Source organism: Streptomyces sp. NPDC093225, assembly GCF_044753805.1.
In the GTDB taxonomy this organism is placed as follows: Bacteria; Actinomycetota; Actinomycetes; order Streptomycetales; family Streptomycetaceae; genus Streptomyces.
In genome coordinates, this window is sequence record NZ_JBIVNX010000011.1 from 57672 (window position 1) to 112328 (window position 54657).

A 54657-nucleotide genomic window follows, 5' to 3' on the forward strand; every position below is an offset into this window, starting at 1 on the left:
GCACCACACGGCCACCAACACGAGGAACACCGCGGCATACACGCTCATCCCGCCGACGCCGGCGGTGGCGAAGACAGGCACGTAGACGCCGATGTTGTCGCCGCCGTTGGCGAAGGTGACCGCTGCGACCTCCAGAGGGCGCGGCCCGCGCTCCTTGGTCTGTTCCGCCTCCTCGTCCCTAGCCCCGTCGCGGTGGTCCTTCCACGCTTGCCAGGCGGCTTTAAGGCCCAGGGCGAGCGGCAGCAGGCCGAGGTAGTGGATGGCGGACTCGGGCAGGAAGGTGGCGCCGAACGCTGCGGCCACCGCCACGGCGAGGATCGCGGCGAAGCCCAGGTACTGGCCCAGCACGATCCGACGGGTGGAGCCGGGGTGGCCGGCGCCCTGGGCGAAGAACAGCGCCAGGATCAGGATGTCGTCGATGTTCGTGACGGCGAACAGTCCGGCTGCCTGCCCGATGATGCCCAGGTCCACGAGTAGCCGCTCTCCTTCGATGCGAGTGTCCCGGTGAAGCTACCGGGAGCCCATACCGCAGCGATCACGGGGCCAGAGCTCGGTGCTGTCCCTTCTCTGAACATCGAACACGACGCCGCCGGAGCGCAAGGTGATAACTCAGTTATCGCCCACCGTGTCTCGTCTCACTGAACCTTGACCGATCTCACTGAACTTTGACCGGTCGCGCTGAGGGTTTGCGCACCACTCGCCTCTGGCGGCAGGGTGCCGACGTTGCCGCTGGCGCTTCGTGGGCTTCGCTGGCTTCATGGGCGGCTTTTCGCCGCTCATGCCCAGGTTAGGGCGCCCCTTCCAGGCGGGTCAGGGTGAAGATCAGGGACTCGATGTGCTCGGGGCCGTTCGAGAGCCCGTCCGAGAAGTCCTCGAACTCGAGGACCACGGCATCCTTGTCCCGGCGTGCCTTCACCTTGTCACCGACGCTTTGCGACCAGCCGCCGTTCATGGAGTACGCCCGGGAAAGGGCATCCTCGGTGGGTTCGGGAACCGAGGAGATGGTGTACGGATTTGCGCGCTCACTGTCGGCGCCGTCCACGATGATCTTGAGGCGGGAGGGGTCGTACTCCCACCGGCCCGAGAGGCCCAACCGAGTCTCCGACCACCTCCCATCGCCGGTGATGGTCAATACCCCGTCGAACCCCGCGTTGGTCGTGAACCTCCAGGAACCCTTGGCGAACGCGGTGATCGCCTTCTCCACCGGACTCCCGCACCCTGACACGGCGGAAGCGGCGATCCCGGCCAGCAAGTACCGCAGCGCTGTCCTACGCCCCACTAAACCCACCAGATCACGCCTGTTCATATGTCCCTCCCCATCCGGCGCCTCCGTCGTGAACGCCCGGCTCATCCGACACTCAGGGCCGCAAGAATGCGCCACCCCGCGACCGGTGACAAGCGCTGAACATGCCAACCCCGCCCCTCCGTCCGACACCACCCGGGCACAGGACATGGGCAACCACCGTGCATGCCCACGGACCGCCCGACCTCCGGGCCCGGGAAGCCATGATTTAGCCCCGAGTTCGCCCCCGGACCCCGCAGCCGCGTACCGGGCCACCACAGTGCCCTGAAGCCGCACCCACCCCGACTCCCCGGCCACCACGGGGCCTGGACCGCAGCGCGACCGGTCAAAGTTCAGTGAGATTGGTCAAGGTTCAGCGAGACGGGACACGGAGTCGCCCCCACGAATCACGCCGCGTGAGCTGGGGGATGCCGCACGGCACCAGGGGCGTGATCGCCCACGAGTCAGAAGCAGCGTGCCACCCTGGCGGGCCGGCCACAGGCACTTGCGGCGGCTTTGCAGATCTGGATCTTCGCCAGGGTCGGAGCCGACAGGGGTCGACAGACGAAGGAGCGCGGCAGCGCTGTCGTCGTGAGGGGCTCGGCAGCCGGCGCGGATGGGGCGGGCCACGCGAAGTGGTGGACTCAGTAGCCGCGACCGTCTGCTGGCCGTCCAGTTCACGCTGCGGCGGACCGCTCCCTGGAACGCCCGCGTAGGGCGCCGGCACGACGTGCTGCGGACTATGAGCAGGCGAGCCCTGGGGACGGTGCTGCCACCAGAACTGATAGCAGCGCTGTTCAGCATCCGACGGTCCGAAGAGTCCCGCAGGTTCTACGACCGCAAACGCGCCGAGGGCAAGCGCCACACCCAGGCCGTTCTCGCCCTCGCACGTCGCCGTGTCAACGTTCTGTGGGCTCTCCTGCGTGACGGACGGTGCTACGAAGCCGCGCCACCGGAGCCAGTCATGGCATGAGGTGTGCTGCCGATCTGTGATCCCGGGCAACCCAGTCACCAGGCCTTGAGTGCTTGAGGCAGGATCAGGTAGATCGACATCGGGGGGGGAGACGCACCAATGATCACCGCCACCCAAGGAGTGGAGATCACTTCGTCGTGCCCAGCCTGTGGTGGCGTGCTGGTCCGCGACGTTGGGCAGTTCATCGAACGGGGACAGCTCCGCTGGGGCATCGAAGGACGGTGCCAAGCCTGCGCCAACGGGTGGTGCGAGATGGGAGTCGGCCCAGCTCCCGAAGAGATCAGACAGGCACTGCTGGCCCAGCACGGGTCTGCTCGGCTTCGCCTGGCAGCTGAGACCAATCTCGTTCCCGTGTTGCGAGCCCTGCGCGACATGCGCCACCTGTCACTGGGCGAGGCTCGGCTGACGGCCGCCGAGCTGAGTGGGCCGGGCCTGGTCGGCACGTCCGTGGAAATGGCGCATCTGGCAGAAGGGCTTCGCAAGCGGTCCGTCTCCACGGCCCTCGTTCCGTCACCTGCCTGACCGCCCGCGAAGCACTCAGCGGGTTGACAGACGGCGATGGGAATCGGTGAGATCCGTCAAGCATGGCTGAGACGGGACAGCAGGTCGACTGATGCGTAGCTCGCGCCAGGAAACCGAGGATCAGAGTGATAACTCAGTAATCGCCGCCAAAGCCGCCCCTGGTGAAGTCGGCCCGGGGCGCGGTTCCGGTCTTTCGACCGGCCCGTTTCCCGGAGCCGCGAAACGATGCGGGCCCGCAGCACTCCCTTGAGCGATAACTCAGTTATCGGCGGGGGAGCAGCTGGTAGCCGACACCGGTCCCGTCCGGCATAGGTGACCTGACTCGGCGAAGTCTGACGGATCGGGCTTCGTGTCATCGGACCTTGACCCTGGCTGGGTCACAGTCATGTCCGGGGCGGCGGCTAGGGTGCGGGATCGTGGACGCTGCTGATCTTGATCGCCAAGCCCGGACCCTGTCCGGCTGTATCCCGCCCGCGCTGGTCGCCCGGCTTCTTGACCTCGGCCGCGAGCGGGAGGTGGAGTTCCAAGCCGGGCGCGGCGAGTGGTTCTGCGCGCTGGATTGGGCACGGCTGCTCGGTGATCGGCAGCAGTACGAGCACGCACTGAAGGTTCTCGCTCCGTACGTCGCGACGGGATGGTAGCCGGCCACCCGGGCCCAGGCAGAGCTGCTGGAGAGGTGGGGGCGCCCGCACGAGGCGATCGCGCTGTCCCATCCTCATGCGCAGGGCGGCGATCGGATGGCGCTCGAGTTCGTAGGGCGCCTACTCGCCCGCCACAACCGCGGCACCGAAGCCTTCGAGCTACTGCGCCCCGGAGTCGCTGACTGGTTCCTCGCCGCCGCCTTGGTGGACGTCGCCGAGACAGCGGGCCGCGACGAGGATGCCGCCTCGCTGCTCGCCACTTGGATCCCCAATGACCACCGATGCGACACACCATGGTGCTGCCCCAGTGGCCTCGACCCCGACACGGCGGTCGGCCTGCTCGCCCAGATCCGGGAGCGCCAAGGCCGCACCGACGACGCGATCGCCCTGCTGCGCACCAGGCACGTCACGTCCGTCAACGGTCGTGACCAACTGGCCGATTTGCTGGCAAGACGTGGCCGGATCGAAGAGTTGCGTTCGTACGCGGCCTCCGAGGATCACGGGCACGCCGCGCAGCGCCTGGCCGAGGTGTTGGAGGAGCGAGGCGACGTGGAGGGCGCGATCGCCGTCTACCAGCAGGAGGATGCCTCCTCGACCCGCAGCCACCACGACACCGTGCTGCTTGCAGGACTTCTGTCTCGTCAGGGCCGGGGCGACGAGGCGATCGCGGTGATACGCGCCCTGGTGGACTCCCCTGGCGGCGGCGAGGACTGGATCGTCGACACCCTGTGCACCCTGTATGCCGAGCACGGCCGTGCCCAAGAGGGCCTGGCCCACCTCGACGCCCTCAAGGCAAGCCGTGACGGCGAGGAGGAGTGGGACTTCTTCATGATGCGGCTTTCACTGCTCGCTGGCTGTGGCCTCATCGACGAGGCGATAGAGCAGGCACGGGCACACCACGAAGGCGAAACCTGGTACGCGGCCTGGTCCCTCTCAGACCTGCTTGCCAAGGCCGGGTGCACCGAGGAAGCGGTCGCCGTCCTCCAACCGCACCCAACCTCCAACAGCTGGGTCTTGACCCAACGCCTCATCGACCTCGGCCGCATCGAAGACGCCATTCGAATCCTCCAGAACCAGTTGAGCACCGAACCGGCGCGCGATCCCTGGGCCGGCAGATTCTCCGACGAACCATCTTTGTGACGCTGCTCCGCATCGCTGCTTCTACTGGTGTAGGCCGCGCTCGAATCTCGTGGAGACTGCTCCACCTTCGGTGAGACCGGTCACCGGAGAGAGGCCCGCGCGACGCGGCTGATAACTGAGTGATCAGTCCACGGGGCGCCATTGCCCAGCCGCGCCGACAGATGCGCCTGAACTCACCTACGAAGCACAACAAGGCCCGGCTCCCCGCAGGTGATCGCGGGGAGCCGGGCCTTCGGCTGTCAGACCGCCCAAGTAGCGGGCACCCCTGTCACCTCCGCGACAGCAGCGGCGAGGAGGCAGGTGACATCAGCGTCGTGCGAGTCGGTGTAGCTGTCGTAGTCGCTGGCGTCGAACGCGGTGTCCTTCGGGGTGACGGTGAAGCTGGGGATGAGGAAGGCGGCGCGGCGTGCCAGCTCGGTGTCGAGGCGGTCGGCATCGCGGGAGGCGAGCCAAGTCTGGGTGTAGTGCCCAAGGCGCAGCAGGGTGGTGTAGCTGGTGTCGTCGGTGCGGCGGGCTTCGACGTGAACGCTGTAGTGGGCGGGGGCCATGCCGGCGTCGTGGGGGAGGGGCAGGCACGGCGGCGTGGGGGAGTATCGCGTAGGCCGGCTGCGAGGATCGCGATCGTTTCGCAGCGTAGCCAGCCAGCCACGGTCGGTGTAGCCGAAGTGGCAGCCGTGGAGGTATCCCGCGGCGTGGTCGGTGTCAGGGTGGACCAGGGCCACAGCGATCACCTGGGCACCGTGGTCATCGCCCGGTCGATGGTGCGCCGTGCTCGATGAACGGGCCGATGCACACAGCGGCGTCCTGGGCGCGGCCGGATGCCCAGGGATCCGGGTCCCGTACGGCCGCGAGCATCGCGCGAAACTCATCGCTGGCGGCCTGGTCCCCAGGGGTGAGGGCGTCTGGGGAATGACCGCGGCGGTGGAGGGCCAGTGCCCTGGCGCGCTGGTTGGCGCGTGCTCCACCGGCGGCGCGGAGCCCAGCGGTCCGCGGCGGGTGCTCTGGGACGGGTCGGGCCTACGTGCTGGGGGTGGCCATCAGTCGTCACCGCCGTCCACGCGCTCGTGGATGTCGATGAGGGTGGTGATGGCGTCGGGGTTGTCCGCCAGGCCAACCCACTGCCCGAGCGTGCTGAAGACGGGGACCTGGTCGCGGTCGGCGTTGAAGATGACGACGTAGTCGCCGTACCTGTCGATCACCATGTCCTGCAGGACCGGGACGAGCGCGGTGTCCAGGACCTCCAGGGCGTCGACGGTGAGCCGGGCGGGCTCGCCGGGCCCCGCCGGCTGAAGCAGAGTGCCAGTCGCGCGGAGCAGGTCGCCGGGCTGTATGCCGTTCAGCAGCTCGTGGGTGATGCGGGGGTCGCCGCTGGTGCAGGTGACGATCGTGTCGGGGGCGTCGTCGTCGAACGCTTCGATGTTGGCGGGCCGGACGACGACGTCGAAGGTGACGGTGTCGCGCGGGCCGGGGACGGGGATTGCGTCGACCCAGCCGTCGACGGTGCAGTGCTTGGTGTCCATCAGTTGGCCTCCGCCAGGGTCTCCGTGGGGCGAGGGGAGCGGGGTCGGGTGGTGCGCTGCGCGATGTCCAGCAGCTCGCGGTTGCGCCGCTTCTGGGCATCGGTGAGCGGGCGGGCCTGCGCGCCGTGGCGGTGCCAGAGCGGGGAGGCGGGCGGCTCGGGGTAGGCGGGGGCGTGGTCGACGTCGCGTTCGGTGCTGCTCATGGGGGCCTCCGTGTGGAGGGGAAGTTCAGGCGTGGTCCTTGCTCTTGCCGCTCTTGGGCGGGTCGGAGACGAACCGGGTCTCGCCGGGGTGCGCCGCGTTCCAGAGCTCCGCGCACGTCTTGTGCACGGCTTCTCCATCGTGGGACCTCAGCGGAGTGGTCTTCCGGCACAGCACGCACCGCTCGGGCAAGGCGAAGCGCCTGCCGTCGTGCCAGTCCAGGAGTCGGACCGGCACGGCGGGCGGCTCGGGCGGTGTGGGTGCGGGGCGACGGCGGGTGCTCACGGACGCAGGTCGGGCAGCTGCTGACGCACCTGTGCGACCAGGTCCTCGGTGGGCTTCCAGGGCCCGAGCTGCCCGCGTGCGGGGATCGGCAGGGCGAGCTCCTGGACGTCGGTGAGCTCCAGGTGCCACAGGCCGGGCTCGGCCCACTCGGTGCAGGGCGGGGAGCCGTCCGGGTCCTGGTGGCAGCCAGTCAGCCGGGCGACGCCGATCACGGCGCCGGTCGGCAGGTCGCGGCCGCGGATCGTGCGGGCGACCAGGGGCAGGCGCAGGGCGGGCCGGTCGGTCTGCTGGCCCGCGTGCAGCAGTACCAGGCCGCGCCAGGACCAGGGCTGCGGGCGGTTCTCGATCGTCTTGGCCCCGGTGACGATGGAGGTGGTCCACGGCTGCTTGACGCTGATTCCGCGGATCCAGTCGCCCGCCGGCGGAAGGGTTCCGGCGTGGGTGCTCATGCCGCCCGCCCCCAGGCTGCCGTGCCCGGACGTCCGGCCCGGCGTCCGTTGATGGACGGGAGCGTGGTGTGCGCGGCGGTGGCGAGGTGGGCGCGGTCAGATTGCTTGCCGTCGTACAGGGCGGCGTCGGCTGCACGCTGCAACACGGTCAGGTCGCGGGTGCCGAGGACGCCGGTGCTCGCGGCGCCGACCGAGGCGGCGACGTTGACGGGGCGGCCGTCCTCGAGGACGACGGGGGTGTGCAGCATCCGGACCAGCTGCGCGAGGCCCTGCTCCAGGAGCGCGGCGGGCACCTGGACGACGACGGCGAACTCGTCGCCTCCAAGGCGGCCGACGGACGCGCGCGGGCCCGCCCACGCGGTGAGCCGGGCGGCGGTCGCGGCGAGGACGGCGTCTCCGGCCGGGTGCCCGAAGTCGTCGTTCACGGCCTTGAAGTGGTCCTGGTCGACCATGAGCACGGCCAGGTCGTCACGGCGGGCCAGGAGCCGGCGGGCGCGGGCGGTGTAGGAGTCGCGGCGCAGCAGGCCGGTCAGCGGGTCGCGGCGGGTGGCGGCGAGCTGCCTGTGCAGGGTGACCGCGTGGACCGCCCAGCCGGTCAACGGCACGGCGGCGGTCGTCAGTAGGAGGGCGCGCTGGCCGAACCGGCCCTGAACGCGCGGGAGGGACGACATACTTGGGTTCTCCGTCTCGTCTCGTACGGGATGGATGGGCCCGGGGCAGCCGACGAAGCCGCCAAGCAGAGCGGCTGTCCCGGGGCGGAGCTACAGCGCGAAATCGCTGCGGGTCGTCCAGCTGACGGGGTTGTGCCAGAGGGTGGCCGTCGCGGCGGGCCACTCCATCTGCCAGCCGGGCCGAAGCCCGGCCACTCCCCACTGGTCCGGCTGCCTGCCGGGAACCATGAGTCCGGCCGTGTGCGCGGCGAGCGCGGCGTCGTACACCTCGTGCGCGCGGCGCAGGGCCGCGGCGGGGGAGTCGGCGACGCAGGTGAAGACGTGCACACCCCGCCGGTCGGGGTGGGCGGTGTCGTGTATCGGGACGTCAACCTCGTAGGTGCGCAGCATGACGTCCAGCTCCTTTCTGTGCTCGGTGGTGAGGGGCCACCGCGACCGCCTCGGCCCCGGCCGGATCGGCAGGGGTCGGGGCGGCACGGAAAACCGTCACGCGCGGCAGGGCCGGTTCGTCACGGCCGGGACCCGCGGACGTAGTCGATGGCGCTGGCGACGTGGGTGTTGGCCATGAGGCTGCCGCCGTCGTCGATCCGGTCCCGGAGCTCGTCCAGCCGCATCCATGCCGTCGCGAGCTGCTGCACCAGCCACGCCTCATCGCTGGTGGTGTCGTTGCCAAGTCGGGCTGCGATCGCGGCGAGGTGGTCGGCGTCCTGGTGGCCGGCCTCCAGGAAGGCGTCGGCCCGGCGGACCTCGTCCTTCGTGAACGCCTCTCCAAGGCGCCGGATAGCGTCGGCCTCGGGGTCGTCGGCGTACTTGGCGTAGCCGCGCAGGTGGACCGCGAGGCGGGCCAGTTCCCAGTCGGTCCGGCCGGGGTTGTTGCTCTCCTGGAGGAAGGTCATCGCGCGCTCCCGGCAGTCTCGCGCAGCGCTTCGTCGGCGTGGTCGTCGTGCTCCTGGTCCGCGTCCTCGAGGCCGCCGTGGACGGAGCAGACGATGTCCTCGCTGTCGTCCAGCTCGCCAGCCAGGGCGCGGGCGAGGCAGGTGACGCTGTACGCGGGCGCCCAGGCGTAGCCGGTGCATTCGTCGTCGTGGGGGCAGGGCAGCGCGACGTCGAAGCCGTAGTCTCCCTGCCCGTCGACATTGGTCCGGAACGCGAGGGTGAGGTACTGCTGGCCGAGGCGGATCTCCGCGACGCGGTCGCCGCCGGCGGCCGTCGAGCCGGGCTTCCACCGCCACAGCGGGAGAACCTCTTCGCCGAACACCCGGCGGACGAGCAGCATCTCGCCCAGGCCGTCGCCTCCGTCCAGCCCGAGGTCGGCTTGGCGGGCATCGCCCAGCCGCTGGAGGAACGGGAGCAGCTGGCACAGGCTGTCGGAGAAGAAGACCTCGTTGAAGCCCTCGGCCAGCAGCTTCGGGTGGGAGCGGACCATCGCCGTGTGTTGTGCGCGGACTGTGTCGTCGGGCACGGTGCGGTTGGCCGGTCGCGGGCCCTGGCGCTCCACACACACGGAGACCGGGGTGGAGACCACGACCGCGATGGCGGGCATGTGGTGCCGTTTGGCGGCGGCGACCAGCGGCTCCCTGGTCTCGGGGGTGACGTTCGTGGCGTCCACGACGGTGACCCGGCGGCGGCGCATCCGGGCTTCCAGGAGCAGGTGCAGGGCGGTGACGGCGTCGCCGGTCGCGTCCTGGTCGCCGGCGTCGTCTTCCCTGTTGGATCGACGTGTTGAAGCGGATCGAGCAGGGGTGGACGCATGCCGGGATGGCGTACGTACTGGGTACCGCAGGGCCGCCAGATGGAGGGGGGCCGGGTGCCAGCTTTGAGTGGGTGGGAGAACCTGGCCGAACGTGAGGACCGGGTGGGCATTCATCCGGGGGATCCCATCCTTCTTTCTCCGGACTACCGGATCGACGAGGGGCTGAGCAGGTACCTGTGCCGGTCGTCCTTCGCTCGCCTTGCGCAAGAGACAAAGCGGAACTACACGGACGACTACTGCCTGTTCTTCGACTTCTTATGGCGGCGGGGGAGGTCGTGGCGCCAGGCCACGGCGGATGACCTGTGGGACTTCGAGGACTGGCGGACACGCTCTCCGCGGAATCCGCGCCGGGTCGGTGGAGCCCGGTGGAACCGGGGACTGGCCGCGCTGACGCGCTTGTACGAGTGGGCGGTGCAACACGAGTACGTGATGGCCAGCCCGGTACTCATGCGTTCGATGGCCGGGCGTACCGGCGAGTCTGTTCTGGTGCCGGCGGCCCGGGCAAAGAACGCGCGGACCAGCGAGGTGCGCTGGCTGACGCCGCGTGCCTTTCGCCGCTGGGTCGAAGTCGGGCTACGTGGTCACGACGCCGACGGTGTGCCGTCGGCCGGGTGGGCGGGGCGGCTCGGCGACCGCAATGGTGCCTTCGCTGATCTGTTGTTCTCCTCAGGGATGCGGCTGACGGAGGGGGCGTCGCTGCTGACGGTGGAGGTACCACGTCTGCGGCTGGAGGGGGGTCGTTACTACGTGGGGCGACTGGCCCGGATGGTGACGAAGTCGAAGAGGGCGCGCACGTTCTATGCCTCTGGTGTGGTGGTAGGCGAGGTCGAGGGGTACGTCGAGTCCTCGCGGGCCCGCGCGGTGAGGCGCGCGCAGACGTTGGGCCGCTACGACAATCTGCCGATGCGGCTGGTGACACACGAGACGGGGCGGCACCGGCGCGTGTTCCACTGGCGTGACCGGGACGGGGTAGTGGGCCAGACGCCGCTGACTGAGGCGACGGTCTCGGAGCGGATGGTCATGTTCGCCGAGGGCCCGGCAGGCCCGGAGCCGCTGTGGTTGTGGCTGAACGAGTCCGGCCTGCCGTTCCGCCCGGCTTCGTGGGAGGGGGTATTCCGCGCCGCGAACGAGCGGTGCGCGACGGTGCTGTCTCCTGCGATGAGCGAGTCTCCGTTCTGCACGCCGCACATGTGTCGGCACAGCTTCGCGCTGGTCATGCTCGTGGTCCTCAACCACGTCATGGACCGCCGGATGGGGCTGACGCCGGAAGAGCGGCGGGACTTCCGCCTGCTGTACGGCGATCCGTGGCGGATGGTGCAGGACCTGCTTGGCCATGCCCAGCTGGAGACCACGAGATCGGTCTACCTCGCTCCGGTCGCCGACCTTCAGCTGCGATCACTGCTCGCGGACTTCGTGCCCGCCGGCGGGACCGTGGCGGAGGAGGAGCTGACGGGGCTGTTCGCCCGGCTGGCCCGGGAGAGCGAGGGGATCCAGGACCTGGACGAGCGGTTGGCGGACCGGTGAGCCGCCGTGGTCGCTCGGCCGCCTTGCCCGATGGTCAGCATCAGCGTCCGACCGTCCTTGAAGGGGACGGGCTGGTCGTGGAGCACCGGGACGCGCAGGGCAGGGTGCGCCGCTACGACTTCGGCAGGCTGCCCGTCCCGGAGGATTTCCAGCGGTCGCTGGCCGCGCTGTACGTGGCCAAGTGCGCCCCGGGCGGGGGCTGGGACAGCATCGAGTCCAGCGAGGCGAACTGGTATCTGATCAAGCCTTTCGCGGAGTTCCTCGCAGGTTTGGACGATGTGCCGCAGGACGTGGACCGGCTGACGGCGGCGCAGTGGACAGCGTGGCGGCTGAGCCTGCCGCCACGGACGAACGGATACAACAAGTTCGCCGCCGTCGCCGGGCTGCTCCGGCTCGATCCGCGGCTCTCCGCGTCGGTGCGTGAGGCAATGGCCAGCCGGTTCTTCTGGTCCAGGGGCCACGACCCTGCCTATACGCCGGAGGAGTTCAGCGAGATCCGGCGGGTCGCGCGCCGGACGTTCCGCTCGGCGCTGTTGCGGATCAGGGAGAACAGCGAACACCTGGCGTCCTGGCGTGACGGCAGGGTCCCCTCCGACAGCGACGCGTGGCTGCTCGGTGAGGCCTTGGATGTGCTCGCTCGCACCGGTGATGTCCCGCTGTACCAGAAGCCGAGTATCCGCAGCAGGGTGCTGCGCCGCTACCGGCCCGTGCTGGGTGGGGACGGCGCACAGTACACCTGGAAGCGGCTCCACCTCAGCCGCAAGGAGACGGCCGCGCTGGCGGTGCTGATCGCCGTGGAGCTCGGGCTGAACGCCACCACCGTCTCCGAACTGCCCGTGCCGCGGACGCTGCCGGGCACGGCCGAGACAGGTCGGCCTGTCTATCGGCTGGAGCTTGAAAAGCGGCGTCGCAGCGGGCACCGCGGGCGCTTCGAGAGCCGCAACATCACCGACTTCGGCGCCGACTCGCCTGGCCGGGTGTTCACGGAGGCGCTGGAGGCGACCGCTCCCGCCCGTGCGGCGGTCGCAGCCATGGACGCGGGTGTGGACCGGTTGCTGGTGTGGCACCAGACCACGCCTCATGGGGCGCAGGCGTATCCCGGTGAGGAGCGGGTGGGCCCCTTCGGGTTCGGGGTGAACGAGTTGTCCGGTCGGGCCTGGGCGAAGTCGGTGGGGCTGTCGGGGTCGCCGATGCGGCGGATCCGTCGGACGGTGAACGTGCTGCACCGGCGCGAGGCCGGGCAGAACACCCAGGACACCCATGATCGGGTCTACGTGCTGAGCGAGCCTCAGGCACGGGAGGCGGCCGTGCCTGTCATCGCCGACGGGGCCTTGGAGGCGCTGGACTTCGCCCGCCGCACCGTGTTCACGGCCCGCCTTGGCGGCCAGCGGGAAGACGGCGATCGCGAGACGGTCACGACTGGCTGCACGGACTGGGAGAACAGTCCGTTCACCCCGGCGGGGCAGGGATGTGCCGCCTCGTTCCTGCTGTGCACGGCCTGTCCGAATGCGCGGGTCACCCCCGCCCATCACCCGCGGCTGGCGCGTCTACTCCAGGCGCTGGACAACCTTCGCGGCGTCGTTGAGCCGGCCGTGTGGGAGACGGACTGGGCGGATGCCCATGCCCGCCTCACCGATCTACGCGGCCGACTCGGTGCACCGGTCTGGCAGGGAGCGCTGGAGGCGGTCACGTTCGCGGACCGCGCACTCATCGACCAGCTCCTTCAGGGGGACTTCGACCTATGACTTCTCTGCCCGCCGACCTGCCTACGGCTCCCTCCTGGGACACCCCGGTCATCGCGCCGTCGCTGGTCGTGGCACCGGGGCCGGTGCCGGTGTCGATCTACGCCGACGAGGTCTGGTCGCTCGCCCCGCTGGTCGCCAACCCCAGCGCCTATCGGCCCAGCCTGTACTGGGCGCGGTTTCCCGATGCCGTGCGGCCGCAGATGCGGCTGGCGGCCTGGACGATGATCAATACGCCGCTGCCCGCGAGCGTGCTGGTCGGGCATCCGGCCTGGCACTCGCGCCTGGGGCCGCACGGGCTCCGCGACACCGTGCTCCGGTGGCAGTACTTCACCACCTGGCTGCACCAGCAGGAGCTGGGCGGTCTACACGAGGTCACCGACGAGGCCCTCGCCGCCTACGCCGGTCACCTGGCGCGGCGGCCGGGGGCCGGGCGGAGTTCGGTCACAAAGGATCTGGTGGCCCTGACCCGGCTGTGGGCCTTCGACACTGCCAGCGGTGTCCCGGGCGGCATGCCGATCCCGCCTTGGCACCAGCAGGGTATCGACGACTACCTGCCCGCTGCGGCGGCCGGGCGGGGCGAGAACGCCACCGAGCCCATCTCCGCGGCCACGATGGGGCCGCTGCTGGTCTGGGCGCTGCGGGTGGTCGACGACTTCGCCGACGACATCTTCGCGGCCCGCGCCGAGAGCCGCCGGCTCGCCGAGGCTGCGGAGAGCACGCCGGGCACCCCCGAGACCAGGGCCCGGCTCAAGCGCTACCTTCAGGACCTGATCGACCGGGGTCTGCCGGTGCCCAGCAGGCACAACGCCGGCCACCGCCATGCCCTGGCCAACATCTACATCGCTGCACAGGCGGGCTGCCCGGCCACGCAGGTCAACTCCCTGCTGGCCACTGCACCGTGGCAGCACCTGCTCCCGTACGTGCGGGACAACCCAGGCCCCTGCCCCTTGGCACTCCCGGTCACTGGCCGGATCGACGGCGAGCCGTGGACGGAGTTCATCGACTTCACCGAGACCCGCCAGCTGCTGCGGCATGTGGGCACCGCGTGCTTCATCGTTCTGGCCTACCTGACCGGGATGCGCCCGGCGGAGGTACTGGGCCTTGAAACGGGCTGCTGCCCCGACCCGGTATCGAGCCGCCACCTGATCTACGGGCGGGTGTTCAAGAACGCCTCCGACGAGGACGGCAACCACCACTCGGCCGGGCATCCCCGAGAGGTCCCCTGGGTCGCGATCCCGCCCGTGGTCCGGGCGATCCGGCTGCTGGAGCGGATCGCCCCGGACAACGGACTGCTCTTCGACGCGGCTGCGCACTCCTTTCACACCGTCCCCACCGCCTCCTACACGTCGATCAGCAACGAGGGGATGCGCTCCCGCATCGAGGGCTTCGTGGCCTGGGCCAGCGAGTTGGCCCGGCGCCTGGAGCGTGAACACGAGGTCATCCCGGACGACCCTCACGGAGCGGTCGGGCTGGCTCGCTTCCGCCGCACTCTGGCCTGGCATATCGCGCGCCGCCCCGGCGGGCTGGTGGCGCTCGCCATTCAGTACGGGCACATGCGCACCACCATGAGTGGCGGGTACGCCGCCCGAGGCCGCGGCGGCATCCACGAACTGCTCGACGTCGAAACCGCCCGGAGCACCGCCGAGACCCTCACCACGCTCCACCAGGACCTCACACGGGGAGTAGGTATCTCCGGGCCAGCCGCGCGCCGCGCGATTCATGCCGCGTCACAGGCACCCACCTTCGCCGGGTCGATCCGCACCCTCCGCCAGGCCCGGGACCTCCTCGGCAACCCGGCCCTGACCGTCCACGACAATCCGGGTGCCTTGCTGATGTGCGTCTACGACCGGGAGCGGGCGCTGTGCCACCGGCTGGAGCCCGTCGACGCACCACGGCTGGACCGGTGCCGCCCGACGTGCGCGAACGTTGCGCGGACCGACCACCATGCCGACCTGCTTCTCCAGCACGCGCGAGATCTGGAACAGCAGGCCGCCTCGGAGGCGGTACCCGGCCCGCTGGCCGACCGGCTGGCACGCCGCGCCGGACAGCTGCGGGCTCTGTCCGATCGTCACGCCCACGAATGCATCCGCACCCAGGAGCCGACATCATGAGCCCAGCCCCGGACGAACGGGAACGCATCCGTACGGCAATGGACCGAATCTTGGATGACAGACACGAGCACTCGAGTGGCGCTCTGACGATCGTTGCGCTCGCAGCCGAGGCTGGAGTACCGCGTAACGCTCTGACCCAGCGCCACACCGATCTCAAGAACGAGTTCTACAACAGGGTCCGCGCACGCGGGGACGTGCCGGACAGCGAGAAGCGTCTACGCCGACAGATCCGGCGTCTCAAGGAGCTGCGGGCTGCGGACACCGAAGAGATCACCAGGCTCAAGGCCGATGTCGCAGCCCTCGTCGGCGCCCTGCATCAGTCGACCACCGAGAACCGGCTGCTGCGTCAGGAGCTGACCGAGAATTCTTCCGTGATCCGGCGGCTGCCCAAGCAGCTGCCTGGACGTGACACCGCACCCGCCGGACCACCCGACGTCTCGTGCTAGTCCAGCAAGCCGGTCGGGCCTGCCCTGCGATTTTCGACGTCAGTACCCTCTCCGGAATACCAGGACCTGACGCCCCAGGTCGGCGAACAAAGGGGAGGCCAGCAATGCGGATCGAGTACGACGCATCGGCGAATATGGCGTACATCTATCTTGTCGACAAGATCGCCCCAGGCGAAGCCGTCCGGCAAGTACCCGCCGAGGACAACACAGCGATACTCGACTACGACTCAGACGGACGGCTTCTGGGCATCGAGCTGTTCAGCGCCCGACGCCGGTTGCACCCGGAACTGTTGTCGAGCGCCGAGAGGATCGATGGTGAACCACGTCAACCGAGCGTCTGATTCGGTAGCCCGTCATCGAGCGGGATCTGCGCTATGGCCTGGCCATGGCGTCATCCTCAGACGCTGACGCAACCCTTGATGATCACGCGATGGCCGCTCCCGAATCGGGATTTTCCGCCAACTGGTGCCAGGCATGACCACACCCGTCAGCGCAGAACCGCTCCCGGCGACGCTCGTCCGCCACCCCCAGTAGCGCAACCAACAGCCGAAATGCCTTCACACGTTCGTCCTGCGGCAAATTGATGATCTTTGCCAGCTGCACGTTCAGCTGCCCACGCGTGATCAAAACCGCCGGGGTATACGTCGGCCGAAGGCCAGCGCGTCGCACGCTCTCGGGACCGTCCTCCTCCGTCGCGCGGGCCTGCATGCAGTGTCCGCACAGATCCCGCAAGACCTCGAACTGGTTCTCAGCCGGCAGAGCTTCGAACCACTCGACACCCTGCTCGATCGGCCGCAGCCCCTGCGCGAGCATGTTCAGCATGACCGTGCGCTCGTCCATCCGTCTCCCTCTCCGACTCGGCCGAGGCGAATCGCCCCCCGTGGGCCATCGAATCAGATCAACATGCAGAACTTGACAGAGAACTCGTCCGAGACCATCGCCCGGAACGCGTCGAGCTCCAGCACCTGGGAGGGGGACCAGGTGGAGGCGAAGGCCGACTTGCCGGAGCCGGCAGCCCCGATCAGGACGACGACGGCCGGGTCGGGGATGGTCGTGTCGAGCGGCTGGAGCGTGGCGTTGAAGGTGCGGGCCATGAGCGCGAGTTCTCCTGTCGCGGGTGTGCGAGGCCGTTGGACGGCCGGGGCCGGGCTGTCCGGTCCTCCGCACCGCCCCCGGACTCCGCGCCGTGCGCGGACCAGGGGGCGGCACAGAAAGCCGTCAGACCGTGCTCGGCTCCACCGCGTCGAGGTCCTCGGCCGTCTTGCGGGCGCGCGGGACGAGGTCCTCGAGGATGTCCCGGACGTTGGTGACGGAGACCGGCGTCGGGTCGTCGGCGGTCAGGAGCGTGTAGCGGTGCTCGGCGATGCCGCGCTCGTTCTCCTCGCGGCTGTAGTGCAGGACCGTGCCGGGGGCGAGGTAGTAGCTGGCCTCGCCGTTGATGTAGCCGCGCCACCGGCCGGGGTTGCTCAGCAGCTGGTCGCTGAGGTCGATGCGGTAGGCGGCCTGGGCGGCGCAGCGTGCGGCGTCGTCCTCGGCGGCCGCGGCGACCTGGTCGACCGCCTCGCTCAGGCCGCTCGGTACGGCGACGCCGCGGGCTTCGGCCGCGCGGGTCTGGGCGGCGGCCCGCATGTCGGCGACGTCGGCCTGGGCGAAGCGGCGGCGCAGCGGGGCGAGCACCGCGTCGGCGACCGTGGTGAAGAGGAAGGTGCCGCCGAGGGCGACGGCGCCGGTGGCGGCCAGGCGCAGGTCGGCGTCGAAGGTGGCCGGGTAGTAGGTGTAGCCGGCCACGGCGCCGCTGGCGGCACCGGCCAGCATGGTGACCATGTCGGCGCCGTCGAGCAGGGCCTGGATAGAGCGGCGTACGGAAGCGCGCACAGCGGGTTCCCTTCGGGATGGGGTGAGGGCGGCCCGCAGAACTGCAGGCCGTCTCAAGGCGGGTCAGGAGGGTGGTTCGTCGTGCCCGGCCGGGCGGCGCGAGCGGGGGGTGGGCGTGGGAGCGGCCGGTTACCGGGTCTTCGCGCCGGTGGTGGCGATCAGGGCGGCGACCGTCTCCCAGCCGTGGTGCCAGGCGCTGTCGAGGTGGAAGGCCCCGTTCATGCCGAAGTCGGCGAGCTTGTAGAAGCCGCTCTTGCCGGTCTTGGTGGCGAGCTTCTCCAGCAGGCCCTCGCCCGGGACGCGCCGGTCGGCGGCGTAGTGGGTGCCGAATGACACCGCGAGGGCGGCCGCGGCGGCGGCCGGGTGGACGCGGATGCCGAGCGCGCGGGCGCCGAGCCCGGCGACGATCGCCTGGGTGGCGGTGTAGGTCAGGCAGTGGTGGAGGCACGCCTTGCGGCCGTCGGCCGTGCCGTGGACCGTCTTCTTCTCGGTGTCCGGGTCCTCGTAGGTGACCGGGTGGTCGTCGGAGGCGCCCTTCACCCGGGCGCAGAAGTCGTTCTGCACCCAGAAGTCTCCGATCGCGCTCCCGGCACGGGTCAGTCCGAGCACGGCGGCAAAGACGGCGGGACGGTGAGCCTGCATGAGGTGGTCCTCTCGGTTCAGGCGGCTCGCAGGTGCGGGGCCGGGGGAGCGAGGTAGGAGGCGGGGTCGGCGGGCGTGCCGTCGTGGCACTCCAGACACGAGCCCAAGGAGCGCAAAGGGATGCAGTGGAAGTAGCGGCGGCGGCAGGTGCCGCAGGTCTGGCGCTTGGCCATCGCCTTGTCGAGCGCCGCTTCCTTGGCGAGAGTCATCGGGAACTTGGGCTTCGCCAGGTCGATCCGGTACAGCCACGCGAACCGTCGGCCGCCGCGGCATTCGATGCGGGCGACGGGCTCCTGGCCGCCGGGGCGCAGGCCCATCTCCCGCAGCTGGCGGCGGGTCACGAGCCCGGAGCCGGCCTGGCGCCACCGGAAGACCGGCAGCGATCCGTCGCCGGGGTCGTGCGGGTCGACGTCGACCAGGTCCTCGTCGGTGTCGCTCCTGTTGGTGCCGTGAGTGCGCATGCACTGCCTCCCTTCACTGAGAAAGCGCCTCCGTGTTGCGATACAAAGTAGCGATACAAGAAAGCCATGCGCAAGCTTGTAGCGATACTCTGTTGCGCATGGATGTTGAGCAGGCACTGGATCAGGCCACCCAGCGGTACAGAGAGACCGAAGAAGCCCACGACCAGGCACGAAAGGCCGCCATCGCAGCGGTCATTGCGGCGCTGAAGAACGGGATGCGGCCCACCGACGTAACGGAGCGGTCCCCGTTCACCGCGGCGTACGTGCGGAGGATCGCCCGGGAGAACGGCATCGAGCCCGCGAAGCCCGGGCCGAAGAGCAGCAAGTAGGCACCGCAGCATCGCGAGGAGCTGCTTCGGACACCCGTCATCGCGACACGAATCGACTGGGAGAAAAGGCCATGGGCGCAAGGCCGACAGCCGTCTACCGCCTATTCGACCTCGAGGAGACGCTGCTCTACGTGGGCATCTCTGTCAGCCCCGATCGGCGCTTCGAGGAGCATGCCAAGAACAAGCCCTGGTGGAACGAGGTGGACCGCTCAAGGACGGTCATCACTTGGTATAGGGACCGCTTCGCTGCTGCCGTGGTCGAGCAGCAGGACGAACGGGCCGGCACTCCGCGATACGGGAAGGACCAGCCTGCGTTTGGTCGCCTCTTCCTGGCCAAGCTGGCGGCTGATGGGTACGACACCACCCCGATCCCGCCGCCCAGCATCTAGCTGGAACCACCACGGAGTAGTTCGACGCTCGGTCGGACCCCTGAGCGCGCCGCACGGATGATCCATGCGGCGCGCTTCTCTGTGCGGCCGGACCGGATATCACCGGCTCCAGGAGCCGGGGAGCCGTGCGGGGTGCCGCGGGTAGCGGGGGCCGGGGCGCTGCGGACGGGGTCGTCCGATCCGGCGGCGCGGGCGGGGGATGAGCACGGGTGTCCTCCAACGGGATGGGTGGTGGGCAGTGCTGGGCTCCGTCGATGGAGCACGGGGTGAGGGCGGATGGCCGGTCGGCCTGTCCGGTCACCGGGGACCGGCCGCTCCCGGGTGCGGGGCGGGCCGGTGCCGGTAGCCAGGCGGGGCGGTCGGAGCCTGTGTCAGAGGGCGGCGGTGACGGCGAGGGCGATGAGGGCGGTGGACCCGCCGATCAGGAGGGCGGAGCTGGTGCTGGCCCACCAGTAGTGGCCCATCGTCTTCTCGTCGCGCAGGTCGCTGAGGCCGTCGGCGATGCGGGCGTGGAGAACAGCGAGCGGGGACAGGGCGGCGTACCAGCGGCCCTGGCGGTCTATCTCGCCGGCGAGTTCGTCGTCGGGGAAGTGGCCGTCGTGGACGGCCTGGCGGTGGGCGTCGCCTTCGGCGGCTAGGTCGTCGGGGTGGAGGACGACGGGGCTGGTGGTGCGGCAGATGGTGCAGCGGTAGCGGTATCGGCGCACGGTGGTCGGTCTCCCGAGAGGGTGATGGTTTCGGGCAGGGAACGGCGACGCCCCGCTCGGAAGGGATCCGGGCGGGGCGTGAGCCGAGCTGTGTGCGGGTGTCTCCGCGTCAGGGCGGAGGAGTCGGTCAGGTGTTGATCTGCCTGCGGACGTCTTCGACACGGCGGAGGATCTCGGTGGCCATGTCGGAGATTGCCTGGAGCTGCCTGTCGATGTCGGCCGGGTCCGAGCCGGTGAACGAGAACGACCGGCCGTCGTCGCTGCCCGGCTGCGGGCCGGTGAACGAGAACGACCGGCCGTCGTCGCGGCTCGACTCGGGGTTGGTGAACGAGAACGACACGGGCAGCTCCTCCAGCGTCAGATGTTCATGTGGTGGGCGCGCCGGATGGCGGCCTCCCACACGCTACGCACCTGCGCTCCGCTGTGGGAGTCGTTCCAGGACGGGATGGTCTGCCACTTCTTGCCGTGCTGGCGGCGGGCCTCATCCAGGAGCAGGTTCCCGGCGTCACAGTAGGCGGCGTTGCGGGCGCCGGCCGCGGCGCGCAGGGCGCCGATGGAGCAGCGGGCGCCCTCGGTGTTGATGAGGCTGTACCTGGTCCAGCCGTGGGTGTCGAGGAACGCGAGCGCGTCGGTGAGGGTCTTCTCGACCGGGCCGGTCAGGCGCACCGGCTGGACGGCGATGAGAGGAGCCTGCGCGGGCGCCGTGAGGGCGGCGGGGGCGGCGGGTTCCGGGGTGGGGTTGGGGTCGAGGAGTCGGAACGCCGCCGCGTACAGGTCCTGGTCGACGGGGGTGAAGTCGGTACCGCTGTTGATGCGGGTGTTCATGCTGCCCTCCACAGGCCGTTCTCGTTGGTGACCTTGTTCTGCTTCTTCAGCTCAGACAGGCGCGGCTTGATGCGGTTGGCGGGTGTCTCGAGCTTGCGGGCGATGGTTTCGGCGGTCATGGGGATGGAGTGCTCCTGGAGGAGTTCGAGGATGCGCGGCTTGATCAGCTCCTGTCCTTCGGAGGCAGCCGGGGCTCCACCCGGCCGGGCGGGCCCGGTGACGGCGTGGGGGTCGGCGGGGTTGTGGTGGGTCGTCGGCTCCTGCGAGGAGGGGGCGCCCTCGGCCGCGGCGAGGAGGTCGGCGAGGCTGCCGATCAGGTTCTTGCCGCGCTTGTCGACCATCGGCGTCCTCGCGATCGCGTCGCGCTCGCGCCAGGCGTCGCAGTGCTCGATCCCGACCGGCCGCTCGTCTCCGGCGAGGGAGACGGGCGGCACGTCCAGGTGCAGGGAGCGGAACTGGACGGCCTGGCTGCCGGGGGTGAGGAGGTAGCCCAGGCCGAAGGTGCCGTCCTCGGGAGCGGCGGCGGCCTCGGTGGCCAGGCCCGACATGTCCCGGTCGGCGACCTTGGCGTACTGGCCCGGCCACTGCGAGGGGATCATCGACAGGTCGATGCCCTCCGCGCCCTCCACCGCGTTCGCCCCGACCAGCGAGCCCTGGCCCTTGGCGCAGCGCAGGAAAACGGCGCCACCGCCGATGAGGAGCTGCGAGCGGATGACGGTGCTGTTGCCGAGGTCTTCGGCGAGCGGGGTCTGGGTGGCCAGGACCACGCCGATGCCCCTCTTGAGGGACCGGCGGGTGAGCTGCTCCACGATGGCCTTCGCCTCCAGGTGGTACGGGGAGGAGGCCGACAGCAGCATGTGCGCTTCGTCGATGACGACCAGGATCAGCGGGTCGGTGAAGGGGAAGGCGGGGGAGCGGTAGCGGGCCTCGCGGTCGAGCATCATCGCGTAGGCCAGGCGCAGCGCGCCCATCGCCTCGTCCAGGCCGTCCCCGAGGTACGCGGACAGCGAGGCGCCGGCGATGGTCCCGGCCTGCGGGGAGGCGAGGACCACCGCGATGCCGGAGCGGTGGGCGGAGAGCAGGATCTGCTCCAGCAGCCCCGACTTGCCCGACCGCGACCCGCCCACCAGGTAGAGGTGGCGGGCACCGGAGCCGGGCTGCGCCAGCGGCAGCAGCGCGGCCCGGCCATCCACGTAGGTCCCGGCGCGGACGTAGCCGCGCGAGTCCATCGCCAGCTCGTCCAGAACCGAGGAGAGCATCGTGCCGTGCATCAGCGCGTGCTCCCGCATCACCCGGATCCCCATCTGCGACGGCTTGTCGCCAGGGGCCAGGGCGATCTGGATCGTCTCCAGGTCGAGGTTGCCCGCGAGGTCCTGGAGGTTGACGGTCCCGATCGCCCGGCGGTCGCGGGTCGCAATGCCCTCCCAGTCCAGCGGCCCGTCGTAGCGGGTCACGGTCAGGGAGGTGCCGGGCATCGCGCCTTCCGGCACGCCGACGTACGCGGCCCACAGCTCCTCAGGCGTCGTGGGGGCACCGGCCGCGATCTGCGGCTGCGCCGCCGGTGCCGTCAGCTGCACGGTGACCGGCAGCGCGTTCGGCGCGTAGTGCTTGGGGTCTCCCAGCTCGATCTGGGAGATGGGGACCCGGTAGACGGAGGCGATGTCGCCTTCCCGGACCCGCACCTGCTGCCCGGGGGGCAGGGTGATGATCCCGGTGAACGCCACGTGGCCGCCGTCGACCTGGAGGACGAGGTGTTCCAGGGCTGCGCCCGGCTGGATGAGCTTGCGGCCCTCGGTCTGGGTGGGCCCGGAGATGAACTCCGCCCAGAAGGCGGCGATCACCTGCTCCTGCGACGTCAGCCCCGCCCCCGTGCCCGCGCTCTTGGTGATGGTCACGGGCGCGAGCGCGGGCACGGGGGTGTGGCCGGCGAGGTTGCGGTGGTGGGCCAGGGCGGCCGCCCCGGCCGGGACCGCGAGCCCGAGGGCGATCAGCGGGTTCATGCCGCTGGCGAGGACCTCATGCGCGGCGATGCCGCAGCCGGTGGCCGTGAACCCGCACCCGATCAGAGAACGAAGAACCGGGGCGGAGGCGTTGACGGCCCACGCCCCGGCTCCGGCCGCCGCGGCGGCGAGGGCGGACCAGGGGCCGGCCACGAGTGGCACCACCGCAAGCGCGGCAGGCGCGTACTGGATGAACTGAGCTCGGGTCGGCCCCACGGTCTTGTTCTCCTTACGGCTGGGTGTAGAAGGCGGCTTCGGCCATGTCGACGGGGGAGGAGTCCACCGCGTCGGCGATGCCGCCGTGGTCGTTCTCGGTGGTGGTCTTCGCGTCGTCGGCGGCCGCGGAGGCGCTGTCGGCGGCGGAGGTGTAGGCGCCGGCCGCGTCCTTGACGCCGGTCATGGTCAGCGCGGCGTCGGCGAACTCGGAGGTCGTGGCGTCGTCGACGGCCAGCGCCTTCATCGTCTCGGAGGCGTCCAGCATCTGTTCGGCGGCGTCGTCGACGTCGGCGGCGAGCTTGGTGACGGTCTGGGCGTGCGCGTGGACCTTGTGGGTGAGCCAGGCCAGCTTGGTGCGCAGGGCCGCGTAGTTCGCGGCGTCCTTCAGGGTCTCGGTGGCGCTCATGCGGGGCTGCTCCTCTTCTATCGGGCGTTGTAGAAGTCGCGCTCGGCGGGCTTGGTCAGGGGGGAGTCGGCGACGGCCCGGAAGATGCCGCCGTGCCGGGCCTCGGCGTTCGCCGAGGCGGTGCGGCACGCCTCCTCGCCGCCCTGGATCTTGTCGTGGACGTCCTTGGCGGCGGCGGCCTGGAGGTCGAGCTGCTCCTTGAGGTACTCGCACTTGCCGATCAGGCCCGCGCCGACGCCCTTGGCGGTGATGTCGGCGATGAGCGTGTCGCAGTCGGTGGCCAGCTCCGTGGCCTCGTCCATGAGTTCCAGGGCGGTGTCGGTGCTGGCCTGGCACAGGGTGGCCGAGCCGTCGGCGAGGTCGATGACCTGGGTGAGGGTCATGACCTCGCCGCCGCTGTAGGTGCGGGACTTGCCCGCGGCGGTCGTGACGTGGACACCCTTGTCGTCGACGGTCGCGGCGTGCGGGACGGGCGGGTTGGGCTGCATCGCGGGGTCCTTCCGGATGTGGTCGGGCAACTTGACGGTGCGGGGCCGCGGGATGGTGCCCGCGGGCGGGACCGCGGAGCCCGGCGGCACCGTCGTCGGCGGGGTCGTCGAGGACGTGGTTCCCGATGGCGGCGTTGTTGTCGAGGAGGTCCCCGACGGCGGGGTCGTCGTCGAGGAGGTCCCCGACGGCGGCGTCGTCGTGGACGAGGTTCCCGACGGCGGGGTGGTCGTGGACGAGGTTCCCGACGGCGGCGTCGTCGTCGAGGAGGTTCCCGACGGCGGCGTCGTCGTGGACGAGGTCCCTGTCGGCGGGGTGGCTGTAGAAGGTCCTCCGGAGGTGGAAACGGAAGGCTTCCCGGTCGGCTTTTTGAGGTAGCCCGAGCGCCATCCGTCGCGCAGGCCACCGGCCATATGGGCACCGGCCAGGAGCCCGTAATGCGTTTTCGCCGCGATGCTGTACGGCGTGTTTCGGAATGTGTCCGGCGCCCGGGTCGGATTCCATTTGCCTTTTGTTTTTGCGGGGGGTTTCTTAATTCCCGCCTGTTCGTATTTGCCGTGCGTTTTCTCCACGCCGAACACGTAGCTGATGGCGAGGAGTAAGAGGAGTTCCATGAGCCTCCCTTCTGTGACGCTGTGTGGTCTCCGGCGGTTACCGGTTACCGGTTACAGGCCCCTGAGACCCCGGTTCGGGTCGTCCGCGGGGCGGTTCCGGGGGTGTTCGGGGGCTGTAACCGGTAACCGGTAACCGCGCTCGGTCACTCAGCGCGACGACGAGCCGATGTTGTTCACGGTCGTGTTGGCCGTGTTGAACACGGACTCCAGCGTGCTGCGGATCTCCTCGCTGAACGGCGTGTACGGCAGGAAGATCCCGGAGACGATCAGCATGATGCAGATCGCCATCTGCTTTCCCTTGGTCTTCTTGAAGGTGAAGAAGAGGGCCCAGCAGAACAGGGCGAGGGCGAAGAACTGAAGCGTCATGTCACGCACCCTTCTCGAAGGTGAATCCCTTGTCGTTCATGGGGGTTACCGCGCCCGAACCGGAGGGCACGGAGAGCTTCTTGTAGGCGATGAATCCGCCGCCTCCGATGAGCGCCACCCACAGCCAGGGGCTGGAGGTGATGCCGCTGTCGGAGCTGGAGCCGGCGGGCTGCTGGGCCTTGGTGGAGGCGGTGCTGAAGACCGGGGCGTTGCACTCGGGGATCCTGGAGACGTCGTAGCTGGACGCCTTGGCGACCGCCGCGGCGCGGCCCTTCATGCACTCGCGGTAGACGGTCATCTCCCGCTCGTACGCGGCCTTGGCGGTGGCCTCTTCGGTCTCGGCCCGCTGCTTGTCGGCCTCCGCCGCGACCAGGGCGTTCGCGGCGTCCTCCTTGGCGCGCGCACGCTCCTGGGCGGCCTGGTCGGCCTGCATGTTGGTGACGGCGACGACCGTTCCGCACACGGCGACGACGGCGATCGTGCCGCACACGGCGAGGGCCGCAGTGTTGCGGCGCATCCCGTCGACGGCGGCGGAGAAACGCGAGGTCGCGGGATTGTTCGGCTTCTCCGGAGTTGCGGGCGTCGGGGGGTTTGCGGGGGTCGCGGGGGTCTGGGGGTTCATGAGGGTGAACTCCTTGTCCCAGTCGATGCCGGACATGGGCGGCTGCTCCTTTGCGATGTGGGTTCGAGCCCGTCCAGGCGTGCCGGAAGCGGGGTCTGATCAGGGGAAACGTGCTGTACTGGCGGTGGCTGCTTCCGGCAGTCGCGAGGAGGGCCAGCCCGATTAGCGCGGGCTGGCCCTCCTTGGTGTGTGCCGGACGGGTGGGTCAGGTGAGGTGCTTGTCGGCGTCCTCGGGCCGCAGCAGGCCGGCCTCCTTCAGCAGCCGGACCGCGCGGGGCAGGTTGACCGAGAGGTCGGTACGGGCCCGGTAGAGGGTGACGTAGCCGTCCTCGTCGCGCGGGAGCGCCTGCACGAGCGGGAGGAGTTCGGCGTCCGTACGGGCGGGCGTACCGGGTCGGTCCGTACCGGCTGTACGGCCCGTACCGCCGGTTCCGGTTGCGCGGGAGGAGGCGGTGGCCCCACCGGTACGGCCACCCTGTACGGCGTCGGGGCCGAGCTGGGTACGGACGCTGACCGTGCCGGTGCGCTCCTGTACGGCCGGGTGAGCCGTACCGGTACGCCCTCGGGTCGCCGTACCTGTACGCGCCGCCCCGTCAGGGGTGGTGTGTACGCCGTATGTACGGTCGCTGTACGGCCTGGTCAGCACGCCTTCGCCCCCGTCGTGGTGCGAGGGGCGGGAGAGAGCGTGTGCCGGGTCCGTACCGTCGTGTCCGGTGCCCGTACCGTCCGCTCGTCCACCGCTGTTCGCGGCGTACAGGTCGCTGTGAGCGGGCTGCGTACGGCCGGATGCGATGCTGTCCGTACCGTCCGTCCGGCGGTGTGTACCGGTACGGGCGGGCGTTCCGTTTCCGCCGTCCATGCCGGTACGGACCGACGTACCGGTGGCCGTACCGGACGGGGCGGCCGTACTGCCGTGGCCGTCCGTACCGTCGTCGTGCATGAGGGTGTGTACGCGCCAGATGACGGCCACGAAGATCAGGACGACGAAGGTGGTGAGCCACCACGGAGCCGACCCGCCCTCGGGAACGAGGTGCGCCTGCTCAGAGAGGTGGAAGACCACGTTGGCCGACGCCATCAGCAGCAGCGCCGCCGCGATGTCCCGCTTGGTGCGGAACGCGGTGACGCAGTAGACGTCGATCGACACCGGCAAGAGCGGAGCGACCCACTCGTTGATGCCGACCATCCGGGCCAGCTCGTACTCGCCGGAGGCGGCGAGCCCGACGCCAGCGGCCAGCGCCACCCACGGCGCCATCTTCCACAGCTTGCCGCCGAGGTTCTGACGCCAACCGCGCCACTTCGAGGCCGACTTCTTCGCCTCGCGGGCCTCGGTCAGCAGCCGGCGGGCCCGGGCCTCGTCGGCCTGCGCCCGCTCGGTGATGCCCTTGGCCTTGCGCTCGGCCTCGCCGGTGATGCGCTCGGCCTCCTTCTGCGCGGCCGCGCGCAGCTCCTGAGCAACCGTCGTCGCCTCGGTGCGCAGCTTCTCGCGCTGCTGGTCGCACGCCGTCTTCAGCCCGGCGAGCTCCTCGGCCAGGGCCTGGCGCTTCGCCGCGGCCTCGGTGTCGAACTTCTCGCCGAGCTCGCGCAGCTCGGTGCGCAGCTCGGCGCGGGCCGTCTCCGCCTCGGTGTTCACGGCGGCGACGTGGGCATCGGCCTCGCGGCGCCGCTCAGCGGCGGCCTCGACCGCGTCCGCGTACAGCGCCTCCGCCTCGGCGCGCCGGGCGTCGTACTGCGTGGCGGCAGCCTTGGCGAGCTGGGCGTGCCGCTCGCGGGCCTGCTCAACCTCCTTCTGTGCGGCGGCGAGCAGGGTGTCGGCCTCCTCCCGGGCACGGGCGAGGATCTGACCGGCCTCGTCGCGCCGGGACTCGACCAGGGCGCCGATCTCGGTGAGGTCGGCTTCGGCCAGGCGCCGCAGCTCGGCGATCGCCGTCGCGGTGGCCTGGTGGTCGGCGGCGGCCAGTTCGGTCAGCTCCCCGACCTGCGCCCGCGCCTGGGCGAGGAGCTGGTCGGCGCGGTCACGGGCCTCGGCCAGGAGCCTGTCGGCCTCGGCGCGCAGCTTCTGCGCCTCCGCGCGGACCGTCTCGGCCTCGGTGGTGGCGGCCGCCCGCTGGGCGGTGGCCTCCTCCTGGGCGCTCACGGTGACGGCCTCGGCGCGGGTGCGCGCGTCGGCCAGCAGGGCGGTGGTCTGCTCGTGGGTGTCGGCGACGGTGCGCGCCGCCTGTTCCTCGGCCTGCGTCTGGAGGGCGAGGGCCTGGGCGCGGGCGGTGTCGATGATGTCGGCGGCCCGGTCGCGGGCGTCCGCGACCCTGGCCAGCGTCGCCCAGTCCGTCTCCGGCGCCGCCGCCGTGTCCGCGACGGTCTCCGTCTCGGGGGTCGGGGTCGGGGCCTGGGCGGGCAGGGTGGAGGTGGCGGGCTGCGCGGCCGTCGTGGCCGTCGTCTTGGTGCGGGCGTTGGCCCTCTTACGGGTTCGTGTGGCGGCCACGCCGCCTCCTTCCAGGTCGGGTGCCGCCCCGGGAGGCCCGGGGCAGCGGTTGTACGGGGTGGGTGGGTCAGCCGCGCGGGGCGGGCAGCTCCGGCGTCGTGTTGGCGATCGCGTGCTGCCGGGTGAGCCACGCCATCGCGGCCGCCGTCATGTCAGCGGCCGCGGCGTCGCCGTGCAGCGGGGCGGTGTCGATGTCGCGCATCGCGTCGGCCGGCGGCAGCAGCCGCATGTAGTCCGACCGCACCTGGCTGATCACGCGGCCGGAGACCAGGGCGAACAGGTCATAGCCGCCGGTCATCCAGGTGTACGTGATCTTGCAGACGAAGGTGTGGTCCGGCTTGCCCGCCCAGAACAGCGCCGGGTCGCGGTACAGGACGAAGTCACCCGTCCTGAAGACGGTGGCGGGGCTGGTCTTCTCGGTGCTGGTACGCACAGACGCCTCCTCAGCGTGTTGTGTCCGGACTGTCCGGCTCCCCTCGCCCCGTCCGTACCGGCGCACAGGCCGGGACGGGCGGGGGAGGCAACCGACAGGCGGGAGGTGGGTCATTCGACGCCGATGAAGCGGAACGCCGCGAAGGCGGTGCCGCGCGGGTCGGCGGTGGCCTGCACGATGCGGTCGGCTTCGCCGGTGTCGCCGCGGTTGACGGCGTCGGCCGCCGCCCGGGCCGCGACCCAGTCGATGCCCGCCGTCGGCGTCGCGTTGGTGGCGCGGCGGTGGAGCCGGGCGCGCAGCGTGCGCCAGGCCCGGCGAATCGGGCGCCGGCGGCGGGCCCGGTTCACCCGGGCGGCGGCGTCGCGGTGCCCGAGCTCGCGGAGGATCTGCTCGGAGTCGTAGTCGGCGGCGGTCCAGCCGTCGCGGCGGATGGTGCGCATGGCGCCTCCTGGGGATGGACGTCGAGCCGGGCCGATGCCCGGATCCGGGGGATGCGAAAGGCCGACCGCCCGCGAGGCGGGCGGCCGACCTGGTGGAACGGCGTGGTGCGGGATTGAAGTTGGGTTCGCGTCCTACAGGGCGGGACTCTCACCGCGCGAGCGCCGGCCGAAGTCGTGGCGCTCGTTGGTGCGGCGGAGGTTGTCCTCCAGGCGCTTGTGGTCGGCGTCCGTCATGCCACCGCCCCGTTCCTCGCGCCCCGGGCGCGGTTTCGGGCGGCGCGGCGCTTCATCGCCCGCCGCTCGTCCTCGCTGAGCCCGCCCCAGACGCCGGAGTCCTGCCCGGACTCCAGCGCCCACTGCAGGCACGCCTCCATGACCGGGCAGCGGCGGCAGACGGCCTTGGCTTCCTCGATCTGCAGCAGGGCGGGGCCCGTGTTGCCGACCGGGAAGAACAGGTCCGGGTCTTCCTCGCGGCAGACCGCGCTGTGGCGCCAGTCCATCGCGGTCACTTCCCCTGCCGGACGCGGCGCAGGGCCTCGTCCATGTCCGTGTCGGAGTCGCCGTTGTTCCGTGCGATGCTGTCCTGCATCAGGTCCTCCACGTAGGTCCTGGACAGCCCCGGGGGGTTCCAAGTCGCCGGGGCTGTCGTCGTGTTGGCGGGTCGTACGACCAGCCGCGACCAGCGGCCATCCCCTTGGTGCAGTAGGGGGTGGCCGGTGATCGCGGGCGTCCGTCCGGGGCCGGCTGGTCAGGCGGCGGCGTACTCGGGGCGGCATCCGGAGCGGACCGTCCGGCGCAGGCGGTCGGCGTAGGGGAGCAGGACGTCGACCAGGCGCTCGCGGACGCGGGCGGTGATGGTCGGGTCGGCGGCGAGGATGTCGCGGCCAGCGTCGACGCGGGCGGTGATCTCGGCACCGTGCGCGAGGGCGAGCTCGTGGCGGCGGTCGGGCGGGACGGTCAGGACCGCGGCCGCGTACCGGCGCATCTCCCGGGCGGTGCCCGCGGGCTCGTGCATCTCCAGCGGCGTGCCGAAGGCGATGTCGAGGTCGACGTCGAAGTCGGCGGAGAGCGGTACGTCGAGCTCGTCCAGGAGCGCGAGCGTCTCGGCGTCGAACACCTCGCCGCTGCTGGGCCGGTGGGACGTCAGGGTCAGGGTGGCGGGCATCAGGACCTCCAGGGTGCGGTGAGCGGGCAGGGACGGGAGCAGACGGCCCCGGCCTCGGCCCCCGCGCGGTGCGGGAGCCGAGGCCGGGGCCGGGGCGGTTGTGCGGGTCAGGCCGCGAGAGCGGGCTTGCGGCGGCGGGCGCCGAAGGCGGGCTTGCGGCAGCGGGCGGTGTACGCCGCGGCGGTCTCGCCCGGGGCCGGGGCGGGCAGCTCGGCCCGGACCTTGGCCACCAGCTTCGTGTGCTCGGACTGGTCGGCCGGGGTCAGGGGGCGGCGCAAGAGCGTGGCCAGGTGTGAGTAGGCGACGCGGGCGAGGTGCTCCTCGAGGACGTCGCTCGCGGAACGGTCCGGGCGGCGTCGGCCAGGACGCGGAGGGTGCCGGCGGCCAGGGCACGGACGGAGCGGTCGTCCCCGGCGTCCTGCCCGATCATGGCCAGCAGGGCGCCGGCGGGACCGTCGACGGCCCGACCGCCCGTGGTGGGGATCGCGTCGGCCGGAACCGCACGGGCGGCGTCGGCCCGGCGGGCTGCGGGCACCGCACGCTCCCACTGGGCTCGCCGGTCGGCGGGGCGCTCCTGCGGCCGGGCGACCTTGAGGGTCTGGACGGTGGCGCGGCGGTGGCGGGTCAGGTCGACGGCGAGGCGCTCCTCGCGCGCCCACTCGTCGTACTGGCGGCTCCAGGCGTCCGCGCTGACGTCGACGTCGACGAGGCGGTTGCTGGAGTTGCAGCGGATCGCGGCGTCGACGCCGGCCTTGCCGGTGTGGTGCGGGACCGTCTTGAGCAGGTAGGTGCCGCGGTGGGGGGTCACGGCCACCCAGGTCTTGCAGGCCGGGCAGACCAGCGAGATGCGGTGCTTCTGGGTGGACTCGACCCGCCGCATGTCGATGTGACCGGGCGACAGGGTCGAGAGGACGATCGGGGCGAGGGGGCTGACGCGGGAGGTACGGGTGCGGCCCCGGCGCTTGGCGGCCTTGGGCATGGCGAGCTCGGGCATGGCGACTCCTCGGCAGGAAGAGGGAGGGGGGTTCGCGGGGCGGATGCTCTCTCCACCCACCAGGTCCACGAGCCAACGGCCCGCGTCCCGGCGGATAGACAGCGCATCAGCGCTGAGGTCGTGCAAGCAGTCCTGCCAGGCTGGGGGGTTTGGTCTTGGCTACCGCCTCCGGCCACCTGCCCGACTCCGAAGAGACGAGCTGCAGAAACTGCGGTGGTGCGACTACGCGGTGTTCCCGGGGATCACCGTCTTACCTACATCAGATTACCTCAGGTACCCTCAGGTGTCAAGCGGTATAGTGAGGCACCTAGACGGAAGAGAAGGAGGCGAGGCGACATGCCAGGGCAACCGCGGGCCGACAACCGGCCGCCATACGCGCGCATCGCGGGTCACTACCGCGACCTCATCAGCTCCGGGGAGCTGGCGCCGGGCGACCTGCTGCCCAGCATCCGTGCCCTGGCAGATCAGTGGCAGGTCAGCACCGCAACGGCCGACCGCGCCATGAAACTGTTGCGAGACGAGAAGCTGGTCAACGGCATCCCGGGCGTTGGCACCGAGGTCATGGCGCGCCCCGTGTCGCTCGCGTCCGGATCGGAGCGCCACGATCGGAGCGCCACGACGAAGTCGTCGTGGGGCGTGGGGGAAAAATCCTCCGGCCACACCGCGGGCATGGTGCCGGCCCCCGAAAACGTCGCGGATGCGCTCGGCATCGAGCCCGGTGAGGACGTGATTCGTCGAAGCCGTGTCTACCGAGATGCTCACGGGATCGTCTCCCACTCAACGTCCTGGATCCCGGCGGAGTTCGCGGAAGTGCTGCCCGAGCTCGCGCGCAGCGAGCGCCTCAAGGGCGGGCTGTCGCTGGACCTCGTCGCCGTAGCCACTGGGCGCCACGTCGCACAGCGTGTGGATGAGGAGACGGCGCGCATCGCCACTGCCCGCGACCTCGAGCTCCTGGAGCTGGAGCCCGACACCGTCGCAGCGATCCTCGTGCTGACCGCGCGCTTCCTGGACGCCGACGGCGAGCTGCTGGAGTACGGCGTGGACCTGGGCGCCCCCGGCCGCACCCGGCGAACGACGTCCGAGGTTCTGCGATGACCGTGCGCACCGCCGGCCGCCCGGTTCCCACGCCTCGCGCGATCCTCATGTCGGGCCTCCAGGGCGCGGGCAAAACGACCCTCGCCCGCGCCCTGGAGAAGGCCGGCTTCCGGCGTCTCTGCCCCGACGAGGAGATGTTCCGCCGCTACGGCCACTACGGCCGGGACTTCCCCCGCGGGCAGTTCAGAATCAGAGAGGCACCCGTGCTCAAGGACATCGCCCTTGAGCTCGAAGAACTCCTGGCGGCCGGACACGACGCCGTGGTCGACCACGGCTTCTGGACTCCGGAGGAGCGGGCCCAGTGGGCAGCGACTGTGGTGAAGGCGGGCGGTGAGCCCATTCTGATCTACCTGCCGCTCCCGCACGAGGTGCGCTGGGACCGGATCCGGAGGCGCAACGAGCAATCGCTGGTCGACGCGAACTCCATCGAGTTCAGCGAGGAGGACCTCCTTAGGCATGCCGGCCAGTTCTCCCCGCCGACCGATGACGAGGCGCACCTCGTGTACGACGGCCATCCGGACAGCGTCCTCGCCCTGCTCCGCCGCGCGCAGCAGCCGGATGCGGCTGGAACCGTAGAACACTGAAGCCTCCCGAGTCGGCGGACCGTTTGGTTCGGTTCTAGGTCCGCCACACTCGGGAGTTCCAGATCTGACATGTGGCCGGATCATCTGGCCACATAGGCCACGAGGTTGGGGGCGGGATGGCGCAGAAACCGAGGGAGCTGACGCCCTGGGTGTCGCCCTTACATAACTGGGGATACCAGCTGCGGGAGCTACGGACCTCACGGCGACTGAGCCTTCGCGAGCTCGGTCAACGTACTCGTATCGACCACAGCCACCTGGGACGATTCGAGCGCGCAGAGCGAACACCCGACCGGTCGCAGGCGGTGGTCCTCGACGACAAGCTGGGCGCCAGCGGCATGCTGCTCCGCCTGTGGGAGCGGATCGGTGATGAGCGTGGCCATGTGGCCAAACCCCCGGCCCATGTGGCCAGATCATCGGTGGATCTGGCTTTTGCCATGGCTGCCCAGGCAGCGTCGGACGGTGAGGGGATCTCGGTCCCGTGTCGTCTAGCTGATGGGTCGGTGGTTTGGGTGGCTCTCGATCGGCGTGCGCTGCTGCGCACTGGAGTGGGGCTCGGGGCTGCAGCAGCCGTCGGCGTCAGTTCGCCGGCCGTGGCAAGCTCTGGTGCCGTGCCCGGCCTGGTCCGCAAGGCACGGGCCGCAGCTGCGTACGGTTCGACGCCCGTGGAGCACCTGCGCCGTACCCGGCGTGTCCTCATCGACACCGACAATCTGCTCGGGCCCCGGCGTGCGGTCAGCGCCGTACGCGACCACATCGAAGTCATCCAGGTCCTCCGACGGGACGCGCAGGGTGCCGACCGGCGAGACCTGATGGAGTTGCAAACCCAGTACGGAGAGCTTCTCTCCTGGCTCTACCAGGACCTGGGCAACCCGAAGGCCGCGTCGTACTGGCTGGACCGGGCGATGCAGTGGTCCCACACCGTCGGCGACAACGACCTGACCACGTACGTCATGGCGCGCAAAGCGCAGCTGGCCGGTGACACTGCTGACCTGGTCGATGTCGTCGACCTCGCCGAAGCCGCCCAGCGCATGGCTCGCCCGCGCAGCCGCCTCGCTGCCGTCGCGCGCACCTACGAGGCGTACGGACACGCGCTGCGCGGTGACGCCGATGAGAGCGAGCGGGCGATCGACGACGTCCGCAACGCCCTCGATGGCGCCGCCGCCGACGCCACCCCGTGGGGCGTGTGGCTGAACGCGTCGTACGTGGAGATCCACCGGGCCCAGGGTCTGGAGGCCCTCGGCAAGCACGACCAGGCCGCAGACGCGTTCGGCGCCGCGATCCGGCTGATGCCGGACGGCTACCACCGCGACCGGGGCGTCTACATGGCGCGGCAGGCCGTGGCGTTGGCCGGCGCCCGCGCCCCGGAGCAGGCCGCCGCGCTCGGGATGCACGCACTGACCGTCGCGGAGGACACGGGATCCGGCCGGATCGCGAACGAGCTCGTCCGGCTCGACAAGGCCCTTATCCCCTGGCAGCGCGAACCGGCCGTGGCCGAGTTCCGCGCCACCTTCGACTCCCTCTTCCACGAGACAGAAACGGATGCCTGAGCAGATGACTCGCCGCCCGTACGTTCTGCTGTCCGCCGCCACGTCGGTCGACGGCTACCTGGACGACACCAGCCCCGAGCGGCTGCTGCTCTCCAACGCTGAGGACTTCGACCGCGTCGACCAGGTCCGCGCCGAGTCCGACGCCATCCTGATCGGCGCGACGACCATGCGTCGGGACAACCCGCGCCTCCTGGTCAACAGCGAGGAACGCCGCGCGAAGCGGCTCGTGGAGGGCCGGTCGGAGTACCCGCTGAAGGTGACGGTGACCGCCTCCGGCGATCTCAACGCGGACCTGAAGTTCTGGCACTCTGGCGGCCAGAAGCTGGTCTTCACGGTCGACTCCGCCGTCGACAAGGTGAAGGCGACGCTCGCGGACCTCGCGGACGTGGTCAGCGTCGGCCCCGAGCTCGACTGGGGCCTGGTCCTCGACGAGCTTGGCCGACGTGGCGTCGGCCGGCTCATGGTGGAGGGCGGCGGCACGATCCACACCCAGCTCATGGCTCAGGACCTGGCCGACGAGGTCCACCTCGCCGTCGCCCCGCTGCTGGTGGGCCAGACCAGCGCCCCGAAGTTCCTGGGCGCCGCCGACTACCCGGGCGGGTCGATCTCCCGTATGCGGCTGCTGGAGGCCCGCGCGATCGGCGACGTCGTGCTGCTGCGCTACGCCCCGAAGGAGCGTGGCTGATGTACGCCCCGGACCGAGACCAGGACCTCCGCTGGATACAGCGCGCGACCGACCTTGCCGCGCTGTGCCCCCCGGCGGCCGGGGCGTACTCGGTGGGCGCGGTCATCGTCGCCGAGGACGGCACCGAGCTCGCGGCCGGCTACTCGCGCGAGGCCGATCCACGTGAACACGCGGAGGAGGCGGCCCTCGCGAAGATCCCGACAGGCGACCCGCGGCTGACCACGGCGACGATCTACTCGTCCCTGGAGCCGTGCTCCCAGCGAAGCGCGGACCGTACTCCGTGCGCGCAGCGGATCCTCGAGGCCGGGATCCCGCGCGTCGTCATCGCCTGGCGCGAGCCGGCCTTGTTCGTTTCCGATTGCGTCGGAGTCGAGCTCTTGGTCGCCGCTGGCGTGACGGTCGTTGAACTGCCCGAGTTTGCAGACGCCGCTCAAAGGCCGAACCGCCACCTGGGTAACGGCCACGACAGGTAATCCGCACTTACCCGCGCAGGGTTGACGCGATGGCAGGGCCACTCACAAACGAAGGGAGGGAGGGAAGAGTCGTGCAGACCGATCCCCGCAGGCGAATCCGCGAGGCGCGTACAGCGGTGTACCGGCTGTACGACGCGGAAGAGCGCCTTTTGTATGTCGGTATCACTATGGCCCTGAAGCAGCGCTTCGCCGATCACCGGCGTCAGAAGTTCTGGTGGCATCTGGTGAAGAGAAGAGACGTCAGGTGGTACGACGACCGATCTGCGGCCGAAGCTGTCGAAGCTGAAGCGATTCAGACAGAGAACCCCAAATACGACGGCACCAGCCGCATCCCCAACTGGGTCCGTGCCCGCCATCTACGCCCGAAGGATCCGTTCTGGCGTCCAGTCGCAGAGTCAGTTCTCGCGCGTATTCAGGATGGAACGTACCCAGTGGGTAGTCCCCTGCCGTCGCCGCGAGCACTTGCGTCGTTGTATGAGGTCTCGGAATCGTCCACGGGATACGCCCTCTCTGTGCTCTCCAGCGCCCGGGTCGTTGGGCCTCGTCCGCAGCACGTGGTCCGCCCCTTCTCGGACCATCGGCCTCTGAGGGGATCCGATGCCGCGGCCGCAGATGAGCACGACAAGGACGGTCTGCCTTCCAGCTACGGGCATGGGCTTCAATCGGCAGTACGCAATGTTCCTCTCGCAGCGACGACGCCTGTCCACCAGAGATCAACTGGTGCATCTTTTCGAGAAGCATCGAATGGGATGGAGGCTGCTATGTCGGATCCGCTGCGTCGAGACGATGCCCTAGTGGATGCTGACACGCTGCCTCCGCCGCGCATCCGCCAGCAGCTGCGCATCGCCGCGAACTTGACTCAGGCGGAAGTGGCCGAGGCCCTCGGCGTCCAGCGCCTCGCCGTCGTCCGGTGGGAAGCCGGCCAGACACAGCCCCACCGGAGCAACCGCCTGAAGTACGCGGAGTTCCTCCGCGGGCTGACCAAGGAGCACCCGGAAGTCGCCCAGGGAGGTCCGCGTGAGGACTGACCGTGCTCCCGGTTTCGGGTACGCCGACTCCGCCTTCGGTATCAAGGGGGTCGGGGTGACGTAGCCGCCACCGGCCGCGCGCGCCAGACGAATGGACAAGCAATCCACTCCGGCCTCGCGCGGCCCTTCGCGCCGACCATCAGGTCGGCCGCCCAGTCCCCGGTTGGCCCCGGTTCTGGGCTCCAGCTCATCGAGCTGGATCTGTTTTCTCTGCAAACCCCGCCTTGGCAGGCGGTTTGTTTCACCCGGCCCGCTTTGGCAAGCGGACCACCCCGGCTCTCCAAGGGCCCCTTTGGCAGGGGGCCTCTGACGAGCCACCAGCGTCACCCCGGGTTCGGCGGTCTTGGCAGGCCGTCGAGCTCGGAGCTCCAGCTGTCCGGTTGTCCGGTGTTGGGGCGCCCCTCACACAAACCGCTCGGCCGTGATCGGATCCCTTGGCAGGGAACTGGTCGCGGTCGGGGCGATCCAAATGAAGGTTGGTGTCTTCGCCATAGTGCCCGATCTGGTGTCCCCTGAAAAGTCGAGCCCTGCCCGTTTCCTAACGGTTCACACCTTTAGTGATTTTCGCGTGCCGGAACAAGTGTCCCCTATCAAGCACTTCGCGGCTTTTGGTCAGGAAGTGGCTCTTCCTGTAGGAAGCCACGAGCTGATCGTTTCGACTGGGTCTGTCCGGCCGCTCCTCGGCGGCGCCCACATGCTCTCGTTTCCCGCCCGGCGGGCAGTCGAGCAGGTATCTGCCCGTCGTGCGGGAGGCCGAGGGGTGATCCGGGCGGAGCGGACTTTGTCCACAGGCTGCCTGGTCCAGGGTCGTCGGGTGGATGAAGAACTGCCTGTTCAGGGGGGTGTCCGCTTTGGCGTGTACACCGGCCCGATGACGAAGATGACCTCGGTCCTCGCGGGACCCGCCGCTCGTGTCTCGGCGGTGGGCCGATGAGCGCCGTGGCTGCGCCGGCCTCCGTGCTCCCGCGCCCTCGTACGGAGTTCGCCAGCGGGGCCTCGCGCCGTCGGCTGCGGTCGGTCCCGGCGCAGGCCGGTCCGGTCGCGCAGCTGGATCTGGGCAACCCGCTCCAGCTGTCGAAGACGATGCGGGCACGGCTGCTCGCCGCGGTGCGCGCGCTCGTGTCGTCTCCGGCCCTGGCCGGGGCGTCGGACGGCGCGCGTCTGGCGTCGGTCGTGCTGACGGCGAAGGCGAAGGTCCGCGACGACTACCAGGCGAAGATCTGGGCGGCGGAGCTCGGTCGGTGGCTGGGGGTCTCCCAGTCGACGGTCGCGCACACCGTTCTGCCCGAGCTGCGTAGCGCCGGGTTCCTCGGCTCGAACGTCGCGACCAACAGCTTCGGGCACGCGACGGGCCTGGAGTGCTGGGTGATCCCGATGTACCGGGCGCAGCAGGCCGGCGACCGGCGGCACGCGCTGGCGCTGTCCCGCTCCGAGCTGGCGGTCCTGCTGAGCCTCATCGAGGTGCTGTTCGGCCCGGGGTGGGCGCCGAAGGACAAGCCGGTGGTCCCGGCCGGGCTGCTCGCCGGGCGGACCGGCCGGGGGGCTGCAACGGACCGGCTCGGGCTGCTGCTGATGGTGCTGACGACAGGCTCGGCGGGCTGGCTGCAGCTGTGCCCCGGCTCGGTGGACACCTCCCGGGGGCGCCCGGCGGCGACGGTCGCGCGGCTGCTGGGCTGCACGGCGGCCGCCGGGGCGAAGGTCCTGGGGCGCCTCCAGGAGCACGGCGTCGCGGAGGTGGTGCGCAAGCAGACCGGCTCGGGCCTGAACGCGCAGTCGCGGGTGCGCCTGGTGCCGGTCGCCAAGGCCCACGGTGTGGCCGTGCGGGAGGCCCGCCGGGTCGCGAAGTCCGTGTTTTCAGACCTCGCTGGTACTGCATCCGGAGATCTTGAGACCGGCGAGACGGCCGAAACCCTTGTGGCGACTGGGATCAAGGGTGCCGGGCAGGGCGAGATGGCCGGATCGGCAGACCTCGCCGCAACTGCACAGCACCACGCTCTCCACGCTTCTGGGGTTACTCCCGGTGGGTCTCTCGCGCTCTCTGGTCGCTGTTCCGGCGAAGGCCGTAGTGGGAACCACGGTCTGCCGGACCGCGCGTGCGTGCGCGAGGACGGCGGCCCGCTCCGCGGGGAACAGCCGAAGGAGTCCCCGGTCGACGAGCGTGATGGGCAACGTGCTGCCGGGGCTGGAGCTGCTAGCCGGCCGAAGGCCGCGGGGTGGGAAAGGGCGCAGCAGCAGCGGAGGATGGGCCTCCCTGCTGATCTTCGTCTGCGGGTGGCCCTGGGGCCGGTCTCGTGGCTGTGGGAGCGCCTGTCCGGGTGGCAGCAGGACCGGGTGGAGGCGGCCGCGAAGACGGAGCTGGCGCAGCTGGAGGGCCTGGGTGTGGCTCCGGAGAGTGCGCCGCGGCTGCTGGCCGACCGGCTCACCGACCGCCTGGCTCAGACCGGCGGCGAGGCCCTGGTCGGCAAGCCCTACGGGTGGCTGATCCGGCGGGGTCTGCCCCAGCGGCAGGCGTGTTCGCACCACAAGTGCGACGACGGGATCCGGCTCGACATGGGCGAGGACTGCGAGAACTGCGGGAACGTCCTCCACCTTCGGCGGGCTCGCCGTGCGCGGATCGGCGCAGACATCGACCGGGAGCTGCCCGGCCTGTCCGACGGTGAGCGCCGGCGCGTCCTCGAGGAGCGGCTGCGCGAGCAGGCGGCCCTCGAGGCGGAGGATCTGGTGTGGCGTCAGGAGCAGGCCCGCGTGGAGCAGGCCCGTCGGGATGCCGCCCGTGTGGCAGCGGCGGAGCGGGCGGAGGCCGAACGTGCGGCCGCAGCCGCCGCCGACGTGGTGCGCCAGGCTCTGCCTTGCGAGGACTGCGGGCGGGACGGGACGGCCGGGCTGTGCGAGCGCTGCGACCACCGCCGTCAGACCGAGGCCCTGATCGGTCAGGCCGGTCTCTTCGCGGCGGCCTGGTCCGCCGACCTGACCGACCCGGGCAACGTCGCGGCCGTCGCCGCCGGGGCCCGGAGGGCAATCGGCGACAGCGTCACCGCCGCGTGGCAGGAGTTCCTGGAGATCACCAACGTAGCCGCGCTGGAGGCCGACCCGGAGGCGGCGCAGGACGCGTACGCCTTCGCCTCGCTCCAGACCGCGCAGCAGGCCGTTCAGGAGCACCAGGACACCGCCCTGGCGATGCTGGGCCGGACCGAGGAAGCCGAAGCGGAGGCCCGGCGGGCGTACAAGACCGAGCAGGGCCGCCACTGGTTCAAGCACAACCCGAACGGCGCCGACGCCATCGCGGCCGCGACCAGGGCCGCCGACACGGCCCGCGAGCGCGCGGCCGAGTACCTGCTCGCGGCACGGCTGGAGCAGCTGCGCGAGCTTGCCCCGGGCACCGCCGGGTCGGTGACCGCATGACCGAGCTGAGCGGCGTCGACCTCGCGCGCCAGGCCCTGGTCGCGGCCTGGGCGGCGGCGAAGAACAACGGCGCCCACCACCAAGAAGCCGACCGCCAGCCCCCGCGACCGTACCCGTGGCGCCCGCACGCCGAAGCTGATCGCGGCGGCCAACAGGAAGGTGCCGAATGCGAACGTCCGCGCCGTGCACGTCCTGGCACCCGCGCCCATGACGCCCCACCGCGGCGGCCCAGGGCTCTGTCGAGAGGCAGATCCGGGAGGCTCCACGTGAGCCCGAAACCCTGTTCGCGGACGGGCAGGCCGAGATCACCCGCCTGCGCACTCGACGTAGCCAGGGTCCACGTCTAGAAGGCCGAACTCACCCCGCTGCAGGTGCAGCCAGGCCAACAGCAAAACCTCATGGCGTGACCGCACACCAATTGCTGGTGCTCGGGCGGGAGTCCTCAGCCCACTGACTGCCTCTTCGGAGGTCAGGACGCCAGACTTGTGCCGGCGCACCGCAGCGAAGGAGGCAAGGTGGTTGAGCAAGCAGGGCACGGAGCCGGGTCTGGCACGGACGATCTGGCTCGGATCGCTCTGCGCGAGGCGATCCGCTCGGCCCGGAGGAAGCCAAACGAATCCGTCTTCCCTCGGAGAAGGCAGCGGGGCGCGGCGCGGCCCGGCGGTTCTCGCCCAGTGTTGCTTGCGGTAGCTCTGCTGGAGACGGCCGAGCACTACGGGTGGCCCGCGCCGGAAGCGGCGGATCTCATCAGGCAGTGGCCCGCGCTTGTTGGCGAAGTCGCCGCCAACCTGATCGCGGTGAGCTTCAATCCGGCCTCGGGCACCCTGCATCTGCGCGCGCAGTCCCGGGCGTGGACGACCCAGGGCCGCCTCTTGGCGCCCGGGCTCATTAAGAGGGTCAACGACGCCATCGGCGCCCAGACCGTACGCGCGATCGTCATCCTGCCGCCAGCCCCCGCGACCGTACCCGTGGCGCCCCCGCTCTCTCTGCCGTCCGTCCCTTCGGTGTTCGCGGCACAAGTCCCTCGCCAGCAGGACCGGCTGCTTGTGGCCGCTGCCCAGCGTCAAGCGGCACAGACCCCCCGTGACGCCGACCAACTTGGCACCGTGACCGAAGACCGGCAAGCCGCCCTCCGGCAGAATGCCGAGGCGGTACGCGCCCGGGCCATCGCCCGGGCCCGCGCCGAACGAGGGCACCTGTCCTGAACCCTCCGGCCGCCTGTCCACCGCTCGATACGCTGAGCGCGCCGATCACGGGTCCGATGCTGGCCCCCGTGCCGATGTGAAGGAGACAGGTGGCCGAGGACGACCAGGCGGCGCAGCCCCCACACGATCTTGTTGCGGAGCAGACGGTGCTGCGCGCGATGCTGCGCTCCCTCGAGGCCGTCGCTGACATCGTGGAGGTCCTCCAAGGGGAAGACTTCTTCCGCTCCGCGCACGAGATCATCTACACCGCCATCCTCGCCGTCTATGCCCGCGACGAGACCCCCGACCCGCTCACCGTCGGCGCCGAGCTCGCCAAGAAGGACCAGCTGGCCAAGGCCCTCGGCCCCCTCTACCTCCACACCCTCGCCGAGTCGGCCACCGGCCGACAGTCCTGGACCCAGGCCGCCGACACCGTGCAGGCCATGGCCGTCTTGCGCCGCTTGCAGGCGGCCACCGCCCACATCGACAACCTCGCCGCCGACGGCACTGCCGAGACCGTCGACCGCATCATCGATACCGCCCAGGCCGAAATCCTCGCCGCCACGACCCGCAACCGGTCCTGGCTCCCACCCGCCCACTCGCTGGCCGACGTCATGGAAGGCGCCCTCGACGAGATCGAAGCCATCGGCAGCAGCCCCGGCGACATCGCCGGAATCTCCACCGGCTTTGGCGACCTCGACACCCTCACTGGCGGCCTCTACCCCGGCCAGCTCATCGTTATCGCCGGCCGCCCGTCCATGGGCACCTCCACCCTCACACTGGATCTTCTGCGTGCGGCCAGCATCCGGCAGAACCTGCCCTCCGCCCTCTTCGCCCTCGAGTCCCGCCGCACCGACGTCACCCTGCGCCTCCTCGCCGCCGAGGCCCGCGTCGCCCTGACCCACATGCGCTCCGGCAGCATGACCGACGAAGACTGGACCCGCCTGGCCAAGCGCATGCCCGACGTCTCACAGGCCCCGCTCTTCCTCCAGGACGATCCCTACGCCAACTTCACCGAGCTGCGCGCGCACTGCCGGCGCCTGCACTACCAGCACGGCCTCAAGCTCATCGCCGTCGACGACCTGCAGCTCCTCAACTACGGCACCAGGCCCCTGGCCTCCCGCTACGAAGAGGTCTCAGAGATCGCCCGAGCCCTCAAACACCTGGCCAAGGAACTCCAGATCCCCGTCATCGCTGTCTCCACACTCAACCGCAGCCCCGAACAGCGCACCGACAAGAAGCCGCTCCTCAGCGACCTCCGGGACTCCGGCGCCCTGGAAGACAACGCCGACCTCGTCATCCTCATCCACCGCGAAGAGATGTACGAGAAGGACTCTCCCCGCGCCGGCGAAGCGGACCTCATCATCGCCAAACACCGCTACGGACCCACGGCCACCCTCACCGTCGCCTACCAGGGCCACTACGGGCGCTTCATCGGCTTCGCAAAGCTGTAGTAGCGCAGCGTGCGCTGGAGACCGCCACCACACCCCGCGTCCGAGCAGACTACGATTTCCCCAAGCCGCAGGCCGCCGATGGTGCAGCCACCATAGGGCCGGCATCCGTTTTGACGAGGCATGGCATGCATGGGTGTCCGCCGCAGGGGCAATGCACCGTTCATGACAGGTGAGCAGGATGAAGGCTGGGACCGCCGCGTCGATTACGGCTACGGGCTGGAGTACGAGCCCCTCGCCGACACCCCCGCCAGCGACCCGCTGGAACCGGAGCCCGTGGACGACCCCATAGGCGACTCCACAGAGGAGTACTACGAGGCGGCATACCGAGACGGGCACATCACGCGTGAAGAGTTCCAGGCCAAGGTGTGGCGACGCTATCCAGGGCGGTCCTGACTATCTCAGCGGCCCGGCGTGAGGCCTCCACGCCGCTTGGCCGTGCCATCAGCAGGAACGGGCTCCTTCGGCAAAGGTGGGCTCAAGTAGCTCGGCGGCCGCGAGGCTCCGGCACCGTAGCCGTCATATCTACCGATAGCCATCCCCATGGGTTCGACCTGCCAACCCGCCACGCCCCGAGAGAACCTTGCATGCACGCACCCGGATACGACACCAGCGACTTACCAAGCTGGAACGCCTCCCAGGCCGCCATCGACGCCTACGGCAAGCACCTGCCGGACATCCGGTTCATCGCCTCCCTGCTGGCCGGCTACCAGGCCGACCGAGAGATCCTGACCGGAAGTCTCGCCCGTGGACGAGACGCCGTCCTCTCCGAGGTCAACCTCCTTGCCATGGAAACCCGCGACGAGCTGCTGGAGGCCGGCGCCGTACTGGATGCCCTGGCCCTCTCCTGCACCCCGGGCCCGTACCTGCCGGGCGAGGAACCCTACGAAGACGTCCCTGAACCGGTGGACTCTGCAGTGGAGCTGCGCACGGACGCGGCCATGCTCGCCGAGCGCCTGGTCGCCTACGACCGCCTGCACACAAGCGGGAAGACCTCGCGCCCTCCCCAGCCGCGCACAGACGGGGACCGGGACGCCGAGCGGGACTCCGCCCGCGCCTATCTGCGCAGGGAGTGGATAGCCAACCGCGAACTCCAATTCGACCGCCGCCTGCCATAGCGGGCACCGACGTAATAGAAGGCAGACCGGGCCGTGCCCCGCCATCGGCGAGGGGCACGGCCGGGGCCTGTCGCCTGCTTGCCCGTAGGGTGCCTGGCCGGCGAGCTGGTCGCAGGGCGTCTGGCCTGACCAGTACGCAGGCCGTGCCTGGCCCGGCCCGGCACAGCGGGCAGGCGTCCACTTCCTGACTGCCGGTGTCAGGACGCAGAGGGTGGCAGGGCATCAATCGCCGCATGCCAATCCCTCAGGGCCGCCCCTGGCAACTCTCCGGGCGAGAACAGGCGGGCCGACTCGGGGTTGGTCGCGACGGATCGGTTGGGGAAGCGTTGCAGGTAGCCACGCGCGGCGAGCCGTGCAGCGAGATTCTCGAGCCCGGTTGGTGAGCGGTCGCGCACCCCGCCTAGCGCCATGAGAATCGCGATGTTGGTGGTGTGATCGAGCAGCTCCGGGTCTTCCTGCCCGATAGCCACTTCGTAGAGTGCGCCGAGCTCTTCAGGGTGGAGCAGAAGTGCCGAGATCACCGATCGGCGCACGCCCAGGATGAGCCCGGCCAGGTCGCTGGCACGCAGCGGTTGGTAGAGCCACCGGTCGTCAGCGGGGATGTCGTGCCGTTTCGGCATCGGGCCGTGAAGGCGGATGTACTGCTCTTGTGCCTCGTGCTTGCGGGTGCGGTGCGTGGTACGGGACGCCCCTACTCGAGACCCCGTCACGTAGGTGCACGGCTGCCCAGTGTCGCTGTGGCATGTGGGGCAGACGACAGTCATTGGCTGGCCGACTTGCACTTCACTCCAGGAGGTTGCTTTCAAAGAGCGCGCTCAGTCGGCAGCGGCCTGCCCGTCGAAGGCAGCCTCCACGGGATAGGGCCTCAGGAACGAGGCGTCCCGCGTGATGTCGAACCGGCGAAGCTCGGGTGCGTCGTGGTCAAGGACACCCGGCGCATCGTGGACGGAGCAGTGCTGGGCGAGCCAGCGGTCGGCATCGACAGCCCCAGCCTGGCCGTAGTGACCGTATGCGCTGACGTATCCGGCGGTGCCGAGTTGGAATTCGCGTACGCCGAGCACTTGCCCGTTCTCGATCGGGTTCCGGCAGCGGTCGCCCTTCGTGGTGCGAGCGACACACCGCAAGGCGTGGGCGTCGTCCTTGGGGTTAACCCACAGACGGCCACGGAGCACGACAAGCTGATTTCCGTTCACCTTGCCTCGTCCACCCGGGTGCAGAGGTACGCGGAGGGGCAGGTGCCGCATCCCTTTTCCTGTGCCAGTTCGTCGACGGCCTCAAACAGCTGGCGGGCGTATCCGACGGAATCGATGCCGTCGTGCTTCGCGAACTCTTCGGGGAGCGGCTCGGTGCCCCGGGACATGTGTGTCCTGATGAACGCCAATGCTGCGAATTCGTCGGGGGGTAGATCGCTGGGGCGAGTGGGGATGCAGGTCGATGGCACGAGTGTGTCCTCGGCAGTTCCGTGGAAGATCCACGGGTCCCCGGGGCGTCGTGGCGGCTGACTGACGACGCGGATCAGCGGAACTCCGTCAGCGACTTCCTCCAACAGGAATGCGCCGACGGAGTGCAGCCGGTGCATGCTCTCTCGAACGTCGCTGGAGTCGGCTCCCATCAGAGCAGCGATCTCCTCCATGGGGATGAGAGATGCGTGCTCGTCGTCGCCTTTGCTGATCGGGATAGCACCCTGGTCGAGAGCCATGTCGAGCTGCACCGCTTGCATGGGAATCAGCCCGCGGTAGAGAGGCTGCAAGCGGGCAAAGCGCCTCATCAGGTCGACCGACTCCTCGTTGAGGCGTGAGTCGGCAGCGGCTGCGTCGGCCGTGAAGTTGGATCCGATGTTGAGCCACTCGTCGTAGCCCGGGGGTTGCAGCTGTTGCAGTGTGTACGTCTGACTCCGCTCGCGTCGCGGCTTGCCAGGCTTCCTTCTGCCCATGGGTGATCCTCCTGATCTCGGTGGGGTGGTCGGCACTGGCCCGAGTGCATGGGCTGGGACGGCTCAAAAGGTGATCGTCTCGGGACGCGTTAAAGAGGCGACGCAGCGGCCAGCATCGATCGGGGAACCGCACGGCCGCGTAGTCACAGGGACGGATGGCGGCCTGTACCAGCGCACTTAGGTAGGCCAGGTCAGGGCGCGGTCTGGTAGACGACGGTGGTGGTGGGGCAGTCCTCGGCGAGTCCGAGGAGGGCCTGGCGCTCGGCGTCGTCGGCCGCGAGGCCCCAGCGGAGCTTGGTGGCGACCCAGGTGGCAGCGTAAGTGCAGTGGTAAGAGCCGTCGGACGGCAGCCACTCGGCGGGGTCCTTGTCGCTCTTGGAGCGGTTGGAGGCGGCGGAGACAGCGATCAGGGTGTCCGGGCTGCCCTGGTCGTTGGCGTACGCCTCGCGTCGGCCGGCGCCCCAGGCGTAGCCGCCGGAGTCGTGGACTTCCGCCAGCGGGACGAAGTGGTCGACATCCAGGCGGCCGGCATCGGTGACGACCACGTTGTCGTACGGGCTGCGCCAGGACCCGCCAGTCAGCTTGCAGCCGGTGGCGACCTGCGGAGCGATGACCGCCTCGGACAAGATCACTTCTTTGCGGGTGTCGCAGCCATCACCAACGTTCAGGCCCTTGTTCCAGTGCTTGTACAGATCCCGCGTGTAGCCGGCGCGCTGCTCGTCGGCGACGGGGATGCGGTCGATGGCCTCGAAGAGGGGGAGTGGCTCTCGATGGCCGGCTGATCCGACGGCCGTCGGGAGCGGGGCGGTCCGTGGGGGTTCAGCGGAGGTGGCGGGGGCGCCCGTGCTGAGGAGGGGGAGTGTGGCGAGGGCGAGGGCTGGCAGGCCGCGGCGCATCAGCTGCTTGATCACGACCGGGGTTGTAGCGGGTGGGTGGGGTGGTTGCCCAGCCCGAGTTCGGCTGCTTCACCCGGGTGGGTGGAGGGATTCACCGCGGAATCGATCAGCCGACCTGAGAAAGCCGTCAGTGCGCGCAGGCGGGGGCGCGTATGGGGGCGTGAGGGGGCGCACGCGCAAGCGGATGCGCCTGTTCCTGAAGTTTTGCCGAGACGTCCTGAACGTTCATGGCGCCGGTTCGCTTGGCTGGTGGTTAGGAGCCATCCCGTGGTGGCTGCCCCGGCTGCCGGAGTGGGGGAGGCAGACCTGGATCAACCCGTCGAAAGACCGCCTGGAAGGACTTCGTGCGTCGTGCACATCTTCGAACCGCTCGCTCTGGCTCTGATAGGGGCAACTGCTGTGCGGGTGTTCACCCCTGACGTGGCGCGAGGGCTCCGTCGGCTGCTGGGCGCCGGAGTGCGGGTGGGCGCCGCAGAACTCACCGCAGGCCGCAGCCCGGCAACCAGTCACCACCTGGACCGGGCACGTGACATGCCGGGTCCCAGCCTGAACGAGGTCGGAGAGCAGCCGTGGGGGAGTTCATGACCGACGCCGAGGACGACCCGTTCGGCGAGCAGGCGGTCGACGTCGAACTCGCCGGTGTCATGCCGGTGGAGTTCGTCGCGTTCCACTCGCAGAACCACCAGGCCTACCTGCAGTACGCCAAGTGGAAGCTGGGCGATCGCGACCTCGCGGCGAGCGTCGTCGAGGACGTGTTCACCTTCCTGCTGACGGTGTGGCCCGAGGTACTGCAGGAAGCCAGCCTTCAGGCCTTCGCCTGGTCTCACCTGCGCGAGCACGTCCAGCGCTATCAGGAGGCCGAGGTCGTCCCGGTTGCCCTCGTGCGGACCGCGCAGTTCGCCGCACTGAGGGCTGCCTCGCGCCGCCGGCTCAAGGCGCAGGTCTCCACGATCGGCCTGTACGACGCGATCGCCGACCTGCCCGAGCGCCACTACGACGTCGTGCTGCTGACGTTCATCTTGGAGAAGAAGCGGGCGCAGGTCGCGCAGCTGATGGGTATCTCCCCTGCCACGGTGCGCTCCCACATCCACGCCGCCCGCCGCATGCTGGCCGAAAAGATCAACTTGGACTGGACTCCCGGAGAGGAGAAGGACCTGTGAACGACACAACCGGCAACCCTGCCGGCTCGCCGAGTGAAGTGGACGAGGCTCTCCTGGCCGCCGATGCCTTCACCGACGACTACGCCGCCTACGACGAGGGCGCAGCCCGCCGACGCATCGCCCTGCGCGTGGTTGGCAACCGCAGCGGCGCAACGGCTCCGCACCTGACGGGGGGCGTCCAGGCATCAGTCCCGCACGGCGCCGCCGCCGGCGGTTCGTGGGTGCCGGCCGGCCCTGCCGACCGCCAGCTGGTCCTGGATGCGGCCTGCCACGTCAGGGCGGCCCGCAGTCTCGACCGGCTGGCCCGGGCCCTGGTCGACAGCCCGAAGTTCACCCAGAGCGCCCTCGACGCGGACGCCTGGCCCTACAGCCGGCCTTCCGCTCTGCTGTTCGCGAGCCTGCTGCACCTGTCCGGCCGGATGGAGGGCGCCCAGTTCTGGTTCCAGTACGCCGCCGGCGCAGGGTCGGCCACCGCCGCGCGCGCCCTCTACCTCCTGCACCTCTCCCGAGCCGAGGTGGCCGTCGCCCACCACTGGCAGGAGCAGACCACCGACCCCACCAACGACGACGACGAGACCGGCCTACCAGCCTTGCCGGCCGTCCCACCGGACTTGGAGGCACCACTGGGCGCCTCCGTCATCTGGTCCTCACCCCCCATCAGCACCACCGACCTCGTCCCCACCTCACCAACCGATCCCAAGGCCCTGCGCCAGTTTCCCCCACCCCTGCACCGAGCCATGGCCGCCCTCGTCCCGCGGGAGGACCTGGCCCTGGGCGAGGTCTACCGCACCACCAGCCAGCTCGCCTCCGCCCTGGCCCGTTGCGCTCGCCTCGCCCCCGCGGGGCTGACCGCCGATGCCAAGCAGGGAGCGCGCATCGCCCGCCGCGCCCCGCGACGGCCCACCTGCTCGAGCCTGGCCGCCGCCCACCAAGCCCTGCGCGTGCTCGAGGTCGTCCACCGCCACACCGGGGGCGTACGCCTGACCCAGATCGCCCGGGAGACCGGCCTGGGCCAGCTCCACCTCAACCAGGCCCTACAGCGCCTCGCGCGCGCCCAGCTCGTCGCCCCACTCAGCCCGGACGTCTACACGGCCGGCTCCGCCCTGGAGCTCGCCGCCGCCGACCGGGACCGCATGGGCGAGCTACGCGACACCCTCGCCTACCTGCGCGACGCGGTCGGCGCGGCCGTCTACGTCGCCAGCTACACCGAAGGCGAGGTCTCGATCACCCAGTACGCCGACGGCCCCCGCACCCCGGTCGTGCACGAGTGGGTGGACTTCCGCGAAGCCGCGCACGCCTCCGCCGTCGGCAAGGCCCTTCTAGCCCAACTCGGGCCCGACGAACGCCGCGACCACCTCAGCCGGTACCGCATGGAGCAGTTCACCCCCCACACCATCACCAACCCCGAGGTCCTCTTCGACGAACTCGACGACCGCTGGCCCGGACAGCCGCTCCTCGACCTGCAGGAGTACACCCTCGGCACCGTCTGCGCCGCCGTCCCCATCGGTACCGGCACCGACCCGCAGTGCGTAGCCCTCTCCCTGCCCTCACCGAACCCGGACCGGCTCCAGCAGGCGGCCCGGGTCCTACGCGACGAAGCAGTCGCCGTCGTCCTCGCACTTCTCGTCGCCGGGGACGAGCTCCGCGGGGCGACCCCCTGTCGGCGCTGACCGCGAGGGAGCCTGCCCCGCGATTCGTGGCCGCGGGGCAGGCTTACCACGGTTGTAGCCGAGCGCGTTTGTTCGATTTGATCAGGCCGCCCTGACTCACGCACGGATGGACGGTGTAGCCCTACCCCTGGCTGGCGCCCGTCGTGCGCGGCAACCAGTACGACTGCGGGAGCAGCTGGCAAGCCGACGCACAGCTACCTTCTCTGTGTGCCCCGATGGTCCTGGAGCGCGTCTGTGGGAAAGGCCCGGTCCATCCACTCCTTTGGCGCTCCCGCCCGGCGCAGGGTCTCGATCTGCCGGTCGTGGTCGCGCCCTTCAGGGCTGGCGTGAACGCGCAGGTAGATGGCTTCCGCCCCGCTGGGTTCGAGGCCGTCCAGGTAGAAGGCACAGGTGTGCCCCCATGCGTAGGGGGACTCGTGTCCGGCGCAGTGGCAGAAGGCATGGGCCAGGTTCACCGGCAGCCCCCAACGCGGATGGCACAGGCGTTGCAGGAGTTGGTCGTGGCCTTGGGTGCTGGGGTTGGCCGTGCAGGCGTCGATCTTCCAGGTGTCGCCTTCATCCCAGCATCGGACGCGGTAGAAGGCGGCGCTGGTGTGGAAGAGGGCAAGCCTGCGGAGCAGGGCGCTTCCCATGGTGGCCCGAGCGGAGCGGGCCCGTGCGAGGCAGGCATCGAGGTAGTCAGACTCCTCGTAGTCGAGCCATGGGGTCGCCCATAGCGGTCGCATGCCGTGGCCTTTGACCCAGCTCCGGTGCCGGCGTTCCACGGCCGGCCACGTCTCCGGCAGCCCAGGAGGAAGTGCGAGCGTGAGTTGAGCAGGGCCGAGGCCGTCCACCATGTGCAGGCGCAGCTTCCGCCCGCCAGCCTCGGTGCCGCCGACGCGGAGGCCGGGGATTCCGCCCAGTTCGTCTCCGCTACCGGGTGCGGGGGCCGCGGGCAGCAGGCGGTGCAGGCAATGCTCGGGGAAGGAGTGGCGCTCGCGTCCTAGATACGGGTCGAGGTGCAGGGTGAGGGAGGCGGCAGAGCAGGTCAGCGAGGCGACGCCGAACGGATGCGCAGACAGATCGGGAGACAGGCCAAGTTGCTCGAGGACCCAACTTTCGAGCAGTGCCTGCGCGTCCGCGGCGGGCGGGGCTGGGTGTCCGATCCGCCGGCTCGCGCGGAGGGAGTTGCCAGTGCAGTCAGACCAGTAGTGGTGCTTGCGGGATTCCCACGAAGAGCGGCGGCTCATAGCCTGCCTTCCCGACATGCCGTGGCCCGATCCCGGCACGCCTATGAAGACTGGCGAGCTGCTGGTGGTGTTCTTGGTGGTGCAGGCCGGTGCAATGTCACGCTCCTTGCGTTCCTGCACGCCGGATCGGGCGACGGCCGGAACGTGGCCCGCCTCGGGCCAGGTGACCCCATCATTCAGCACGGAAGCTGGACCGCGGCGAGTGACACAGTCGACTTTCACCCAGATACTCCGGCAGCAGGCTGCATTTCGGGTCGCCGCACGGCACGGGTCTGGTTTCCAAGGCGCGTGACGGCGGGAGCAACCGCCGTGGAATGGACCTGTACAGGGGATGGGGCGCCGTGCAGGCCGACCTACTGGTGGTCTGGCTCGGCCGCGCGATCAAACCTCAGCCGCAGCACGGCCGTGCCCGCGGTGGAGGTAATCGCTGCCGCGCAGCCATCCTCGCTGCGCACCGCGGCGTAAACACGACGTTCGAGGGTGGTGGGTGCGGCCAGGGGGCACGCTGGGATGGGATGAAGGGGTGGGCGGGTGCGGGGTGACAGGCGGCAGATCCAGACGGCGGTCTTGGGCGGGGCGGGCTCGGAGGAGCCGTTGATGCTGCCCATGGAGGCGATCGAGCTGGACGCGTTCCGTCGCCGGCACGAGTTCGACACGTTCTGGTGCGGTGTACTGCTCGGCGGGTGTGGTGCGCAGTTGACGACGAAGCTTTATACCGACCGTGTATGCCACTTCGCGCACCATCCGGGGGCGGACGGAGAGCCGCACATGTGCGGCCGGGCGTCGCGCGGGGTGTCGAGCGCGGATCATCTGTATGTGAAGGCGGCGGCGGCCTCCTGGCTCCGCGGCCGCGGGACGGAAGCCGAAATCGTCTTCGCCCGGCCGGCTGGTATCCCCATCGGGTCGGTGGTGGACATCGCCGTGGCGCAGGGCCGACTGCGGGTGCACCTGGACCAGGCCGTGGCGCCGGTGTGGGACGAGGCCGGTGTGGAGCCGGTGCTGGGGGTGTCGGTGCCGGTCGATGCGGACACACTGGTCCGGCGCAGGTATGTCCACCGGATCCGCCTGCACAGCGAGGGCACCCACCGGCAGGTCCGGATCGGCACCGAGGCCTTCGCCCGGGGCACAGAGTGGTTCAAGCTGGACGAGTGCCAGATGACCGAACGCGGCCTGTCGACGCCGGCGGTGGAGCGGATCGTCCACGCTCGGGCCGCCCGGCCTGTCGCCGCCTGGCCCACTGGCCGGACCCGGAAAACCCCAAGCGCCCAGGCGCGCGCGGAGCTTCTACTGAGGCAGCTGGCCGACGCCCGACGGCTGGAGTCACCCGTCGTGGTCACCCGGCTGTGCGGCGACATCAACGCCCTGACCGGCGTCGATGAGACGACGAGGGCGCAGCTGGTCGCTGCCCTCGCAGCCGCCGCCCACTGGCTCGAAGACCAGAACCGGTTACGCGCAGAGCTGTTTACCCGGCTCCAGCAGGCCGTGGCCGCGCGGGACCTCGGCCAGGTCTACGAGCTGCAGGTGCGCGCCGCCGCGACAGCCAGCCACGACCGAACCGTCGAGGAGAGCGAGATCGCGGACGCGGCCGGTGCGCTGCTGGCCGCGCACGCCGCTGAGCGTCAGCAGGAATACGAGGCAGAGCAGCGGGCGGCCGAGGAAGCACGGCGAGCGGCGGAGCGGGTGCGGTCCCTGCTGTGGACGTTGCGGCGTTGGGGAGTCGGGCGGCGCCGAGCGCCCCGGGAATTCCGGCGTGCCACGATCGAGAAGCTGCTGCGGGCCGCGGACACGGCGGATGCAGTCCTGGGCGGCCGTGAACGCGCGGAGGTCCAGCGCTGGCGGGAGATGGCGAGTCCCAACAAGCCGGCAGGCGGCATGGCGCCGCAACCGTCGGTCGGGCAGGCGCCCACCGGCGAGGAACAGCCGCGGATGCCGTTGTACAAGCAGGTGTCTCGGCGGGAGTGGATCAAGCGGGGCTGCCCGCGCTGCCATGTCGAGAGCGGCCAGGGCTGCGTCATCGTCGACGGGTCCGAAGCCGGCCGCGCACGGATCGTTCCGCACGACGAGCGGCTGCGACCGATCCTGGAGGAGCGCGAGGAGCGGCAACCGGGACGCCCGTGGGGTGTGTACGAGGTCGCCTGCCCAGCCTGCGGTCAGGGTGTCGGTACCCGCTGCAAGACGTCCAGAGGAGCACACCGCGCACGGCACGAGCGGGCCGCAGAGTTCACCCGCGCACGAGAACCGCGATCCAAGGAGAGCGACACGGGGGCGGGGCCGTCCAGCACGACCGTCTACTAGTGCTGTGACCGTGAACCTTTGCCGGGTTGGGGATCAGGCCGCTTGCGGAGTGGTCGTTGCCGAGGATGACCATCTCAACGCACCATGATCGAATTGCCGGTAGCGTTCGTACACACGAGATGCCTGTGGGACTGAGGTCGACGAGCACGACGCAGCAAGGACTCACGCGCAGAAGCCGATGCCCCGATGGCAACGAGGACAGGGGTTGCTTCATCCATGAAGAAGGCATTAGTGGTCGTGATGCTGTCGGTATCCATTGCGGTGGCGGGGTGTGCAGAGGGCGGTGGCGGCCTCGACTCCCGGCCACCGGGGGCGGTAGACCAGGTCCCGGGGGAGGGCGGTGCTACAGACCCGGCGCTGCGGCAGATCGGCCAGACCATCACGCTCAAGGACGATGAAGGTCGCCCCATGCAGGTCACACTCACCGGCATCGCCTACCGGAACGCCTTCGCCAAGGACAAGACGCTTCCCCTGAACGGGAAGTACGCGCTGGCGGTCGCCTTCACCATGAAGTCCGCGACGGGGGGAAACCTCGGTCGGCAAATGGACAACCACATCAAGTGGGCGCGGGGTCCGGAGATGACCGAAGCCTGGGACTACACAGATGCGCCTTGGCACGGCTGCACCGATGCCTTCACGCCCTACGCGACAGTCAAGGCGAACGAAGAGTACAAGGCCATCGCCGACCTCAACGTGCCCGTGAAGGGTGGAAAGCTGTTGATCGAGGATCACTACGGCAACATTGCCCGCTGGGCGCTGCCAGAGGAAGATGCTGGTACCGGCACAGAGCCTGCGACGAAGTTCACCACCCAGAACTGCTAGTGCTGTGACCGGAAAGGTTCACCGGGTCCGATCGTGTGATGGCAGGATCGGCTTGTGGATCTTTCCGAGGGCCTGGCTGAATGGACTGATTGGGACGTTGCCGCCTTCGTGGTGGGCCGCTCGTTGGGGATCTTTGAGAGGGCGGTTCGTGAGGTTTTGGGCGGCTCTGTCGTCGCCTGATGGTGTGGGTGCGGGGGCAGAATCCGCCGGTCCTCAGCCGCTCGTCTGCTGGTGTGGTGATGTGAGTAAACGCAAGCTGTACCCGAGCGACCTATCGGACGAGCAGTGCGCCGGGAGACTTGGGCCGGCAGATACATCAACACGACCAAGGTGGTTCGCCGTGACCGGCCCCGAGGGTCACCGGCCCGTACGGCTGACTGATCCGGCGCTGGCTGGTCCAGCGGCCATCCCACTCGGACCGGCGCTGCGATGACGGGATCCGGCTGGACACCAGGACCGGGTGCGAGACTGCCAGAACGTGATTCACATCCGCCGCGCCCCGGGCCGGATCGGCGAAGACATCGACCGGGAGCTGCCCGGGCTGTCCGACGATGAGCGGCGGCGCGTCCTCGAGGAGCGGCTGCCGAGCAGGCCACATCGAGGCGGAGGAGCTTCGTGTGGCGACGGGAGTAGACATTCCCCGACAGCCTGTGGGAGATCGCGTGCCCAGACTGCACCAGAGATGCACCCTCTGTTGCACTAGCACACCTTTTGCCAGGCTTACTGCAAATGCTCCCGCTAAGTAGCGCAACCAGTGATCGGCGAAGTTCTACCCTGACTGCCCTGCATTACGCAGCGCAACCCTCAAATTACCCTCAGAGGCCAACCTGAAGCGTTGACCGTGCTCGGTCAAGATCCTAGATTCAGCGGCGACCCACGCGATCAACGGGCGTGACCAGGCCCGTTGGCGACACGTGTTCCTGAGGGGGGAATTTGTTTACCACGCGAGGCAAGCTGGCGGCGATCCCTGCTGCGTTCCTTGTCATGGCTACGCTGAGCACGTCGGCAGTAGCCGCAACGCCCGAGCCGGAGCCGCCGACCACCGACACCGGGGTCGAGATCAACTACGACCCCAACGAGGTGTACGACCCGCAGGTCGCGGAAGCCGGCAGCCAGCTGCCCGAGGTCACCGGAGCCGATGCCGACAAGCCTGCTCCCACCCGCTGCGACAACCCGTACTACAAGTGGTACGAAGTGTCATCGGTCGCACCCGAGCTCCACATGCGGTGGCCCGGCACGTCGTTCAAGGATGGCCCGGGCGGAACCATGCTCGTCAGCGTCCATACTGCAGGCAAGCTCAAGGTCGAAGGCACCCTCGGCTTTGAGACCGAGGTGAGCGGGGTCGTGGCCGCCGCCAAGGCCAAGGTCGACGC

62 protein-coding genes and 2 pseudogenes (2 of these 64 running past the window's edge) are annotated in these 54657 nt (G+C 70.1%); 29 read left to right on the forward strand and 35 right to left on the reverse strand.

Annotated elements, in window-relative coordinates:
• Together ACIQCH_RS12835 and ACIQCH_RS12840 are read right to left on the reverse strand one after the other, a co-directional pair.
• Positions 1-471, reverse strand: partial view of a cadmium resistance transporter gene (locus ACIQCH_RS12835; protein WP_402580693.1) — the 5' portion only. 135 nt of this gene lie to the left of the window's left edge; the window shows 471 of its 606 coding nt (coding positions 1-471); it begins with the start codon at positions 469-471; the stop codon falls past the left edge of the window.
• A gap of 316 nt (positions 472-787) precedes the next feature.
• Positions 788-1204, reverse strand: a complete 417-nt coding sequence (locus ACIQCH_RS12840) for a hypothetical protein (RefSeq protein ID WP_402580694.1) — start codon at positions 1202-1204, stop codon at positions 788-790.
• Between the two features lie 862 nt (positions 1205-2066).
• Here ACIQCH_RS12840 and ACIQCH_RS12845 point away from each other — a divergent pair.
• The 4 genes and pseudogenes from ACIQCH_RS12845 to ACIQCH_RS12860 all read left to right on the forward strand — a co-directional run.
• A pseudogene (locus tag ACIQCH_RS12845) lies at positions 2067-2255 on the forward strand (IS110 family transposase); the annotation flags it as partial.
• 99 nt (positions 2256-2354) lie between these two features.
• Positions 2355-2777, forward strand: a complete 423-nt coding sequence (locus tag ACIQCH_RS12850) for a hypothetical protein (protein WP_402580695.1) — start codon at positions 2355-2357, stop codon at positions 2775-2777.
• A 416-nt stretch (positions 2778-3193) separates the two neighbouring features.
• Positions 3194-3418 carry a hypothetical protein gene (locus tag ACIQCH_RS12855; protein ID WP_402580696.1) on the forward strand — a complete coding sequence of 75 codons (225 nt, stop codon included), beginning with the start codon at positions 3194-3196 and terminating at the stop codon, positions 3416-3418.
• Positions 3419-3514: 96 nt separating this feature from the next.
• The gene (locus ACIQCH_RS12860) at positions 3515-4558 is read left to right on the forward strand and encodes a tetratricopeptide repeat protein (RefSeq protein ID WP_402580697.1); all 1044 of its coding nucleotides are present in this window, start codon (positions 3515-3517) and stop codon (positions 4556-4558) included.
• A 239-nt stretch (positions 4559-4797) separates the two neighbouring features.
• Here ACIQCH_RS12860 and ACIQCH_RS12865 read toward each other — a convergent pair whose 3' ends face one another.
• The 8 genes from ACIQCH_RS12865 to ACIQCH_RS12900 form a co-directional block, all read right to left on the reverse strand.
• Positions 4798-5289: a hypothetical protein gene (locus tag ACIQCH_RS12865; protein WP_402580698.1), complete on the reverse strand. Its 492-nt coding sequence runs from the start codon at positions 5287-5289 to the stop codon at positions 4798-4800.
• Between the two features lie 306 nt (positions 5290-5595).
• Positions 5596-6078: a hypothetical protein gene (locus ACIQCH_RS12870; protein WP_402580699.1), complete on the reverse strand. Its 483-nt coding sequence runs from the start codon at positions 6076-6078 to the stop codon at positions 5596-5598.
• Positions 6078-6281 carry a hypothetical protein gene (locus tag ACIQCH_RS12875; RefSeq protein WP_402580700.1) on the reverse strand — a complete coding sequence of 68 codons (204 nt, stop codon included), beginning with the start codon at positions 6279-6281 and terminating at the stop codon, positions 6078-6080. Before ACIQCH_RS12875 ends, ACIQCH_RS12870 begins: the two co-directional genes overlap by 1 nt.
• Before the next feature lie 279 nt (positions 6282-6560).
• Positions 6561-7013: a hypothetical protein gene (locus tag ACIQCH_RS12880; protein ID WP_402580701.1), complete on the reverse strand. Its 453-nt coding sequence runs from the start codon at positions 7011-7013 to the stop codon at positions 6561-6563.
• Positions 7010-7684, reverse strand: a complete 675-nt coding sequence (locus ACIQCH_RS12885; protein ID WP_402580702.1) for a GGDEF domain-containing protein — start codon at positions 7682-7684, stop codon at positions 7010-7012. Before ACIQCH_RS12885 ends, ACIQCH_RS12880 begins: the two co-directional genes overlap by 4 nt.
• A gap of 90 nt (positions 7685-7774) precedes the next feature.
• A complete protein-coding gene (locus ACIQCH_RS12890) occupies positions 7775-8074 on the reverse strand; it encodes a hypothetical protein (RefSeq protein WP_402580703.1) in 300 nt (99 codons plus the stop codon).
• Positions 8075-8193: 119 nt separating this feature from the next.
• Complete coding sequence (locus ACIQCH_RS12895; RefSeq protein WP_402580704.1) at positions 8194-8580, reverse strand: hypothetical protein; 387 nt, start codon at positions 8578-8580, stop codon at positions 8194-8196.
• Complete coding sequence (locus ACIQCH_RS12900) at positions 8577-9551, reverse strand: AAA family ATPase (protein ID WP_402580705.1); 975 nt, start codon at positions 9549-9551, stop codon at positions 8577-8579. The genes ACIQCH_RS12895 and ACIQCH_RS12900 overlap by 4 nt, the downstream gene beginning before the upstream one ends.
• On the opposite strand from ACIQCH_RS12900, the gene ACIQCH_RS12905 reads away from it, so the two are divergent.
• The 5 genes from ACIQCH_RS12905 (at position 9492) to ACIQCH_RS12925 (ending at position 15604) form a co-directional block, all read left to right on the forward strand.
• A complete protein-coding gene (locus tag ACIQCH_RS12905) occupies positions 9492-10961 on the forward strand; it encodes a site-specific integrase (protein WP_402580706.1) in 1470 nt (489 codons plus the stop codon). The two genes, ACIQCH_RS12900 and ACIQCH_RS12905, sit on opposite strands and share 60 nt — an antisense overlap.
• Before the next feature lie 77 nt (positions 10962-11038).
• Positions 11039-12706: a hypothetical protein gene (locus ACIQCH_RS12910; protein WP_402580707.1), complete on the forward strand. Its 1668-nt coding sequence runs from the start codon at positions 11039-11041 to the stop codon at positions 12704-12706.
• Entirely contained in the window at positions 12703-14817 is a 2115-nt protein-coding gene (locus tag ACIQCH_RS12915; protein ID WP_402580708.1) for an integrase, read from the forward strand. Before ACIQCH_RS12910 ends, ACIQCH_RS12915 begins: the two co-directional genes overlap by 4 nt.
• Complete coding sequence (locus ACIQCH_RS12920) at positions 14814-15263, forward strand: hypothetical protein (RefSeq protein WP_402580709.1); 450 nt, start codon at positions 14814-14816, stop codon at positions 15261-15263. Before ACIQCH_RS12915 ends, ACIQCH_RS12920 begins: the two co-directional genes overlap by 4 nt.
• Before the next feature lie 104 nt (positions 15264-15367).
• Entirely contained in the window at positions 15368-15604 is a 237-nt protein-coding gene (locus tag ACIQCH_RS12925; protein ID WP_402580710.1) for a DUF2283 domain-containing protein, read from the forward strand.
• A gap of 82 nt (positions 15605-15686) precedes the next feature.
• Here ACIQCH_RS12925 and ACIQCH_RS12930 read toward each other — a convergent pair whose 3' ends face one another.
• From ACIQCH_RS12930 to ACIQCH_RS12950, 5 genes are all read right to left on the reverse strand, one after another.
• The gene (locus tag ACIQCH_RS12930) at positions 15687-16103 is read right to left on the reverse strand and encodes a DUF5958 family protein (RefSeq protein WP_402580711.1); all 417 of its coding nucleotides are present in this window, start codon (positions 16101-16103) and stop codon (positions 15687-15689) included.
• Positions 16104-16156: 53 nt separating this feature from the next.
• Positions 16157-16357 carry a hypothetical protein gene (locus tag ACIQCH_RS12935; protein ID WP_402580712.1) on the reverse strand — a complete coding sequence of 67 codons (201 nt, stop codon included), beginning with the start codon at positions 16355-16357 and terminating at the stop codon, positions 16157-16159.
• A gap of 124 nt (positions 16358-16481) precedes the next feature.
• Complete coding sequence (locus ACIQCH_RS12940) at positions 16482-17138, reverse strand: hypothetical protein (protein ID WP_402580713.1); 657 nt, start codon at positions 17136-17138, stop codon at positions 16482-16484.
• A gap of 129 nt (positions 17139-17267) precedes the next feature.
• Positions 17268-17780 carry a hypothetical protein gene (locus ACIQCH_RS12945; protein WP_402580714.1) on the reverse strand — a complete coding sequence of 171 codons (513 nt, stop codon included), beginning with the start codon at positions 17778-17780 and terminating at the stop codon, positions 17268-17270.
• Positions 17781-17797: 17 nt separating this feature from the next.
• Complete coding sequence (locus ACIQCH_RS12950; RefSeq protein WP_402580715.1) at positions 17798-18241, reverse strand: RRQRL motif-containing zinc-binding protein; 444 nt, start codon at positions 18239-18241, stop codon at positions 17798-17800.
• A 98-nt stretch (positions 18242-18339) separates the two neighbouring features.
• Between ACIQCH_RS12950 and ACIQCH_RS12955 the strand changes: the two genes are divergently transcribed.
• Both ACIQCH_RS12955 and ACIQCH_RS12960 read left to right on the forward strand, forming a co-directional pair.
• Positions 18340-18570, forward strand: a complete 231-nt coding sequence (locus ACIQCH_RS12955) for a hypothetical protein (protein WP_384922262.1) — start codon at positions 18340-18342, stop codon at positions 18568-18570.
• A 71-nt stretch (positions 18571-18641) separates the two neighbouring features.
• A complete protein-coding gene (locus ACIQCH_RS12960) occupies positions 18642-18959 on the forward strand; it encodes a GIY-YIG nuclease family protein (RefSeq protein WP_402580716.1) in 318 nt (105 codons plus the stop codon).
• Positions 18960-19330: 371 nt separating this feature from the next.
• Here the strand turns inward: ACIQCH_RS12960 and ACIQCH_RS12965 are convergent, their stop codons facing one another.
• The 6 genes from ACIQCH_RS12965 to ACIQCH_RS12990 form a co-directional block, all read right to left on the reverse strand.
• On the reverse strand, positions 19331-19666 hold the full coding sequence (locus tag ACIQCH_RS12965; protein WP_402580717.1) for a hypothetical protein: 336 nt from the start codon (positions 19664-19666) through the stop codon (positions 19331-19333).
• A 127-nt stretch (positions 19667-19793) separates the two neighbouring features.
• Positions 19794-20006 (reverse strand): hypothetical protein, encoded by a 213-nt coding sequence (locus ACIQCH_RS12970; protein ID WP_402580718.1) that lies wholly within the window; start codon positions 20004-20006, stop codon positions 19794-19796.
• A gap of 17 nt (positions 20007-20023) precedes the next feature.
• A complete protein-coding gene (locus ACIQCH_RS12975; protein WP_402580719.1) occupies positions 20024-20491 on the reverse strand; it encodes a hypothetical protein in 468 nt (155 codons plus the stop codon).
• A complete protein-coding gene (locus tag ACIQCH_RS12980) occupies positions 20488-22707 on the reverse strand; it encodes a hypothetical protein (RefSeq protein ID WP_402580720.1) in 2220 nt (739 codons plus the stop codon). The genes ACIQCH_RS12975 and ACIQCH_RS12980 overlap by 4 nt, the downstream gene beginning before the upstream one ends.
• A gap of 13 nt (positions 22708-22720) precedes the next feature.
• Positions 22721-23113: a hypothetical protein gene (locus ACIQCH_RS12985; protein WP_249004791.1), complete on the reverse strand. Its 393-nt coding sequence runs from the start codon at positions 23111-23113 to the stop codon at positions 22721-22723.
• A 17-nt stretch (positions 23114-23130) separates the two neighbouring features.
• On the reverse strand, positions 23131-23601 hold the full coding sequence (locus ACIQCH_RS12990; RefSeq protein WP_402580721.1) for a hypothetical protein: 471 nt from the start codon (positions 23599-23601) through the stop codon (positions 23131-23133).
• Positions 23602-23653: 52 nt separating this feature from the next.
• Between ACIQCH_RS12990 and ACIQCH_RS12995 the strand changes: the two genes are divergently transcribed.
• The gene (locus ACIQCH_RS12995; protein ID WP_402580722.1) at positions 23654-23977 is read left to right on the forward strand and encodes a hypothetical protein; all 324 of its coding nucleotides are present in this window, start codon (positions 23654-23656) and stop codon (positions 23975-23977) included.
• 383 nt (positions 23978-24360) lie between these two features.
• Here ACIQCH_RS12995 and ACIQCH_RS13000 read toward each other — a convergent pair whose 3' ends face one another.
• The 9 genes from ACIQCH_RS13000 to ACIQCH_RS13040 all read right to left on the reverse strand — a co-directional run bounded on the left by ACIQCH_RS13000 (position 24361) and on the right by ACIQCH_RS13040 (position 30712).
• Positions 24361-24579, reverse strand: coding sequence for a hypothetical protein (locus tag ACIQCH_RS13000; protein ID WP_249004794.1), 219 nt, complete (start codon positions 24577-24579; stop codon positions 24361-24363).
• A gap of 1 nt (position 24580) precedes the next feature.
• The gene (locus ACIQCH_RS13005; RefSeq protein WP_402580723.1) at positions 24581-25237 is read right to left on the reverse strand and encodes a hypothetical protein; all 657 of its coding nucleotides are present in this window, start codon (positions 25235-25237) and stop codon (positions 24581-24583) included.
• A gap of 169 nt (positions 25238-25406) precedes the next feature.
• A complete protein-coding gene (locus ACIQCH_RS13010) occupies positions 25407-27680 on the reverse strand; it encodes a hypothetical protein (RefSeq protein ID WP_402580724.1) in 2274 nt (757 codons plus the stop codon).
• Positions 27681-27747: 67 nt separating this feature from the next.
• Complete coding sequence (locus ACIQCH_RS13015; protein ID WP_402580725.1) at positions 27748-28113, reverse strand: hypothetical protein; 366 nt, start codon at positions 28111-28113, stop codon at positions 27748-27750.
• A 110-nt stretch (positions 28114-28223) separates the two neighbouring features.
• Positions 28224-28553: a hypothetical protein gene (locus ACIQCH_RS13020; protein WP_402580726.1), complete on the reverse strand. Its 330-nt coding sequence runs from the start codon at positions 28551-28553 to the stop codon at positions 28224-28226.
• A 230-nt stretch (positions 28554-28783) separates the two neighbouring features.
• Positions 28784-29053, reverse strand: a complete 270-nt coding sequence (locus tag ACIQCH_RS13025; protein WP_402580727.1) for a WhiB family transcriptional regulator — start codon at positions 29051-29053, stop codon at positions 28784-28786.
• Positions 29054-29301: 248 nt separating this feature from the next.
• A complete protein-coding gene (locus ACIQCH_RS13030; RefSeq protein WP_402580728.1) occupies positions 29302-29718 on the reverse strand; it encodes a hypothetical protein in 417 nt (138 codons plus the stop codon).
• Between the two features lie 107 nt (positions 29719-29825).
• Positions 29826-29996, reverse strand: coding sequence for a hypothetical protein (locus tag ACIQCH_RS13035; protein WP_402580729.1), 171 nt, complete (start codon positions 29994-29996; stop codon positions 29826-29828).
• The gene (locus ACIQCH_RS13040; protein WP_402580730.1) at positions 29981-30712 is read right to left on the reverse strand and encodes a hypothetical protein; all 732 of its coding nucleotides are present in this window, start codon (positions 30710-30712) and stop codon (positions 29981-29983) included. The genes ACIQCH_RS13035 and ACIQCH_RS13040 overlap by 16 nt, the downstream gene beginning before the upstream one ends.
• 336 nt (positions 30713-31048) lie before the next feature.
• Here ACIQCH_RS13040 and ACIQCH_RS13045 point away from each other — a divergent pair, with 336 nt between their 5' ends.
• The 12 genes and pseudogenes from ACIQCH_RS13045 to ACIQCH_RS13100 all read left to right on the forward strand — a co-directional run bounded on the left by ACIQCH_RS13045 (position 31049) and on the right by ACIQCH_RS13100 (position 43279).
• The gene (locus tag ACIQCH_RS13045; protein WP_402580731.1) at positions 31049-31807 is read left to right on the forward strand and encodes a GntR family transcriptional regulator; all 759 of its coding nucleotides are present in this window, start codon (positions 31049-31051) and stop codon (positions 31805-31807) included.
• Positions 31804-32391, forward strand: coding sequence for an AAA family ATPase (locus ACIQCH_RS13050; protein WP_402580732.1), 588 nt, complete (start codon positions 31804-31806; stop codon positions 32389-32391). The genes ACIQCH_RS13045 and ACIQCH_RS13050 overlap by 4 nt, the downstream gene beginning before the upstream one ends.
• 116 nt (positions 32392-32507) lie before the next feature.
• A pseudogene (locus ACIQCH_RS13055) lies at positions 32508-32681 on the forward strand (helix-turn-helix domain-containing protein); the annotation flags it as partial.
• A gap of 300 nt (positions 32682-32981) precedes the next feature.
• Complete coding sequence (locus tag ACIQCH_RS13060; RefSeq protein ID WP_402580825.1) at positions 32982-33938, forward strand: DNA-binding protein; 957 nt, start codon at positions 32982-32984, stop codon at positions 33936-33938.
• Between the two features lie 4 nt (positions 33939-33942).
• Positions 33943-34623 carry a RibD family protein gene (locus ACIQCH_RS13065; protein ID WP_402580826.1) on the forward strand — a complete coding sequence of 227 codons (681 nt, stop codon included), beginning with the start codon at positions 33943-33945 and terminating at the stop codon, positions 34621-34623.
• Complete coding sequence (locus tag ACIQCH_RS13070) at positions 34623-35096, forward strand: deaminase (RefSeq protein WP_402580733.1); 474 nt, start codon at positions 34623-34625, stop codon at positions 35094-35096. Before ACIQCH_RS13065 ends, ACIQCH_RS13070 begins: the two co-directional genes overlap by 1 nt.
• A 71-nt stretch (positions 35097-35167) precedes the next feature.
• Positions 35168-36124, forward strand: a complete 957-nt coding sequence (locus ACIQCH_RS13075) for a GntR family transcriptional regulator (RefSeq protein WP_402580734.1) — start codon at positions 35168-35170, stop codon at positions 36122-36124.
• 930 nt (positions 36125-37054) lie between these two features.
• The gene (locus tag ACIQCH_RS13080; RefSeq protein WP_402580735.1) at positions 37055-39526 is read left to right on the forward strand and encodes a hypothetical protein; all 2472 of its coding nucleotides are present in this window, start codon (positions 37055-37057) and stop codon (positions 39524-39526) included.
• A gap of 674 nt (positions 39527-40200) precedes the next feature.
• A complete protein-coding gene (locus ACIQCH_RS13085; RefSeq protein WP_402580736.1) occupies positions 40201-40731 on the forward strand; it encodes a DciA family protein in 531 nt (176 codons plus the stop codon).
• An 89-nt stretch (positions 40732-40820) separates the two neighbouring features.
• The gene (gene dnaB, locus ACIQCH_RS13090) at positions 40821-42164 is read left to right on the forward strand and encodes a replicative DNA helicase (protein ID WP_402580737.1); all 1344 of its coding nucleotides are present in this window, start codon (positions 40821-40823) and stop codon (positions 42162-42164) included.
• A 162-nt stretch (positions 42165-42326) separates the two neighbouring features.
• Positions 42327-42557: a hypothetical protein gene (locus tag ACIQCH_RS13095; protein ID WP_402580738.1), complete on the forward strand. Its 231-nt coding sequence runs from the start codon at positions 42327-42329 to the stop codon at positions 42555-42557.
• A 191-nt stretch (positions 42558-42748) separates the two neighbouring features.
• Complete coding sequence (locus ACIQCH_RS13100; protein WP_402580739.1) at positions 42749-43279, forward strand: hypothetical protein; 531 nt, start codon at positions 42749-42751, stop codon at positions 43277-43279.
• 197 nt (positions 43280-43476) lie between these two features.
• Here ACIQCH_RS13100 and ACIQCH_RS13105 read toward each other — a convergent pair whose 3' ends face one another.
• The 4 genes from ACIQCH_RS13105 to ACIQCH_RS13120 all read right to left on the reverse strand — a co-directional run bounded on the left by ACIQCH_RS13105 (position 43477) and on the right by ACIQCH_RS13120 (position 46108).
• Positions 43477-43899, reverse strand: a complete 423-nt coding sequence (locus ACIQCH_RS13105; protein WP_402580740.1) for a hypothetical protein — start codon at positions 43897-43899, stop codon at positions 43477-43479.
• A gap of 195 nt (positions 43900-44094) precedes the next feature.
• The gene (locus tag ACIQCH_RS13110; RefSeq protein WP_402580741.1) at positions 44095-44472 is read right to left on the reverse strand and encodes a hypothetical protein; all 378 of its coding nucleotides are present in this window, start codon (positions 44470-44472) and stop codon (positions 44095-44097) included.
• Positions 44469-45212, reverse strand: a complete 744-nt coding sequence (locus ACIQCH_RS13115; protein ID WP_402580742.1) for a hypothetical protein — start codon at positions 45210-45212, stop codon at positions 44469-44471. Before ACIQCH_RS13115 ends, ACIQCH_RS13110 begins: the two co-directional genes overlap by 4 nt.
• Before the next feature lie 191 nt (positions 45213-45403).
• On the reverse strand, positions 45404-46108 hold the full coding sequence (locus ACIQCH_RS13120) for an HNH endonuclease family protein (RefSeq protein ID WP_402580827.1): 705 nt from the start codon (positions 46106-46108) through the stop codon (positions 45404-45406).
• Positions 46109-46677: 569 nt separating this feature from the next.
• Here ACIQCH_RS13120 and ACIQCH_RS13125 point away from each other — a divergent pair.
• Positions 46678-47268: an RNA polymerase sigma factor gene (locus ACIQCH_RS13125; protein ID WP_402580743.1), complete on the forward strand. Its 591-nt coding sequence runs from the start codon at positions 46678-46680 to the stop codon at positions 47266-47268.
• Positions 47269-48143: 875 nt separating this feature from the next.
• Positions 48144-48938, forward strand: coding sequence for an IclR family transcriptional regulator (locus ACIQCH_RS13130; RefSeq protein ID WP_402580828.1), 795 nt, complete (start codon positions 48144-48146; stop codon positions 48936-48938).
• A gap of 194 nt (positions 48939-49132) precedes the next feature.
• Here the strand turns inward: ACIQCH_RS13130 and ACIQCH_RS13135 are convergent, their stop codons facing one another.
• Positions 49133-50287 (reverse strand): hypothetical protein, encoded by a 1155-nt coding sequence (locus tag ACIQCH_RS13135; RefSeq protein ID WP_402580744.1) that lies wholly within the window; start codon positions 50285-50287, stop codon positions 49133-49135.
• 477 nt (positions 50288-50764) lie between these two features.
• On the opposite strand from ACIQCH_RS13135, the gene ACIQCH_RS13140 reads away from it, so the two are divergent.
• The 3 genes from ACIQCH_RS13140 to ACIQCH_RS13150 all read left to right on the forward strand — a co-directional run.
• A complete protein-coding gene (locus ACIQCH_RS13140; RefSeq protein WP_402580745.1) occupies positions 50765-52462 on the forward strand; it encodes a hypothetical protein in 1698 nt (565 codons plus the stop codon).
• A gap of 216 nt (positions 52463-52678) precedes the next feature.
• On the forward strand, positions 52679-53284 hold the full coding sequence (locus tag ACIQCH_RS13145; RefSeq protein ID WP_402580746.1) for a hypothetical protein: 606 nt from the start codon (positions 52679-52681) through the stop codon (positions 53282-53284).
• Between the two features lie 984 nt (positions 53285-54268).
• On the forward strand, positions 54269-54657 hold the 5' portion of the coding sequence (locus ACIQCH_RS13150) for a hypothetical protein (protein ID WP_402580747.1). It continues 226 nt past the right edge of the window; only the first 389 of its 615 coding nucleotides appear in the window; its start codon is at positions 54269-54271; its stop codon lies off the right edge, out of view.

Coding starts and splice junctions, on each gene's coding strand:
- ACIQCH_RS12950 (WP_402580715.1), bottom strand. CDS start 18,241: ATGCGCACTCACGGCACCAACAGGAGCGACACCGACGAGGACCTGGTC.
- ACIQCH_RS12930 (WP_402580711.1), bottom strand. CDS start 16,103: ATGGACGAGCGCACGGTCATGCTGAACATGCTCGCGCAGGGGCTGCGG.
- ACIQCH_RS12870 (WP_402580699.1), bottom strand. CDS start 6,078: ATGGACACCAAGCACTGCACCGTCGACGGCTGGGTCGACGCAATCCCC.
- ACIQCH_RS12850 (WP_402580695.1), top strand. CDS start 2,355: ATGATCACCGCCACCCAAGGAGTGGAGATCACTTCGTCGTGCCCAGCC.
- ACIQCH_RS13080 (WP_402580735.1), top strand. CDS start 37,055: ATGAGCGCCGTGGCTGCGCCGGCCTCCGTGCTCCCGCGCCCTCGTACG.
- ACIQCH_RS12860 (WP_402580697.1), top strand. CDS start 3,515: ATGGCGCTCGAGTTCGTAGGGCGCCTACTCGCCCGCCACAACCGCGGC.
- ACIQCH_RS13105 (WP_402580740.1), bottom strand. CDS start 43,899: ATGCCGAAACGGCACGACATCCCCGCTGACGACCGGTGGCTCTACCAA.
- ACIQCH_RS12895 (WP_402580704.1), bottom strand. CDS start 8,580: ATGACCTTCCTCCAGGAGAGCAACAACCCCGGCCGGACCGACTGGGAA.
- ACIQCH_RS13095 (WP_402580738.1), top strand. CDS start 42,327: ATGACAGGTGAGCAGGATGAAGGCTGGGACCGCCGCGTCGATTACGGC.
- ACIQCH_RS13120 (WP_402580827.1), bottom strand. CDS start 46,108: ATGCGCCGCGGCCTGCCAGCCCTCGCCCTCGCCACACTCCCCCTCCTC.
- ACIQCH_RS13040 (WP_402580730.1), bottom strand. CDS start 30,712: ATGCCCGAGCTCGCCATGCCCAAGGCCGCCAAGCGCCGGGGCCGCACC.
- ACIQCH_RS12885 (WP_402580702.1), bottom strand. CDS start 7,684: ATGTCGTCCCTCCCGCGCGTTCAGGGCCGGTTCGGCCAGCGCGCCCTC.
- ACIQCH_RS12995 (WP_402580722.1), top strand. CDS start 23,654: ATGGTGCCCGCGGGCGGGACCGCGGAGCCCGGCGGCACCGTCGTCGGC.
- ACIQCH_RS13050 (WP_402580732.1), top strand. CDS start 31,804: ATGACCGTGCGCACCGCCGGCCGCCCGGTTCCCACGCCTCGCGCGATC.
- ACIQCH_RS12985 (WP_249004791.1), bottom strand. CDS start 23,113: ATGAGCGCCACCGAGACCCTGAAGGACGCCGCGAACTACGCGGCCCTG.
- ACIQCH_RS12890 (WP_402580703.1), bottom strand. CDS start 8,074: ATGCTGCGCACCTACGAGGTTGACGTCCCGATACACGACACCGCCCAC.
- ACIQCH_RS13025 (WP_402580727.1), bottom strand. CDS start 29,053: ATGGACTGGCGCCACAGCGCGGTCTGCCGCGAGGAAGACCCGGACCTG.
- ACIQCH_RS12935 (WP_402580712.1), bottom strand. CDS start 16,357: ATGGCCCGCACCTTCAACGCCACGCTCCAGCCGCTCGACACGACCATC.
- ACIQCH_RS12990 (WP_402580721.1), bottom strand. CDS start 23,601: ATGCAGCCCAACCCGCCCGTCCCGCACGCCGCGACCGTCGACGACAAG.
- ACIQCH_RS13145 (WP_402580746.1), top strand. CDS start 52,679: ATGAAGAAGGCATTAGTGGTCGTGATGCTGTCGGTATCCATTGCGGTG.
- ACIQCH_RS12880 (WP_402580701.1), bottom strand. CDS start 7,013: ATGAGCACCCACGCCGGAACCCTTCCGCCGGCGGGCGACTGGATCCGC.
- ACIQCH_RS13005 (WP_402580723.1), bottom strand. CDS start 25,237: ATGTCCGGCATCGACTGGGACAAGGAGTTCACCCTCATGAACCCCCAG.
- ACIQCH_RS13070 (WP_402580733.1), top strand. CDS start 34,623: ATGTACGCCCCGGACCGAGACCAGGACCTCCGCTGGATACAGCGCGCG.
- ACIQCH_RS12960 (WP_402580716.1), top strand. CDS start 18,642: ATGGGCGCAAGGCCGACAGCCGTCTACCGCCTATTCGACCTCGAGGAG.
- ACIQCH_RS12875 (WP_402580700.1), bottom strand. CDS start 6,281: ATGAGCAGCACCGAACGCGACGTCGACCACGCCCCCGCCTACCCCGAG.
- ACIQCH_RS13000 (WP_249004794.1), bottom strand. CDS start 24,579: ATGACGCTTCAGTTCTTCGCCCTCGCCCTGTTCTGCTGGGCCCTCTTC.
- ACIQCH_RS12925 (WP_402580710.1), top strand. CDS start 15,368: ATGCGGATCGAGTACGACGCATCGGCGAATATGGCGTACATCTATCTT.
- ACIQCH_RS13020 (WP_402580726.1), bottom strand. CDS start 28,553: ATGCGCACCATCCGCCGCGACGGCTGGACCGCCGCCGACTACGACTCC.
- ACIQCH_RS12955 (WP_384922262.1), top strand. CDS start 18,340: ATGGATGTTGAGCAGGCACTGGATCAGGCCACCCAGCGGTACAGAGAG.
- ACIQCH_RS12975 (WP_402580719.1), bottom strand. CDS start 20,491: ATGAACACCCGCATCAACAGCGGTACCGACTTCACCCCCGTCGACCAG.
- ACIQCH_RS12915 (WP_402580708.1), top strand. CDS start 12,703: ATGACTTCTCTGCCCGCCGACCTGCCTACGGCTCCCTCCTGGGACACC.
- ACIQCH_RS13100 (WP_402580739.1), top strand. CDS start 42,749: ATGCACGCACCCGGATACGACACCAGCGACTTACCAAGCTGGAACGCC.
- ACIQCH_RS12945 (WP_402580714.1), bottom strand. CDS start 17,780: ATGCAGGCTCACCGTCCCGCCGTCTTTGCCGCCGTGCTCGGACTGACC.
- ACIQCH_RS13140 (WP_402580745.1), top strand. CDS start 50,765: ATGCTGCCCATGGAGGCGATCGAGCTGGACGCGTTCCGTCGCCGGCAC.
- ACIQCH_RS13115 (WP_402580742.1), bottom strand. CDS start 45,212: ATGGGCAGAAGGAAGCCTGGCAAGCCGCGACGCGAGCGGAGTCAGACG.
- ACIQCH_RS13045 (WP_402580731.1), top strand. CDS start 31,049: ATGCCAGGGCAACCGCGGGCCGACAACCGGCCGCCATACGCGCGCATC.
- ACIQCH_RS12920 (WP_402580709.1), top strand. CDS start 14,814: ATGAGCCCAGCCCCGGACGAACGGGAACGCATCCGTACGGCAATGGAC.
- ACIQCH_RS13030 (WP_402580728.1), bottom strand. CDS start 29,718: ATGCCCGCCACCCTGACCCTGACGTCCCACCGGCCCAGCAGCGGCGAG.
- ACIQCH_RS13065 (WP_402580826.1), top strand. CDS start 33,943: ATGACTCGCCGCCCGTACGTTCTGCTGTCCGCCGCCACGTCGGTCGAC.
- ACIQCH_RS12900 (WP_402580705.1), bottom strand. CDS start 9,551: ATGAATGCCCACCCGGTCCTCACGTTCGGCCAGGTTCTCCCACCCACT.